At 59.9% G+C, this 56,753-nt stretch carries 59 protein-coding genes (2 of these 59 running past the window's edge); 13 read left to right on the plus strand and 46 right to left on the minus strand.

Going from position 1 to position 56,753, the window contains the following annotated elements:
- From RHP75_RS13040 to RHP75_RS13050, 3 genes are all read left to right on the plus strand, one after another.
- Window positions 1–341 carry the 3' end of an NAD(P)-dependent oxidoreductase gene (locus tag RHP75_RS13040; RefSeq protein ID WP_311088548.1) on the plus strand. Its footprint begins 478 nt before the window's first position, so 341 of the gene's 819 nt are visible here — the last part of the coding sequence; its start codon lies beyond the left edge, outside the window; it ends in the stop codon at window positions 339–341.
- A gap of 207 nt (window positions 342–548) precedes the next feature.
- Window positions 549–2,996: an autotransporter domain-containing protein gene (locus tag RHP75_RS13045; RefSeq protein WP_311088549.1), complete on the plus strand. Its 2,448-nt coding sequence runs from the start codon at window positions 549–551 to the stop codon at window positions 2,994–2,996.
- A 194-nt stretch (window positions 2,997–3,190) separates the two neighbouring features.
- Entirely contained in the window at window positions 3,191–4,069 is an 879-nt protein-coding gene (locus tag RHP75_RS13050; protein WP_311088550.1) for a dienelactone hydrolase family protein, read from the plus strand.
- Here RHP75_RS13050 and RHP75_RS13055 read toward each other — a convergent pair.
- Together RHP75_RS13055 and RHP75_RS13060 are read right to left on the minus strand one after the other, a co-directional pair.
- Entirely contained in the window at window positions 4,058–4,828 is a 771-nt protein-coding gene (locus tag RHP75_RS13055; RefSeq protein WP_311088551.1) for a transporter substrate-binding domain-containing protein, read from the minus strand. The two genes, RHP75_RS13050 and RHP75_RS13055, sit on opposite strands and share 12 nt — an antisense overlap.
- 108 nt (window positions 4,829–4,936) lie before the next feature.
- A complete protein-coding gene (locus RHP75_RS13060) occupies window positions 4,937–5,311 on the minus strand; it encodes a VOC family protein (protein WP_311088552.1) in 375 nt (124 codons plus the stop codon).
- A gap of 180 nt (window positions 5,312–5,491) precedes the next feature.
- Between RHP75_RS13060 and RHP75_RS13065 the strand changes: the two genes are divergently transcribed.
- Complete coding sequence (locus RHP75_RS13065) at window positions 5,492–7,318, plus strand: long-chain-acyl-CoA synthetase (protein ID WP_311088553.1); 1,827 nt, start codon at window positions 5,492–5,494, stop codon at window positions 7,316–7,318.
- A 34-nt stretch (window positions 7,319–7,352) separates the two neighbouring features.
- On the opposite strand, the gene RHP75_RS13070 is transcribed toward RHP75_RS13065, so the two are convergent.
- From RHP75_RS13070 to RHP75_RS13110, 9 genes are all read right to left on the minus strand, one after another.
- Window positions 7,353–7,847 (minus strand): hypothetical protein, encoded by a 495-nt coding sequence (locus tag RHP75_RS13070; RefSeq protein ID WP_311088554.1) that lies wholly within the window; start codon window positions 7,845–7,847, stop codon window positions 7,353–7,355.
- Between the two features lie 149 nt (window positions 7,848–7,996).
- A complete protein-coding gene (locus tag RHP75_RS13075) occupies window positions 7,997–8,755 on the minus strand; it encodes a hypothetical protein (protein ID WP_311088555.1) in 759 nt (252 codons plus the stop codon).
- Entirely contained in the window at window positions 8,752–9,333 is a 582-nt protein-coding gene (locus RHP75_RS13080) for an RNA polymerase sigma factor (protein ID WP_311088556.1), read from the minus strand. Before RHP75_RS13080 ends, RHP75_RS13075 begins: the two co-directional genes overlap by 4 nt.
- A complete protein-coding gene (locus RHP75_RS13085; protein ID WP_311088557.1) occupies window positions 9,330–11,075 on the minus strand; it encodes a VWA domain-containing protein in 1,746 nt (581 codons plus the stop codon). Before RHP75_RS13085 ends, RHP75_RS13080 begins: the two co-directional genes overlap by 4 nt.
- A 140-nt stretch (window positions 11,076–11,215) precedes the next feature.
- Window positions 11,216–11,965 (minus strand): transporter substrate-binding domain-containing protein, encoded by a 750-nt coding sequence (locus RHP75_RS13090; RefSeq protein WP_311088558.1) that lies wholly within the window; start codon window positions 11,963–11,965, stop codon window positions 11,216–11,218.
- 64 nt (window positions 11,966–12,029) lie between these two features.
- Complete coding sequence (locus RHP75_RS13095; protein ID WP_257778208.1) at window positions 12,030–13,469, minus strand: PLP-dependent aminotransferase family protein; 1,440 nt, start codon at window positions 13,467–13,469, stop codon at window positions 12,030–12,032.
- 231 nt (window positions 13,470–13,700) lie between these two features.
- Complete coding sequence (locus RHP75_RS13100; RefSeq protein WP_311088559.1) at window positions 13,701–14,513, minus strand: OmpA family protein; 813 nt, start codon at window positions 14,511–14,513, stop codon at window positions 13,701–13,703.
- Window positions 14,510–14,866, minus strand: coding sequence for a DUF4398 domain-containing protein (locus tag RHP75_RS13105; protein ID WP_311088560.1), 357 nt, complete (start codon window positions 14,864–14,866; stop codon window positions 14,510–14,512). Before RHP75_RS13105 ends, RHP75_RS13100 begins: the two co-directional genes overlap by 4 nt.
- 9 nt (window positions 14,867–14,875) lie before the next feature.
- Window positions 14,876–15,703: a transporter substrate-binding domain-containing protein gene (locus RHP75_RS13110; RefSeq protein WP_311088561.1), complete on the minus strand. Its 828-nt coding sequence runs from the start codon at window positions 15,701–15,703 to the stop codon at window positions 14,876–14,878.
- 112 nt (window positions 15,704–15,815) lie between these two features.
- Here RHP75_RS13110 and RHP75_RS13115 point away from each other — a divergent pair, with 112 nt between their 5' ends.
- On the plus strand, window positions 15,816–16,745 hold the full coding sequence (locus RHP75_RS13115) for an alpha/beta hydrolase (RefSeq protein ID WP_311088562.1): 930 nt from the start codon (window positions 15,816–15,818) through the stop codon (window positions 16,743–16,745).
- Between the two features lie 65 nt (window positions 16,746–16,810).
- Here the strand turns inward: RHP75_RS13115 and RHP75_RS13120 are convergent, their stop codons facing one another.
- On the minus strand, window positions 16,811–17,740 hold the full coding sequence (locus RHP75_RS13120; protein WP_311088563.1) for an FAD-binding protein: 930 nt from the start codon (window positions 17,738–17,740) through the stop codon (window positions 16,811–16,813).
- Window positions 17,741–18,490 carry an electron transfer flavoprotein subunit beta/FixA family protein gene (locus RHP75_RS13125; protein WP_233684359.1) on the minus strand — a complete coding sequence of 250 codons (750 nt, stop codon included), beginning with the start codon at window positions 18,488–18,490 and terminating at the stop codon, window positions 17,741–17,743.
- A gap of 321 nt (window positions 18,491–18,811) precedes the next feature.
- Between RHP75_RS13125 and RHP75_RS13130 the strand changes: the two genes are divergently transcribed.
- The gene (locus RHP75_RS13130) at window positions 18,812–20,476 is read left to right on the plus strand and encodes an electron transfer flavoprotein-ubiquinone oxidoreductase (protein WP_311088564.1); all 1,665 of its coding nucleotides are present in this window, start codon (window positions 18,812–18,814) and stop codon (window positions 20,474–20,476) included.
- 68 nt (window positions 20,477–20,544) lie between these two features.
- Here RHP75_RS13130 and RHP75_RS13135 read toward each other — a convergent pair whose 3' ends face one another.
- The 5 genes from RHP75_RS13135 to RHP75_RS13155 all read right to left on the minus strand — a co-directional run bounded on the left by RHP75_RS13135 (window position 20,545) and on the right by RHP75_RS13155 (window position 24,402).
- Complete coding sequence (locus RHP75_RS13135; protein ID WP_311091936.1) at window positions 20,545–21,114, minus strand: DUF1285 domain-containing protein; 570 nt, start codon at window positions 21,112–21,114, stop codon at window positions 20,545–20,547.
- Between the two features lie 3 nt (window positions 21,115–21,117).
- The gene (locus tag RHP75_RS13140) at window positions 21,118–21,720 is read right to left on the minus strand and encodes a DUF4823 domain-containing protein (RefSeq protein WP_311088565.1); all 603 of its coding nucleotides are present in this window, start codon (window positions 21,718–21,720) and stop codon (window positions 21,118–21,120) included.
- Between the two features lie 76 nt (window positions 21,721–21,796).
- Window positions 21,797–22,687, minus strand: a complete 891-nt coding sequence (locus RHP75_RS13145) for a radical SAM protein (protein ID WP_311088566.1) — start codon at window positions 22,685–22,687, stop codon at window positions 21,797–21,799.
- A 28-nt stretch (window positions 22,688–22,715) separates the two neighbouring features.
- On the minus strand, window positions 22,716–23,684 hold the full coding sequence (locus tag RHP75_RS13150) for a radical SAM protein (protein WP_311088567.1): 969 nt from the start codon (window positions 23,682–23,684) through the stop codon (window positions 22,716–22,718).
- Between the two features lie 79 nt (window positions 23,685–23,763).
- Entirely contained in the window at window positions 23,764–24,402 is a 639-nt protein-coding gene (locus RHP75_RS13155; RefSeq protein WP_090247979.1) for a TetR/AcrR family transcriptional regulator, read from the minus strand.
- Between the two features lie 76 nt (window positions 24,403–24,478).
- On the opposite strand from RHP75_RS13155, the gene RHP75_RS13160 reads away from it, so the two are divergent.
- The gene (locus tag RHP75_RS13160; protein ID WP_311088568.1) at window positions 24,479–25,612 is read left to right on the plus strand and encodes an aminotransferase class V-fold PLP-dependent enzyme; all 1,134 of its coding nucleotides are present in this window, start codon (window positions 24,479–24,481) and stop codon (window positions 25,610–25,612) included.
- Between the two features lie 234 nt (window positions 25,613–25,846).
- Here RHP75_RS13160 and RHP75_RS13165 read toward each other — a convergent pair whose 3' ends face one another.
- The 13 genes from RHP75_RS13165 to RHP75_RS13225 all read right to left on the minus strand — a co-directional run bounded on the left by RHP75_RS13165 (window position 25,847) and on the right by RHP75_RS13225 (window position 35,898).
- Window positions 25,847–26,629: a TatD family hydrolase gene (locus tag RHP75_RS13165; protein WP_311088569.1), complete on the minus strand. Its 783-nt coding sequence runs from the start codon at window positions 26,627–26,629 to the stop codon at window positions 25,847–25,849.
- Window positions 26,630–26,692: 63 nt separating this feature from the next.
- Window positions 26,693–27,049, minus strand: a complete 357-nt coding sequence (locus RHP75_RS13170; RefSeq protein WP_090238100.1) for a PilZ domain-containing protein — start codon at window positions 27,047–27,049, stop codon at window positions 26,693–26,695.
- Window positions 27,050–27,085: 36 nt separating this feature from the next.
- Entirely contained in the window at window positions 27,086–28,072 is a 987-nt protein-coding gene (locus tag RHP75_RS13175) for a DNA polymerase III subunit delta' (RefSeq protein ID WP_311088570.1), read from the minus strand.
- Window positions 28,065–28,697 carry a dTMP kinase gene (gene tmk / locus RHP75_RS13180; RefSeq protein ID WP_311088571.1) on the minus strand — a complete coding sequence of 211 codons (633 nt, stop codon included), beginning with the start codon at window positions 28,695–28,697 and terminating at the stop codon, window positions 28,065–28,067. Before tmk ends, RHP75_RS13175 begins: the two co-directional genes overlap by 8 nt.
- 9 nt (window positions 28,698–28,706) lie before the next feature.
- A complete protein-coding gene (gene mltG, locus RHP75_RS13185) occupies window positions 28,707–29,759 on the minus strand; it encodes an endolytic transglycosylase MltG (RefSeq protein ID WP_311088572.1) in 1,053 nt (350 codons plus the stop codon).
- 3 nt (window positions 29,760–29,762) lie between these two features.
- Window positions 29,763–30,578, minus strand: coding sequence for an aminodeoxychorismate lyase (gene pabC, locus RHP75_RS13190; RefSeq protein WP_311088573.1), 816 nt, complete (start codon window positions 30,576–30,578; stop codon window positions 29,763–29,765).
- Entirely contained in the window at window positions 30,578–31,822 is a 1,245-nt protein-coding gene (gene fabF, locus RHP75_RS13195) for a beta-ketoacyl-ACP synthase II (RefSeq protein ID WP_311088574.1), read from the minus strand. Before fabF ends, pabC begins: the two co-directional genes overlap by 1 nt.
- Before the next feature lie 107 nt (window positions 31,823–31,929).
- Entirely contained in the window at window positions 31,930–32,163 is a 234-nt protein-coding gene (gene acpP / locus RHP75_RS13200; protein WP_058066290.1) for an acyl carrier protein, read from the minus strand.
- 195 nt (window positions 32,164–32,358) lie between these two features.
- Window positions 32,359–33,102: a 3-oxoacyl-ACP reductase FabG gene (gene fabG / locus RHP75_RS13205; protein ID WP_311088576.1), complete on the minus strand. Its 744-nt coding sequence runs from the start codon at window positions 33,100–33,102 to the stop codon at window positions 32,359–32,361.
- 15 nt (window positions 33,103–33,117) lie between these two features.
- Window positions 33,118–34,056, minus strand: a complete 939-nt coding sequence (gene fabD / locus RHP75_RS13210; RefSeq protein WP_311088577.1) for an ACP S-malonyltransferase — start codon at window positions 34,054–34,056, stop codon at window positions 33,118–33,120.
- 104 nt (window positions 34,057–34,160) lie between these two features.
- Window positions 34,161–35,171, minus strand: a complete 1,011-nt coding sequence (plsX, locus tag RHP75_RS13215) for a phosphate acyltransferase PlsX (protein ID WP_409079651.1) — start codon at window positions 35,169–35,171, stop codon at window positions 34,161–34,163.
- Between the two features lie 3 nt (window positions 35,172–35,174).
- On the minus strand, window positions 35,175–35,357 hold the full coding sequence (rpmF, locus tag RHP75_RS13220; protein WP_003245185.1) for a 50S ribosomal protein L32: 183 nt from the start codon (window positions 35,355–35,357) through the stop codon (window positions 35,175–35,177).
- Between the two features lie 13 nt (window positions 35,358–35,370).
- Complete coding sequence (locus RHP75_RS13225; RefSeq protein WP_160015464.1) at window positions 35,371–35,898, minus strand: YceD family protein; 528 nt, start codon at window positions 35,896–35,898, stop codon at window positions 35,371–35,373.
- 120 nt (window positions 35,899–36,018) lie between these two features.
- Between RHP75_RS13225 and RHP75_RS13230 the strand changes: the two genes are divergently transcribed.
- The gene (locus tag RHP75_RS13230) at window positions 36,019–36,597 is read left to right on the plus strand and encodes a nucleoside triphosphate pyrophosphatase (RefSeq protein ID WP_311088580.1); all 579 of its coding nucleotides are present in this window, start codon (window positions 36,019–36,021) and stop codon (window positions 36,595–36,597) included.
- A 50-nt stretch (window positions 36,598–36,647) separates the two neighbouring features.
- Here the strand turns inward: RHP75_RS13230 and sppA are convergent, their stop codons facing one another.
- The 3 genes from sppA to rluC are packed head-to-tail and all read right to left on the minus strand — an operon-like array spanning window position 36,648 to window position 39,271.
- Complete coding sequence (gene sppA, locus RHP75_RS13235; protein WP_311088581.1) at window positions 36,648–37,625, minus strand: signal peptide peptidase SppA; 978 nt, start codon at window positions 37,623–37,625, stop codon at window positions 36,648–36,650.
- A complete protein-coding gene (locus RHP75_RS13240) occupies window positions 37,615–38,325 on the minus strand; it encodes an HAD-IA family hydrolase (protein WP_311088582.1) in 711 nt (236 codons plus the stop codon). The genes sppA and RHP75_RS13240 overlap by 11 nt, the downstream gene beginning before the upstream one ends.
- Window positions 38,318–39,271, minus strand: coding sequence for a 23S rRNA pseudouridine(955/2504/2580) synthase RluC (gene rluC / locus RHP75_RS13245; protein ID WP_311091938.1), 954 nt, complete (start codon window positions 39,269–39,271; stop codon window positions 38,318–38,320). The genes RHP75_RS13240 and rluC overlap by 8 nt, the downstream gene beginning before the upstream one ends.
- Window positions 39,272–39,851: 580 nt before the next feature.
- On the opposite strand from rluC, the gene rne reads away from it, so the two are divergent.
- Window positions 39,852–42,947, plus strand: coding sequence for a ribonuclease E (gene rne / locus RHP75_RS13250; RefSeq protein ID WP_311088583.1), 3,096 nt, complete (start codon window positions 39,852–39,854; stop codon window positions 42,945–42,947).
- A 102-nt stretch (window positions 42,948–43,049) separates the two neighbouring features.
- Here the strand turns inward: rne and murB are convergent, their stop codons facing one another.
- From murB to RHP75_RS13290, 8 genes are all read right to left on the minus strand, one after another.
- Window positions 43,050–44,084 carry a UDP-N-acetylmuramate dehydrogenase gene (gene murB / locus RHP75_RS13255; RefSeq protein WP_311088584.1) on the minus strand — a complete coding sequence of 345 codons (1,035 nt, stop codon included), beginning with the start codon at window positions 44,082–44,084 and terminating at the stop codon, window positions 43,050–43,052.
- Entirely contained in the window at window positions 44,081–44,545 is a 465-nt protein-coding gene (locus RHP75_RS13260; RefSeq protein ID WP_311088585.1) for a low molecular weight protein-tyrosine-phosphatase, read from the minus strand. Before RHP75_RS13260 ends, murB begins: the two co-directional genes overlap by 4 nt.
- On the minus strand, window positions 44,545–45,309 hold the full coding sequence (kdsB, locus tag RHP75_RS13265) for a 3-deoxy-manno-octulosonate cytidylyltransferase (RefSeq protein ID WP_311088586.1): 765 nt from the start codon (window positions 45,307–45,309) through the stop codon (window positions 44,545–44,547). Before kdsB ends, RHP75_RS13260 begins: the two co-directional genes overlap by 1 nt.
- On the minus strand, window positions 45,310–45,495 hold the full coding sequence (locus RHP75_RS13270; RefSeq protein ID WP_090387286.1) for a Trm112 family protein: 186 nt from the start codon (window positions 45,493–45,495) through the stop codon (window positions 45,310–45,312).
- 61 nt (window positions 45,496–45,556) lie between these two features.
- A complete protein-coding gene (lpxK, locus tag RHP75_RS13275) occupies window positions 45,557–46,558 on the minus strand; it encodes a tetraacyldisaccharide 4'-kinase (RefSeq protein ID WP_311088587.1) in 1,002 nt (333 codons plus the stop codon).
- Between the two features lie 13 nt (window positions 46,559–46,571).
- Window positions 46,572–47,000 (minus strand): biopolymer transporter ExbD, encoded by a 429-nt coding sequence (locus RHP75_RS13280; RefSeq protein WP_311088588.1) that lies wholly within the window; start codon window positions 46,998–47,000, stop codon window positions 46,572–46,574.
- Window positions 46,997–47,629, minus strand: coding sequence for a MotA/TolQ/ExbB proton channel family protein (locus RHP75_RS13285; protein WP_311088589.1), 633 nt, complete (start codon window positions 47,627–47,629; stop codon window positions 46,997–46,999). Before RHP75_RS13285 ends, RHP75_RS13280 begins: the two co-directional genes overlap by 4 nt.
- Before the next feature lie 72 nt (window positions 47,630–47,701).
- Window positions 47,702–49,927, minus strand: coding sequence for a DNA internalization-related competence protein ComEC/Rec2 (locus tag RHP75_RS13290; protein ID WP_311088590.1), 2,226 nt, complete (start codon window positions 49,925–49,927; stop codon window positions 47,702–47,704).
- 134 nt (window positions 49,928–50,061) lie between these two features.
- On the opposite strand from RHP75_RS13290, the gene RHP75_RS13295 reads away from it, so the two are divergent.
- Window positions 50,062–50,595, plus strand: coding sequence for a DUF2062 domain-containing protein (locus RHP75_RS13295; protein WP_311088591.1), 534 nt, complete (start codon window positions 50,062–50,064; stop codon window positions 50,593–50,595).
- A gap of 51 nt (window positions 50,596–50,646) precedes the next feature.
- Here RHP75_RS13295 and RHP75_RS13300 read toward each other — a convergent pair whose 3' ends face one another.
- Genes RHP75_RS13300 through RHP75_RS13310 form a run of 3 tightly spaced genes read right to left on the minus strand, consistent with a single transcriptional unit; the run spans window position 50,647 to window position 53,862 of the window.
- Window positions 50,647–51,891, minus strand: coding sequence for a lipoprotein-releasing ABC transporter permease subunit (locus tag RHP75_RS13300; RefSeq protein WP_311088592.1), 1,245 nt, complete (start codon window positions 51,889–51,891; stop codon window positions 50,647–50,649).
- Window positions 51,891–52,574, minus strand: a complete 684-nt coding sequence (lolD, locus tag RHP75_RS13305; RefSeq protein WP_170049072.1) for a lipoprotein-releasing ABC transporter ATP-binding protein LolD — start codon at window positions 52,572–52,574, stop codon at window positions 51,891–51,893. The genes RHP75_RS13300 and lolD overlap by 1 nt, the downstream gene beginning before the upstream one ends.
- Before the next feature lie 22 nt (window positions 52,575–52,596).
- A complete protein-coding gene (locus RHP75_RS13310; RefSeq protein ID WP_311088593.1) occupies window positions 52,597–53,862 on the minus strand; it encodes a lipoprotein-releasing ABC transporter permease subunit in 1,266 nt (421 codons plus the stop codon).
- Window positions 53,863–53,956: 94 nt separating this feature from the next.
- Between RHP75_RS13310 and RHP75_RS13315 the strand changes: the two genes are divergently transcribed.
- Genes RHP75_RS13315 through RHP75_RS13325 form a run of 3 tightly spaced genes read left to right on the plus strand, consistent with a single transcriptional unit; the run spans window position 53,957 to window position 55,566 of the window.
- Window positions 53,957–54,538, plus strand: coding sequence for a PilZ domain-containing protein (locus RHP75_RS13315; protein ID WP_311088594.1), 582 nt, complete (start codon window positions 53,957–53,959; stop codon window positions 54,536–54,538).
- 12 nt (window positions 54,539–54,550) lie between these two features.
- Window positions 54,551–54,853, plus strand: a complete 303-nt coding sequence (locus tag RHP75_RS13320) for a phosphodiesterase (protein ID WP_311088595.1) — start codon at window positions 54,551–54,553, stop codon at window positions 54,851–54,853.
- Window positions 54,850–55,566 (plus strand): glycerophosphodiester phosphodiesterase family protein, encoded by a 717-nt coding sequence (locus tag RHP75_RS13325; protein ID WP_311088596.1) that lies wholly within the window; start codon window positions 54,850–54,852, stop codon window positions 55,564–55,566. The genes RHP75_RS13320 and RHP75_RS13325 overlap by 4 nt, the downstream gene beginning before the upstream one ends.
- A gap of 160 nt (window positions 55,567–55,726) precedes the next feature.
- Here RHP75_RS13325 and sthA read toward each other — a convergent pair whose 3' ends face one another.
- Window positions 55,727–56,753, minus strand: the 3' portion of a protein-coding gene (gene sthA / locus RHP75_RS13330; protein WP_311088597.1) for a Si-specific NAD(P)(+) transhydrogenase. It continues 368 nt past the right edge of the window; 1,027 of the gene's 1,395 nt are visible here — the last part of the coding sequence; the start codon falls outside the window, past its right edge; the stop codon is at window positions 55,727–55,729.

Raw genomic sequence — 56,753 nt, forward strand, 5'->3', positions numbered from 1 at the left:
GCCCTTACACCACCACCAAATACGGCATGAGCATGCTGACTTTAGGCATGCATGAGGAGTTCAAAAAGTACGGCATCAGCGTCAACTCGCTGTGGCCGAAGACGGTGATTGCCACCGCCGCCATCGAGTTCGAGGCCGGCGGCCCGGCGGTAATGAAGGCCGCACGCCTGCCGGCGATCATGGCCGATGCCGCCCACGCCATCCTGTCCAGCAGCGAACGCAGCATCAGCGGGCGCCTGCTGATCGACGAGGAAATCCTCCGTGAGCAGGGCCAGAGCGACTTCGAGCAGTACCGTTTTGATCCGGCCGGCAAACTGATGACCGACCTATTTATCGACTAGCCGCCCTTCCCCTGCCATGTACCGCAATCCAAACGACATGGGGTGGAGAGCCAGCCAGAGCTAGTACCCACGTACGAATTAAATCAGGCACAATGCCATCACACGCCGTATGCAGGGAGCAACGACATGGCCGTCCCCTGCTATATCGCACACATAAAACGTGTCGTATTGCTCGCCTGGCTCTTGCCTGGCACCTCAGGGGAAACCATGAATCAAGCCTTCCGTATCGTATGGAGCCACGTCCGCAATGCCTTTGTGGTGGTCGATGAACACGCCAGCGCTCGTGGCAAACTCAGTGGCGGCGGGAAAATTCTCGCAGGGGTTAGCCTCAGCTTGCTGGCCACTGGCGCGCAAGCTGTTGTGTTTTCCTGCCCTGGGGCCAGTACAACCATCAGCACTGCCGAAACTGCGCGGTGCAGCTTACCCACCAACGGCAGCCTGAGTGTTACCAATAGCGGCAGCATTAACGTAAATGGCGAACCAGCCGTGTTCAGCTTTGACAGCTTTGGCACGATCAACAACGCAGGCAGCATCATCAATACAGGCGGCAGCGATTATCTGGATGGCTCCGCCATTCTGCTACGCGCCGGTGAAGGCACTGAAAGCGGCGAAAGCGTAAACAACCTGGCTGGAGCTCTCATTCAGGGCAGCGTCGCGGGCATCACCCTGGATGCTTTCCAATACACGTTAGCCGTCGATAGCATCAGCAACGCGGGCACCATCACAGGCGGAATAGGTATCTTTGCGACAGGTGATACAACTCTTGGTGAACTCGAAAACAGTGGTTCCATTAACGGCACAGGTATCAATGGTGTCGGTATTGGCCTTGATCCAGATGCAGTCATCAGTTCGATCAGCAATAGCGGCACCATTAATGGCAGTCTGGTCGGCATTGAACTTGTTGGCGGGGCGATCGGCGCACTCAATAACAGCGGCACCATATCCGGCACGGAATATGCCATTAGAGATCAAAGCCCTAGTGGTATCTCAGCTCTCAACATAACAGGTGATAGCGCACGTCTTGTGGGCGATGTCATGGCTGAAAGCAGCATCCTCACGCTCAAATCAGGTGCAGTTTTCAGCACTGAAAATGCCGTTAGCGTGGATCGTTTCGTCATCGAGAGTGGTGCCACACTCAAGATGGGCGCAGGCACCAGCAGCAGTCTTTCTTTGAGTGAAGGTCTTTCGACATTCAATGGTTTTAGTAACGCAGGCACCCTTAGTCTGGCTGCTGGAGTGACCGGTACCATCTACGGCGACTACACCCAAGCTGCTAGCGGGACGTTACAGATCGGCGTAGCCAGCGACAGCTCCTACGGCAAGCTGGTGGTCGATGGCAGTGCCACTCTGACGAGCAACGCCAAGATCGCCGTTGATGTCAGCAACCCCGGCTACAGTTTCAGCGCAACGAGCCTGCAGAACGTGCTTAGTGCCACGACCCTCAACAGTGACGGCACCTTCAGCGTCAGCGACAATTCGCAGCTGTTCAACTTCGGCGCTGTAAAGGACGGCAACACCGTCGACCTGACCCTAACCAAAGCTGCCAGCGTGCTGGACAGCGTCATCAGCACTGGTAACAACCCAGCACAAGGCGCCGCCCAAGTCCTCGACAATGTGCTGAGCGCAGATCCAAATGGTGAGCTGGCATCCAATTTCGTCGGCCTGACCAGCGAACAGGAGGTCTCCGACGCTGTCACCTCCACTTTGCCTACCGCCGCCGGCAATGCCAGCAGTGCCACCAGCAGTACCCTTGCAGGCATCAACCGCGTGGTTCAGGCGCGTCAGGGCGAAAACAGCGGCCTATCCTCCGGCGATGCGCCGTTGAGCGAAGGCAACTTGTGGATCAAGACCTTCGGCTCCTGGGCCGAACAGGATGAGCGCAGCGGTATCTCCGGCTACGACGCCGACACCCAAGGCCTGGCCATTGGTGCCGATACCGCCGTCAGCGACAGCACCCGCCTCGGCCTGGCCTTCGCCTACGCGCAGACGGATCTCAACAACAACTCGCGCATTGCTCCTCAGGATGCGCAGATCGATACCTTCCAGCTGATTGGCTACGGCAGCTATGCCCTAAGCGCTGACACCGAACTGAACTTCCAGCTCGATGCTGGCCAAAATCGCACTGACGGCAAGCGTCATATGCCCTTCGCCGACGCCACCGCCAAGACCGATTACGACGGCTACAACATACATGCTGGACTCGGCCTTGGTTACAACATGCGCCTTTCCGAACAGCTGACCTTCGTACCTTCCGCGCGCGCCGACTACACCTGGATCAGCACCGACTCCTATCATGAGAAAGGCGCTGGAGCTCTCAATCTGGATGTCGACAGCAACGACAGTGAGGAGCTGCTGTTTAGCATCGACGGTAAACTCAACTACAGCCTGAGTGAAACCACCGTAATGAGCGCCAATCTTGGTGCCGGCTACGACGTGATCGACGAAGACAGTGCTATCACCTCCACCTACGCCGGTGCGCCGGGCGCGGCTTTCAGAACCCCGGGTATGGATATGGAACCCTGGCTGGCCCGCGCCGGCCTGGGTCTGACCCACACCCTGGCTGGCGGCACTGAAGTCAGCCTGCGCTACGATGCCGAAGCGCGCAGCGACTTCACCAACCAGGGCGCCTCGCTCAAGGCGCGCTGGGCGTTCTAAAGGGCTCCGTGTGAATGCAAAAGGCCACGACCCATGTCGTGGCCTTTGCGCTTATAAGCCAGGCATACTCAATTACCTCGAAATATCGATAAGAGAAATGGCCCGACAATCCATACCACCGCTTGAAAGTCGGCTATTGCGCGGCCTATCTGACTTTGCGCGCGATGCACGTTAGATGAGGATTTCATCCCTATATGCGCCGAATTCACCTCCTGCTGTTGCTCGGCACAGCACTGCTCGCAGCATGTGCCTCTGTGCCCAGCCCTGAAGTGCGTCGCCAGCAAGCCTCAGCACTGGCACAAGAGCAGCATTGGCAGTCGCTGCAACTGCAAGCGGGGATCTTTCGGCTACAGGCCTATGTAACACCAACCCAACACGAAGAGTTAACGATCTATCTGGAAGGTGACGGTTTTGCCTGGCTCAACTCTCGCCGCCCCTCAAGCGACCCAACGCCACTCGACCCCATCGCATTACGCCTGGCTCTGACACAACCTAGCGGCAATGCCGCCTACCTGGGGAGACCCTGTCAGTATCTGGAGGCAGAACGATCGCCCTGCCAGAAACGTTATTGGACTGACGCTCGCTTCGGCGAAGAGGTGGTAAACAGCCTTGACCTGGCTGCAGACCAATTGAAAGCACGGGCCGCCGCACAGCGTCTGGTGCTAGTCGGTTATTCCGGCGGCGGAGCCCTGGCACTGCTGCTTGCCGCGCGGCGTGAGGATGTGGCGCGGGTGATAACGGTCGCAGGAAATCTTGACCATGCGGCCTGGACTGACCACCACCGAGTTACGCCACTGCATAACTCGCTTAACCCGGCCACGCTTCGCGCGAGTTTGGCGAGCGTTGAGCAGATCCATCTAGTGGGTGAACAGGATCGGGTGATACCGCCTACGTTGGTCAACGCCTTCGTTGCCGATTACCCATCCAACCATCGTGCCGAGGTCAAAGTGCTGCCGGGTTACGGCCATAATTGCTGTTGGGTACAGAATTGGCCACAGCTGTGGCAAATGATCACCCAGTCAGCACCTGATCAGCCCAAGGAAAGACCAGTTAAACCCACGCTAAGGCAATAGCTGCTGACTAAAAAACGCCGCATACCCCTGCTGCGCAGCCACCTCGGCCTGCGCTCGCTCATAGCGTTGCAGGTAGCGCCCAGCTGCGGCGCGGGAGAATGCCGAATACAACTGCATGTGCTCCCTGGGCAGCGGCAGCAGGCGAATGCTGTCTTGCATGCTCAGGTGTTGCACCTGATAGCGCACGGCTAAGTCATCGGGGTAGTAGAACGCTTCCAGGCGCCCGGCCTGGAGCATTTCCAGGCTCTGGTTCAATACGTTGCTGCTGCTCAGGGTTTGCAGTTGCAAGCGTGGGTCACGCAGCATGGGCGAGCGGTAGCCATCCTGCCAGGCACCTAAGCGCAAGGGCAGCAGTTGCTCGACCGATTCCACCCGCTGCAGAGGATGCTCACGAGCCACCAGCAAGAGCGGCTGCACCACCACAAAGGGCTGTGCCGGGTAGACCAGCATGGTTTCACGCTCCGGGGTCTTGGCCAGGATCAGCGCCATATCCAGCTGATCACGTTGCAGCATCTGCAACAGCCGGGACAACGGATAGCGTTGGTAACTCACCGCATCCAGTTGCATGCGCTCGGCAATTTTTGCGAAGTAGGCAATCGCCGCCCCTTCAGTATCGGCCTGCCCTGGCAGCGGCGTATGCGGCGGCAGGTCGAAGTAGCCAACGCGCAGGCTGTCGGCACTCGCCAATGGGGCCAGCAGGATCAGCAAAAAGAAGATAAAGGCAGGCGACACAGCTGAAACACGGCAGGGTGTTCTCATGCACAAACCTTAGGGCCGAACCCGTTGAGTAGAACGCTGTGGGGAGTCTAGCTGCCGGCCATACTCGGTGGCGGACCGGCGGTAGAGAAAATCACTGAATAACGCGTTTCAGCTCAGCCGCCAAGGCGGATTCAGGCGGTTTTCGCCGGCGTGATACAGGCACAGCGGATTGCCATCCGGGTCTTGCAGATAGGCTTCGCGCCACAGCCAGGGTTGGTCGGTCGGCAGCATGCTGAACTCGACGCCCTGAGCCTGTAGGCGGGCAACGGTCTGGTCCAGTTCAGCGCACTCGAAGTAGATCAGGGTCTGGCTGGCCGGCACCTGTTCGACCCGACTCAGGGAAAAACTCGCCTGGCCATCCGGGCAGCAGAAGCGCGCATAGTCCGGCAGGCTCTCGACAATCAGTTGCAGCCCCAGCAGCTGGTAAAAGCGGATCGCGCGCGGCACATCGCTGACCGCGACAGTGACTTGGTTCAGGTTCATCGCCGGCTCCTTCAGCATTCAGCGCTCCCTGTAATGCCACAGCCCGAGTGGCTCGGCAACGGCCCGTGCGGTTATTTGCCGAACTGCCCTGCCCGGCTTGCGCCACAGCCATGGCAGGCGCACGGGCAGGCGACTAGAGTTGGTCTTCGCCCCCGCATAACAACCATAAGCGCGAGAGCCATGAGCCAGACCGATCTGATTTCCCCGCTGCGTTTTCTCACCCGCTTGCCGCAGCATCTGCCGCGTGTACCGCGCATGCTGCGCGGCCTGTATTACGCGGGCATCCGCAACCGTGAAAAGAACCTGTCGCTGGCCTGGGCGCTGGAACGGGCGGCGCAGCAACACCCGCAGCGTCCGGCGCTGCTGGATGAGTCGCGCAGTCTCAGTTATGCCCAGTTCAACGCCTGGGCCAACCGCCTGGCCTGGGCGTTCAAGGCCGAAGGCGTGCGCCATGGCAGTGTGGTGGCGGTGATGCTGGAAAATCGCCTGGAGTTGCTGGCGATTCTCGCGGCGCTGAGCAAGCTCGGTGCGGTCGGAGCCCTGGTCAACACCACCCAACGCGGCAAGGTGCTGGCGCACAGCCTGAATCTGGTCAAACCGGGCTTTATGCTGATCGGCGAAGAACTGCTCACTGCCTTCAATGAGGTCGCCGAGCAACTCGACAACCCGCAGACACCGCATTACTGGGTAGCCGACCAGGATTGCCTCAGCGATGCCGGCCAGGCACCGGCTGGCTGGACCAACCTGATGCAACTGGCGCGCAGCCAGGCCAGCGATAACCCGCCTGACAGCGCCAAGGTGCAGATGAAAGACCCCTGCTTTCTGATCTACACCTCCGGCACCACCGGGCTGCCCAAGGCCTCGATCATGAGCCACGGCAAGTGGATCAAGGCCTATGGCGGCTTCGGCCACTCCGGCCTGACCCTGAACAATCAGGATGTGCTCTACCTGACCCTACCCTGTTACCACAACAACGCCGTCACCGTGTGCTGGAGCGCTGCCTTGGCTGGCGGCGCGGCCATCGCCCTACGGCGCAAGTTTTCCGCCAGCGCCTTCTGGGCGGATGTGCAGCGCTATCAGGCCACCTGCTTCGGCTATATCGGCGAGCTGTGCCGCTACCTGCTTAACCAGCCCGAGACGGCCGCCGAAAAGAACAACAGCCTGCGCTGCATGATCGGCAACGGCCTGCGCCCCTCGATCTGGGCCGAGTTCAAGGCTCGCTTTGGGGTCGAGCAGATCACCGAGTTCTATGCCTCCAGCGAAGGCAATATCGGTTTTACCAACGTGTTCAACTTCGACAATACCGTGGGCTTCTCCCCCGCCACCTATGCCATCGTGCGTTACGACCTGGAGAACGACCAGGCGGTACGTGGCAAGAAAGGCTTTCTGGAAAAAGCCAAGAAAGGCGAAGCGGGTCTGCTGATCAGCGAGATCAGCGCCAAGTGGCCGTTCGACGGTTACACCGACCCGGCCAAGAGCGAAGCGGCAATCCTGCGCAACGTGTTCAAGAAGGGCGATGCCTGGTTCAACACCGGCGACCTGATGCGCGACATCGGCTGCAAGCATGCGCAATTCGTCGACCGCCTCGGCGATACCTTCCGCTGGAAAGGCGAAAACGTCTCCACCACCGAGGTGGAGAACGTCCTTGGTGCCTTCCCAGGCGTCGAGGATGCGGTGGTCTATGGCGTGGAAATCCCCGGCACCAATGGCCGCTGTGGCATGGCCGCGCTGCGCCTGAGCGAAGGTCAGCACTTGGACGGTACCGCCCTCGCCGCACACCTGGATGCCGAATTGCCGGTGTACGCCGCACCGCTGTTTATCCGCCTGCTCGGCGAGGTGGAAACCACCGGCACCTTCAAATACAAGAAGGCCGACCTCAAGCAGGCCGCCTACGACCCGACGCGGGTGCAGGAGCCGCTGTGGGTGCGCCTCCCCGGCGAATCGTGCTTTACGCCGCTGGATCACGCCCTGTTCAGTGCCATCAGCCAGCAGGCCTACCGCTTCTGATCAGCCATACCCGGCGACGGTTGGCCGTCGCCGGCTACTGCTTGAACTCGAACTGCAGCTGCGCACCTTCAACCGATTGCCAATAGTCGTCACCACGTTCGTTGGTGATCAGCTTGCCATTGAGCTGAAAGGGGCTTTCCGGCTCAGTTTTTTCGACAAACAGCGGTGGTAACAACGGCGTCGACAGGTCGTTGAGCGGCTCCAGCGGTTGCAGTGGATCGAACACATCAGGGTGCAGGCTCAACTCCAACGGAGCTCTTTTCTCCGGCGCTGGCGCAACGGGCTTGGCTTTGACGGGTGCGGCAACCGGCTTGGCTGGCGGCGGGCTTTTCGCCGGTTTGGGCGCTGCAGGCGGCTCTGCCTGGGGTGCTGGGCTGACAGGTGCAGGTGGCGTTTTGGCGCCCGTGGACGTATCGGCCTGCGTTTGCACAACCGGTGCTTTGGTTGGCGCAGGTGGATTGGCGGGTTGCTCGCAGGCTGCCAGTGACAACAGGGTCAGCAGCAGTGCGCAACGTTGAATAATGGTCATGGCAGATACAAAGGCAGCGTCACAAGCGGCTATGCTCGCCCCTGCCCAGGCCGCTGGCAACCCTGCAATCTGTACAGCAGGTAACCGCACACGGCCAAAGTCCCCGGCAGCAGCGCATGCACTGGCCACCGGGCGATCTGTGGCGTGGTTCAGTCGGGCGCCTGCAAAAGTTGCAGTTGCGCGTCGATATCCACCTCGGGGTGCTCGCGCATCAGTTGCAGCAACAAGGCATCAGCCTCGTCCGTCCAGCCGTCACGGCGCAGCTTGAGCAAGCGTTGCAACTCGCTGTGCAGCAGCTGTTCGGCCTGGCTGGCTGCGGCTTCTGCCGCTTGTTCAGGGGCTGACACGGCAGGCACGGCGTCGTGCAATGCATCGGCCGCCACTTCTTCACGCAACAGCTGATTAGACGCACCGGCCGAAAGCTTCTTCTCGGCCTTGGCGGCATCGGCGCTGTAACCCTGGATCACCGGAGCAGGCTGCGCCGCACGTGAGCGCTCTGCCTCATCAGCCATCACTGCGGACTCTGCCAGCGGCGCGGGCATCGGCGCAGATTGTGGCGCCATCCGCGCTGCAGCCGGCGCCATGGGGGCACCGCTCGGCACGGCATCAAAGGCATCCGGCGCCTGCTCGAACGTGCGCCAGGTCAGGCTTACGCCAATTCCCAGGCAGGCGACTCCGGCCAATGCCACCGACCAGCGTTGCCGACCGCCAGCGCCAAACAGCCAGCTATGCAGGCGCGCACTCAGGCCAGGTTTAGCCTCATCTACGGCGGCGCTGCGCACGGCGGCAGTGGCCGCCGCGAGAATCTGTGCATCCAGCTGCGCACTGGGCTCGCCGCCGCTGTGCTGGCGAAAATGCGCAAGCATCTGCTGTTCCTGTTCATCGAGCCTCTGTTGGTCATGGTTCATGCGGACAACTCCTCGGCGGCCGGGTCAGCCAGCAGCCGACGTAACTTTTGCAGGGCATAGCGCAAACGGCTTTTCACTGTTTCAGCAGGGATCTGGGTCAGTTCGGCGATCTCGGCCAGATCCAGATCACCATGGGCGCGCAACAGGAATACTTCGCGCTGCTCCGCCGGTAGATCTGCCAGGGCGGCCTCTAAACGCTGCTGATCACGGCTCAGGCTGAGCTGCTGCTCAGGCCCCGGCTGTGGGTCGTGCGGGGCATGCTGCTGTTCATCATATTCAGCATGCCCCGCCTGGTGCCGACCATGCTTGCGCCAGGTGTCGATCAAGCGGTTGCGCGCGATCTGGTACAGCCAGGTCTTGAACAGCACCGCCTCGCGCTGTTCGCTCTGGCTGCGGATCAGGCTCATCCAGGTGTCCTGAAACACCTCTTCGGCCAAGGCATGGTCGCCGCACAAGCCCAATAGAAAGCGAAACAGGCCGAGCCGGTGACGCTCATACAACTCGGCAAAAGCCGCCGCATCACCGCGGCGGTAACGCCGCAACAAGGCGGCGTCGTCATCCGTGAGGGGTCGATTCACTGCTGTACTCGTGCGGTCGTTGAAGGATTCGACGCAGTTTGCAGGCTCTGCGCCAGTTCCACCAGCTGTACAAACTCGCCGCGCAGACCGAAGCGGTCATCGCCCTTGGCATTGCGCGCCAGCTCGGCGCTGTCGGCCAGACTGAAACGCCCGGTGTAGGTATCGCCTTTAAGCTGCTGGGCGAAGGCAGCCACGGCAGCAGCAAAGCGCAGGTCTTCGCTAGCCTGGCTGATGACAGGCACATCGGCAGCCTGAATCGGTTGCTCCAGCAGCTTGCTGACGTTCTGCCCTGGCGCCTTGTAGCGAATGCGCAGCCAGGCCAGTTCGCCCGCCTTGCCTTTGGTTTTCGGCACGGCCTGATAGCGCAGCGGCTCCAGCCAGCCCTTGCCGCCCACCGGCACCACTTCATACAGCGCGGTGACCGTGTGGCCTGCGCCGATTTCGCCGGCATCGACCTTGTCGTTGCTGAAATCCTCACGCTTCAGGGCGCGATTTTCATAACCCAACAGCCGATATTCGCTGACCTCGGCCGGGTTGAACTCAACCTGGATTTTCACATCGCTGGCCACCGTCGCCAGGGTCGAGCTGAGCTGATCGACCAGCACCTTGCGTGCCTCGCGCAGGTTGTCGATATAGGCGTAGTTGCCGTCGCCGGCATCGGCCAGCTGCTCCATCAACTGCTCGTTGTAGTTGTCGGTGCCAAAGCCCAGGGTGGTCAGGGATACGCCAGTCTTGCGTTTATCCACCGCCAGTTGCTTGAGGGTTTCGAAGTCGCTGATGCCGACGTTGAAGTCGCCATCGGTGGCCAGCAGGATGCGGTTGATGCCACCGTCGATAAAGCCCTGCTGCGCCTGCTGATAGGCCAGTTGAATGCCCGACTCGCCCGCCGTTGAACCGCCCGCCGTCAGCTGATCAATGGCCGCACGGATCTTGGCTTTCTCACTCCCGGCAGTTGGTTCCAGCACCACGCTGGAGGAGCCGGCGTACACCACCAGCGATACCTTATCCTGAGCACGCAGCTGCTCGACCAGCAGCTTCAAGGTGCTTTGCACCATGGGTAGGCCATCGCGGCGGTCCATCGAGCCGGAGACATCCACCAGAAACACCAGGTTGGCCGGCGGCAGTTGTTCTACCTGCATGTCGGAAGCCTTGATGGCGATACGCAGCAGGCGGCTTTGCGAGTTCCACGGTGTGGCCGCCAGTTCGGTGTGCACGCCGAACGGCACATCGCCACTCGGCAGTGGATAGGTATAGGGGAAGTAGTTGACCAGTTCCTCCAGGCGCACCGCATCCTGCGGCGGCAACTGCCCGCCATTAAGGAAACGCCGCACATTGGCATAGCTGCCGGTATCCACATCGATGCTGAAGGTCGATACCGGCGTCTCGGCGACTGCATGCACGGGGTTGCCTGCCAGTTTCTGATACTGCTCGCGGTTCTGGTCACGGTAGCCCTGCGGCAAGGCATCGGCCTGCACAGACATCGGCATCGGCGCATAGGCCACGCTGGGCAACATCGCCCTGCCCGCCACCTGGCTTTTGCGTTGTAGCTCAGCCGGAGCGGCCAGCTGCTCATGCAACTCGGCACGTTCACGCTGATTAGACTGATCGCTGAGCTGCGGACTACCCGCCTCGGTGGCCGGCGCATCAGGGTTGGCGGCGCTGCACGCGCCGAGGCTAATCAATACACCAGCGGCAAAACCGGCAAGCAGAGGACGGGTAAGCAATACGGGGTAAGCAGACATGGGGACATCTCCTGAGCAAACGAATAAACCATTCGCTCAGGTAGACGTAGAGGAGTCGGCAGCCGGGTTAATCGCTCCTAAAAATGCCCCATCAGTTGTAGAGCGCAGCGCAAGCATATTGGGAAAGGTGGCTCTCGGTATTAGGGCGCCTCTACATCCGGCAGCCCGTACTTGACCTTTAGCCGTTGCAACAGATCCGCTTCATCCTGCAAAAACTGGTTGAACTGGGCAATGATCTGCGGCTGCGTACGCGTGGACAGAAAAAACTGCGGCCGGTAATGCGGTAAACGCTCGTTCAACACAAGCCTGTCATCCGCCGGGGTATCGTGCGTGTACTGATGCCAGTTGAGCGCACTGGCTTCGTAGAAGATGCCACCCACCCGACCCTGCCGAGCCAGTGCCAGCAGGCTGTCCTGAGTGTTGGCGAATTGCAGTTCGATAACACCGTTGGCGATATCGGCTTTGTAAGGCCAGGCATCGACCCCCCTTACGGTGGCAATCGTCGCCAGCTGCGCAAGCGATTTGTCACGGTTCGCCGGTAGTACGAACAATCCCTCAACAGCCTGGTAGACGGTCTCGCTGTAGGTAAGCGATTTGTCCTTACGCATTTCACGCTGCCACAACGGATTATCCGGGAACTTGAAATCCAGTTCGTTGGTAGTGAGAAAGTTGCGGTACAGGCGCTTCACCGGCAAGTGAACATAGTGGAAGCGGTAACCATATTTACTGGCGAAATGATCCAATACATCCCGCCCGTAGCCACGGTAATGAGCCGATGTGCCGTCGTAGATCGGGTAGAAGTCGATCGCCTCAACCCCCACAGAAAAGTCACTTCCACGTGCGCCCGGACTACCCAGCAGCAGGCAAAGCAACGCTGCAATTATCCGCACCAATTTTTCCGCCTTAATTCCTTGTTGGCGCTAACAAGCGTAGCGCAGGCGCGTGGCGCAACACTCAGGAAGTAGCCATACCCTCCTGACACAGCTGACCGGCCAGCATGCCCAAAGTCATCAAGGCACGCTCGGCTTCGCGGTTCCACGGGATGCCGCAGTTCAGGCGGATGCAGTGGTTGAACTGCTCGGTATTACTGAAGATCAACCCCGGCGCGATGCTGATGCCCTGCTGCAGCGCGCGCACGTGCAGGTCCTTGGTATTGACCCGCGCCGGCAGGCTGACCCAGAGAATAAAACCACCCTTGGGCCGGCTCATCTGCGTGCCTTCGGGGAAGTACTGCTGCACCGCCAGCTGAAAGGCGCTGAGGTTCTTGCGGTACTCCTGGCGGATAAAACGCAGGTGGCGGTCATAACCGCCGTTCTCCAGATAGGCCGCTACCGCCATCTGCGTGACGCTGCACGCCGAATGAGTGCTGAAGGTTTGCAGGCGCTGAATCTCATCCTGGTACTTGCCGGCAACAATCCAGCCGATGCGCACCCCCGGCGACAGAGTCTTGGAAAAGCTCGAACAGTAGATCACCCGCCCTTCGCGATCATGGGATTTGAGCGCCTTGGTCGGGCCTTGCTCAAACATCAGTTCACCGTAGATATCGTCTTCGATGATCTGGATATCGTAATCACCGGCCAGGCGCAGCAACTGACGCTGGCGCTCTTCCGGAATAGTGCCGCCCAGCGGATTGCTCAGCCGCGCGGTCAGCACCAGCGCCTTGATCGGCCACTGGTTGGCCGCCAGTTGCAACGCTTCCAAGCTGATACCGGTGGTCGGGTCGCTGGGAATTTCGATGACTTTCAGGCCGAGCAGGTCAGCCAGTTGCAGCAGGCCGTAATAAGTCGGCGACTCGGCGGCGATCAGATCACCGGGTTTGGTCAGCACGCGCAGGCTCATCTGCAGGGCATCCACACAACCGTGGGTAATCACCACCTCAGTTGGGTCGACCACCACGCCAGCATCGCGCATGCGGATCGCCACCTGACGGCGTAACGGCTCAAAACCGGGGCTGAACATATAGCTGAAGGCCCGCGCGCTGTGAAAACGGGTGACCTTGGCCAATTGCTGGTGCAATGCACGCACCGGCAGGTAATCGACATGCGGTACTGCCGCGCCAAGCGGAAACACCCCCTCGCGGCGCGATTCGGTGAGCACCTGATTGATGATGCTGCTGCGCGTGACCAGACCAGGGCGTTCTACGCGGGCGATATCGGGAGTGGGTGCAGTCAGGGCCGGCGTCTGGTGCACGTAAAAGCCAGACTGCGGGCGGGCGCGAATCAAGCCCTGATCTTCCAGATTGGCATAGGCCTGTAGCACAGTGGCGTGGCTGACGCTGAGCTGCGCACTCATCTTGCGCACCGAAGGCACCCGCTCACCGGGCTGGTAAACGCCGCGACGGATATCTTCCGCCAGTTGCTGGGCAATGCGCTGATAAAGCAACAGATTGGTCATGACCGCGTTCCTGCTTGACTGAACCGTAACAGTAAACCGGACTTTTATAATTGCACCGGTACAGCTCACTGAATTGTGGGCGATACAGTGCCAACCTGCCAGGACTGTAACGGTTCAATCGATAGCTATTCGGATTGTGCGGCAATACCAGGCAACTACCCGCAGGCTGCGCAAGCCTGAATGCAGGCAATAAAAAGCCCCGGCTAACCGAGGCTTTTAACGGCAGAAGGCTCAGCGTGACGAGCCTAAATTGCCTTGCTCATCAGAGAACACGATCTCTACCCGACGATTCTGCGCTCGGCCTTTAGCCGAGGCATTTTCGGTGACCGGGAAGCTTTCGCCATGGCCCTGTACTTCAATGCGTTTGCCATCAATGCCCAGATCGACCAGTACGTCGGCCACTGCCTGAGCGCGAGCACGGGACAGTTCGAGGTTTTCCTGAGCATCGCCGCGACTGTCGGTATAGCCCTCGATGCGCACGACGCGCCGGGGGTTGAGCTGAAGGAACTGCACCAACTTCAGTACCGTACGGTTGGCTGATGCTTTGAGGTCAGTGTGGCCGGCATCAAACAGCACATCGCCCAGGGTCATCACCAGGCCGCGCTCACTTTGGCTGGTGGCCAGGCTGACCATCTGCTCTTCAAGCCAACTGCTCTGATCCTGCACACTGAGCAGCTTGGCCTCACGCAGGGCCAGCTGCAGGCGCTGACGCTCCAGCTCCAGTTTGACCGCGCGCTCCTGATTCAGATTGAGCGTGCTCTTCTGCCCGGCAATCGCACTGTATTGCTGACTGAGATAGGCATAGTGGCTGACATCAGCGGCGCTGCCCCAGTAGCTCGACAGGCGATCAGCCTTGGCCAGCGACTCGCCCGCGCGAATCAGGTCTTTGGGCGCGCTACGCAGCACATCGGCATCTTCCTTGACCTGCTGGAAGGCCGTGTGTGCGCCCTGCAGTGCCTGCTCACTGGTGCTGTGCGATGAGGCGCAGCCCGTCAACACCACAGCCGCGAAAATTGCCAGCAGGCTTAGCTGAGTCGGCTTCATTGCAAGCCTCCCAGCTGTTTGCGCAAGCGATTGATGGAGTTACTCAGCTCGGCCAGTTGCTGCTGGCTTTTCTCGGTCAGGTGCTCAGCTTCGGCTAGCCGCGCATCTAACTCGGCCTGTTCGGCATACACCCGTGCCTGCTTGTAGTCTTCGTCCTGTATGGCCGCTTGCGCCAGGGCAAGTTTTTCCTCGGCCAGGCGCAGCGCAGCAGACTGCTCGGCGGAAATACCCAGCGCCTTAGCCTGACTGAGCGCCTGTTCGGTCAAGCGCAGTTGCTCATTAGGCGCAGGATCAGATGCGCAGGCACTGAGCATGAGCGGCAGCAAGGCCGCACAGATACGTCGATAAATCACAGAATTTCCCTACTGTTCAGCGTCACCGCTGGGTGTGAGCTGTTGATCTTTCCAACGCTGCAGATTGCGTTGCAGCAAAACATCCGGCAAACCACTGGCAATTGCCTCATTCATTTTCTTCGCCAACATGCCGCGTAGCCACGCATCGTTGCAGGCCGAGTTATGCGACAACGTCAGGTACAAACCTTCGCTGGAGATCGGTGGATCGAGCACCAGCAGATCGTCCTGCATGCCCAGGCTATCGGCTAAAGCCTGCCCCGGATAACGCTCGTACAGCACATAGTCGGTACGCCCCAGCAAGAGCTTCTGGAACGCCTGAGTCAGGCTGGCAACCCCCTCCAGAGTCAGGTTGCTCTTGGCATAGGCATCAAAGGTCTGGCCAAAACTGTTGTTGACCAAGGTATCGCCAGTGCGATTACGCAAATCATCCCAGCCGGCATAGGGGAACTCGTTACCGCGATGCACCCACACCACACTTGGGGTGAAGAAAAACGCTGGATGCACGTAATCCATGATTTCCAGGCGCGGCAAGGTCAGAAACGCCCCGGCAATCAGGTCGACACGGCCGGTGCGCACTTCATCCTGCGCCCGTGACCAAGGCCCGGTATAGATGATGTCCACCACTACGCCCAGCTCTTTGGCCAGGTGCTGCAACAGATCGGCGTTAGCACCGATCAGCTGTTGAGGATTCTGCGGGTCGCGCCAGAGATATGGCGGGTACTCCGGGTTACCTGTCGCCACCAGGCGCTCGCACTTGCCTGCGGCAACGGCAAACGCCGGTATCAGCAGTACAGCGAACAGCAAGAGAAACGACCTATAAAAACCACGCTCAAGCATTGGCGACTTCTCGACTTAACCTTGGATGGGCGTCTGCGGCCACACATCGGGAGACATCTGGAATCATGCTAGCTTAATACGCATCCATACGAATTCGCGATAAAGACTAGCCATGAAAAAACTGATTGCAGCCTTGATGCTACTGCTCGCCGCTGCTGCAGCCCTGCTCTACCTGTCACCCGCCGCTTTGTTGACGAGCATACAGTTGGTGGAGCGACAGCGTGCCGGGCTGAGTCTCAAACAGATCAGCGTGGGCGATCTTAGCATTCATTACTACGAGGGCGGCCCAAGCAGCGCACAAACCATCCTGATGGTGCACGGTTTTGCTGCCAACAAGGACAACTGGCTGCGTTTCGCCCGCCACCTCAGCCAGAATTACCGGGTTATAGCCCTCGATCTGCCGGGTTTCGGCGCCAGCGACAAACCTGCTGGCAGCTATGATGTAGGCACCCAGACCGAGCGCCTGGCCAGCGTGATTGATGCACTGGGAATCGAGCAGCTGCACCTGATCGGCAACTCCATGGGCGGGCATATCAGTGCGCTGTATGCCGCGCGCTATCCGCACAGAACCCGCTCTCTGGCGCTACTCGACAATGCCGGCATCACATCGCCGCAACCTAGCGAGCTGATGCAACGGCTACAACGCGGCGAACCCAATCCGCTGGTAGTGAAAAGCCCCGAGGACTTTCAGCGCCTGCTGGATTTTATCTTCGTGCAACCGCCCTACCTACCGGCATCGCTCAAGCGCTATTTCGCCGAGCAGGCCATCGCCAACAGCGCACATTACGACCAGGTATTTGCCCATTTGATCGAACGCTATATCCCGCTGGAGCCTGAGCTGCCGAAGATCCAAGCGCCAACGCTGATCATCTGGGGCGCAGAAGATCGAGCCCTGCATGTATCCAGCGTAGAAGTCATGCAACCGCTACTGCGCAAACCGACTGTGGTTATCATGGCGGATACCGGCCATGCGCCGATGATTGAACGGCCTCAGCAAACCGCCGATCATTACCGCACCTTTCTCCAGGCCCAGCAGAACTAACGCGAAAGAGCGGGCATAAAAAAACCCGCTCAACGAGCGGGTTTTTTCTGCACTGGGGAACCGGCTTAAACCAGTTTCTCCAGCTCAGGTACAGCTTCGAACAGATCAGCGACTAGACCGTAATCGGCTACCTGGAAGATCGGCGCTTCTTCGTCCTTGTTGATCGCAACGATCACTTTGGAGTCTTTCATACCGGCCAGGTGCTGGATCGCGCCGGAGATACCGACGGCGATGTACAGCTGCGGCGCAACGATCTTACCGGTCTGACCGACCTGCATGTCGTTCGGTACGAAGCCTGCGTCGACTGCGGCGCGCGAGGCACCAACAGCGGCGCCCAGCTTGTCAGCCAGCGCGTACAGGTGCTTGAAGTTGTCACCGTTCTGCATACCGCGGCCGCCGGAAACGACGATCTTGGCAGCAGTCAGTTCAGGACGATCAGACTTAGCCAGTTCTTCACCGACGAAAGCAGATTTACCAGCGTCAGCTGCGCCGCCAACGGCTTCAACGGCAGCAGAGCCGCCTTCAGCAGCAACCGGGTCGAAACCAGTGGCACGCACGGTGATCACTTTCACGGCAGCGGAAGACTGCACAGTGGCGATGGCGTTACCGGCGTAGATCGGACGCTTGAAAGTGTCAGCGCTTTCAACAGCGATGATTTCCGAGATCTGATCAACGTCCAGCGCAGCGGCAACGCGCGGCAGGATGTTCTTACCATTGCTGGTAGCAGCAGCCAGGATGTGGCTGTAGCCCTTGCCCAGTTCGGCAACCAGCGGCGCAACGTTTTCTGGCAGCTGATGCGCGAAAGCAGCGTTGTCAGCAACCAGTACCTTGGCCACGCCAGCAATCTTGCCAGCAGCTTCGGCAGCAGCGCCGCAAGCAGCACCGGCAACCAGAACGTGGATGTCACCACCGATCTTCGCTGCAGCTGCAACAGTGTTCAGCGTGGCAGGAGCCAGGGCGGCGTTGGTGTGTTCAGCGATAACCAGGATAGTCATTTAGATTACCTTCGCCTCGTTCTTCAGTTTCTCGACCAGTTCAGCCACGGACTTGACCTTGATGCCGGCGCTGCGGGTAGCTGGCGCTTCGACTTTCAAGGTTTTCACGGTGGAAGCGGTGGAAACGCCCAGATCAGCCGGAGTAACAGTTTCCAGCGGCTTCTTCTTGGCTTTCATGATGTTCGGCAGCGACGCGTAGCGCGGCTCGTTCAGACGCAAATCGGTGGTCACGATAGCTGGCAGGTTCAGTGCAACAGTCTGCAGGCCGCCGTCGATTTCACGGGTTACGTTGACCTTGTCGCCAGCTACTTCCACTTTGGAAGCGAAGGTGCCCTGGCCGAAACCAGTCAGCGCGCCCAGCATCTGGCCAGTCTGATTGTTGTCGCTGTCGATGGCTTGTTTGCCCATGATCACCAGCTGGGGCTGCTCTTTGTCGACCACTGCCTTGAGCAGTTTGGCCACAGCCAGCGAGTTCAGCTCGTCGGCCGACTCAACCAGAATGGCACGGTCAGCCCCCAGGGCCAGCGCGGTGCGCAGCTGCTCTTGAGCAGTGGCCGGGCCGATGGTTACGACAACGATCTCGCTCGCCACGCCTTTCTCTTTCAGGCGTACAGCTTCTTCCACGGCGATTTCGCAGAAAGGGTTCATCGACATCTTGACGTTGGCAAGATCAACGCCGCTGTTGTCCGCTTTGACGCGAACTTTGACGTTGTAGTCGACCACTCGTTTGACAGCTACAAGAACCTTCATGGATTCCTCGTTACTCTCCGGTGAATAAGAATGTCGCCAGAAGCGAACATGGCGGGAACTACAGACCGGCCGGAACCGGGAGTCGACCAATTAACGGCAGACACAAAACCGCCCGTATCTTGACCGCACGACCTAGACTGGTCAATACAACGAACCGGCCAATCGTCAGCGATGTAGTAAGATTCTAACAGTCCTACAGAAAATTCAAACAAACGTTTGTATTGGCCCATCCGAAGGGTCTGGATATAATGCGCCAGCATCGCTCATGGAACGAGCTCGATCGCCAAATAAAATTAGAGAGCCCTGAGTAGGAGATTGCCTGTGGAACGCGAATTTATGGAATTCGACGTCGTCATCGTCGGCGCCGGCCCTGCTGGTTTGTCCGCCGCCTGCCGACTGAAGCAGAAAGCCGCCGAAGCCGGCAAAGAAATCAGCGTCTGCGTGGTCGAAAAAGGCTCCGAAGTCGGCGCACACATTCTTTCCGGTGCGGTGTTCGAGCCGCGCGCATTGAATGAACTGTTCCCTGATTGGAAAGAGCTCGGCGCCCCGCTGAACACTCCGGTCAAGCGCGATGACATCTACGTGCTCAGCAATGCCGAGAAGGCCACCAAGGTTCCGGACTTCTTCGTGCCCAAGACCATGCACAACCATGGCAACTACATCATTTCCCTGGGCAATCTGTGCCGCTGGCTGGCACAACAGGCCGAGAACCTTGGCGTAGAAATCTACCCAGGCTTCGCCGCTCAGGAAGCGCTGATCAACGAAGAAGGCGCGGTCTACGGCATTCTCACTGGTGATCTGGGTGTTGACCGCGAAGGCCACCCAAAAGAGGGTTACTACACCCCAGGCATGGAACTGCGTGCCAAGTACACGCTGTTCGCCGAAGGCTGCCGCGGCCATATCGGCAAGCAGCTGATCAAGAAATTCAACCTCGACTCCGAAGCCGATGCTCAGCATTACGGCATCGGTATCAAGGAAATCTGGGACATCGACCCGGCCAAGCACGAGCAAGGCCTGGTTGTGCACACCGCTGGCTGGCCGCTGGACATCGTCGCTAAAGAAAACACCGGCGGCTCCTTCCTCTATCACCTGGAAAACAATCAGGTGGTCGTCGGCCTGATCGTCGACCTGTCTTACAGCAACCCGCATCTGTCACCGTTCGATGAGTTCCAGCGCTACAAGCACCACCCGGTGATCGCCCAGTACCTGGAAGGCGGCAAACGCGTAGCCTATGGCGCTCGCGCCCTGGCTAAAGGCGGCATCAACTCGCTACCGAAGATGGTCTTCAACGGCGGCGCCCTGATCGGTTGCGACCTCGGCACAATGAACGTGGCCAAGATCAAAGGCAGCCACACCGCCATGAAGTCCGGCATGCTCGCTGCTGAGGCTGTGGCTGACGCACTGTTTGCAGGCAAGGAAGGTGGCGACCAGCTGACCGGCTACGTCGATGCATTCAAGGCCAGCTGGCTGTACGACGAACTGTTCCGCACCCGTAACTTCGCTCCAGCAATGCACAAGTTCGGCCCACTAATGGGTGCTGGCTTCAACTGGCTGGATCAGAACATCTTCGGCGGCAAACTGCCCTTCACCCTGCATGACACCAAGCCGGATTACGCCTGCCTGAAGCCGGCTGCTGAAACGCAGAAGATCAGCTACCCGAAACCCGATGGTAAGCTCAGCTTCGACAAGCTCAGCTCGGTATTCCTCTCCAACACCAACCATGAAGAGGAACAACCCTGCCACCTGAAGCTCACCGACCCAAGCATTCCGCTGAGCAAGAACCTGCCCATGTACGACGAACCGGCGCAACGCTACTGCCCGGCCGGCGTATACGAGGTGGTGACCAAGGAAGACGGCGAGCAGAAGTTCCAGATCAACGCACAGAACTGCGTGCACTGCAAAACCTGTGACATTAAGGACCCTGCCCAGAACATTACCTGGGTGGCCCCTGAAGGCACCGGCGGGCCTAACTACCCCAACATGTAAGACGCAAAAAAGGCTCCCTCGGGAGCCTTTTTTATTGCGCTGAATACAACCGCCAGCGGGAGAGCCGATCAGTCCGGCTGCGGCCCGATCGGGAAAAATTCCCCCCCGCTCCAAACACCCAGCCAGCTCTTGCCATCGATCTCGCGTGGCACCGCCAGCTCAACCAACTGGTAGAACACATTGCGATGGATCAACGCCTCAAGATTGCTGCGCACATGCACATAGGGCGCTGGCTCTTCAGTCAGAACGTCGAGTTCGACCCGCAGCGGATGTTCGCTGCCGGCGACCACCTCATCCTCGACATTGGTGACAAAACGCAGCACCTGCGCCTCACCCTCGCCATCCACTTGCAGACTGACCGCGACAAAAGGCGCGTCATCCACCTGAATGCCGACCATCTCTACCGGCGTTACCAGCACGTACTTGTCGTCGTCACGCCGAATGATGGTGGAAAACAGCTTGACCATCGGCTTGCGGCCAATCGGCGTCCCCATGTAATACCAGGTGCCATCGCGGGCGATGCGCATGTCGATATCGCCACAGAACTCCGGGTGCCAGAGGTGCACCGGTGGCAACCCCTTGCCCTCGCCTTTGGGTATCTGCGCCAGCAGGTCGCCGGCCTTACCTGTATCAGTCATCATTCAATGCCCCAAGCCCAACAAACGCCGCGCGTAATCCTGCAGCGCCGGACCGATCAGATCCTCCGGCTTGGCATCATAAAGCGTCAGGAAGCCTCCGCGACTACGAATGCGCGCCGTATCGACCAAATAACGGGTATTGGTTTCGATCAGCATCAATTGAATGACCCCACGATCAGTCCCCAGCCGATCCAGTGCCTCCTGATCTTCCCACTCCTCCACCGTGCCGATACGGTCATCGGCATAGGCGAAGCGGCTGTACAGCAGGTAATGCGCACCCGCCTCACGCGCCTGCGCCAACGACTCTTCCAGGCCTAGCGGCGCCTTGGCGCGGCGCACCATGGGGAAATACTCGATAAAGCCCTTGTAGGCTTCCTCAGCCACCACATTGGGCCGCGGATAGGCACCACCCGGCGGCACGAAATGCCCCTGAGCGATATAGATGAAAGAGTCGGCTTGCAAACGCCACGGACTGGAGCGACGCGTCTGGCTATGGTCAAGCACGCCGACATCGCGCAATTGATAAATCGCCTCATCCGCCAGATCACTGGCCTTCATGCAGCCGCCCAGCAGCAATAAACTCATTATCAACAACAGACTACGCATCATGCCTCTCCCGCTGCCGGTGACAGAAAACCGGCGGATAGCGCCTAGATGCAGATTTCACGCCACCTGCTGCGCATCAAAGCCCACGCTGCCACTCCTGACGCAACCGCGCCTGTTGCGGCTGCTCGATGGCCTGCCGCACCTGTGCCAGCAGGCGCTGTTTGTCAGCGCCAAGAGTGCCCTTGAGCACCAGATAGTTGGAGGCATGGTCACTGCGAAATACCGTATCGCGCAGCTCCAACCCCTGTAGCAGACGCTCCACTTCCACAAACAGCTGCTGCTGACCGAGCGGCTGGAAATCGGCAAAACCTTCGCGAAACCGCGCCTCACCTGTAGGAAAACTCACTACCAGGGTCGAGAGAAACTCCGGCTGCGCCTCATTCATCAGACGCGCCGAGTTATCCGCGTGCTGCTCACTCAAGACCGTCCCACCCAGACCATTGAGGATCATCACCGAGCGGGTGATGCCGGCCTGCCCGAGCTTGTCCAGCGCACTAAGGCTGGACTCATAACTCTCGCCCTTATTGACCCACGCCAGCACCTCGTCATCACCCGACTCGCAACCGACATACGCCATGCGCAAGCCGGCGTCAGCCAGCTCCTTGAGCTCATCCACCGACTTCTTACGCAGATTGCGCGGCAGGCAATAACTCGATACCCGCTCAACCTCAGGCATGTGCTCGCGAATCGCCTGCAGAATGGTCAACAAGCGCCGTGTCGGCAGCACCAAGGCGTCACCATCGGCTAGAAAAACCCGCTGCACGATCATCTTTTCGCCGGTCAGGCGAATCTCGTCGAGCACCTGCGCCTCATCGCGGGCGCGGAATTTCTTCTGTTCCTGAGTGTACATTTCACAGAACGTGCACTTATTCCAGGAGCAACCATTGGTCACCGGCAGAATCAGCGAATGGGCTTCGCTGGGCGGCCGGAACACCGGCTCGATATAGCTGATGGGGAAATCTTGCATGCTCTTTCACTCGACACAGAGGGCGATCTCAGCCGCCAATAATCTTCATCACGGTTGCACCGCCGGAGAACGCCACATCCTGCTTATCACCCAGCGCCTTGACCAATAGCCCCTGCAACGCTGGTAAGGCCTGGTGGCGAGGCTTGGCGAGCAGATCGCCGACATAATGACGATTGCTCGATGACAGGCAACCATGCAGCCAACCGGTCGAAGACAAGCGCAGGCGCGAGCAGGTGCGGCAGAACGGCACGCTTTCATTGGCAATCACGCCGAAATGGCCGACGCCGGGAATGGCGTAACGCAGCGCTGTGGCGTCTAGCGCAGCGTGGGCCTGGACATAGTCGTAGCGGCTACCGATCAGCTCCAGCAGCTCGGGCATGCCGACAAACTGGCGCTGAAACCCGTTGCTGTCACGGGCCAAATGGCCCATGCGCATCAGTTCGATAAAGCGCAGCTCGAAGCCATTGGCCAGGCAGTAGTCGAGCAGTGGCAGCACCTGATCAAGGTTCTGCCCACGCAACGGCACCATGTTGACCTTGATCTGCATCCCTGCCGCGCGCGCTTGCTGTAGGCCATCGAGCACTGCCGCCAGATCGCCGCCACGGGCAATGGTGCGGAATGCCGCAGGGTCGAGGGTGTCCAGGGAAATATTCAAGCGGCGGATGCCGCATTCGAGCAACAACGGCAGCTTGCGCGCCAGCAGCTGGCCATTGCTGGTTAAGCTGATATCGGCCAAGCCGAGCTGGCTGACGCCGCGCAAAAAAGCGTCGAGCTTGGGACTGACCAGTGGCTCACCACCGGTGATGCGCAAGCGCTCAATACCGGCGGCTTCGATCAGATAAGCCACACCACGCAGCATGGCCTCGGCCGAGAGCTCGTCCTGCGCAGCTACCAGCCGCTTACCATCGGGTACGCAGTAGGTGCAGGCATAGTTGCAGGCGGCGGTCAGGCTGACGCGCAGATTGCGGAAGCGCCGGCCTTGGCGGTCAACGATCATACGCGTCTCCAGCAAAAGTAAGCGCCGAGTATAGGGGCGCCGCCAGCGCAGCAGACTGCTTATCCACGCGCTGAATACCTCAGCTAGCCGGGGTGTCGCCCTCACGCTTGCGCTTGTTGCCCATGCGCACGCCGATGTCCATGAGGAACTGGAAGAAACCTTCCTGATCTTCCAGCACATTGCTCCAGAACGGCGAGTGGTACAGCGCCACGGCACCGTGCACCAGCGCCCAGGCAGCGCAGTAATGGAAATACGGCGGAACGTCTTCCAGCTTACCTTCGGCGATACGGCCCTTGATCAGCTGGGTCAGGCGCTCGAAGTTGGAGGCACGAATCTTATGCAGCTGTTCGACCATCTCCGGCACCTGGTTGCCTTTGACCACTTTCTCTTCGAGGCGGTCGAACAGGCGATAGCGCTGTGGGTCGCGCATGCGGAATTCGAAATAAGCACGCGAAAGGGCTTCCTTATCGCGATCGACATCCGCCGAGTGCAGCAACTCGTTGAGGTCGCGCTCGTAGTCGAGCATCAGGCGCAGGTAGATCTCCGCCTTGGATTTGAAATGCTTGTAGATGGTGCCTTTACCAATACCAACCGTGTCGGCAATCATCTCCACAGTCACGCTGTCTTCACCCTGGTCGAGGAAGAGTTTCAGTGCTGTGTCGAGAATTTCCTGTTCGCGGCGGCGAAACTCACGGACCTTGCGGGGTTCTTTATGCATAAAAGGACTACGGGGTCAAAAAAACGAAGGCGCGTATTATGCCTAACTAACGGCAAATTGCACGGATCATCCGACCATGTACGCAGTTCATGACGCGTTTCCGCAACTTCCTGGCCTGCGCTATCTGAACCACGCAGCCGTTTCTCCCTGGCCGCAACGGGCCGTCGATGCGGTCAGTCGTTTTGCCATCGAGAACGCACAAACCGGTGCCCGCGACTACGCAAACTGGCTTCAGGTCGAGCGGCGCCTACGCGAGCGCTTGCAGCGCATGCTTAACGCGCCCTCCCATAGCGACATAGCGCTGGTGAAAAACACCTCCGAAGCGCTGTCTTTCGTCGCCTTCGGCCTGGATTGGCGGCCAGGCGATCAGGTGGTAATCAGCGATGAAGAGTTCCCCTCCAACCGGATTGTCTGGGAAGCGCTCGCCCCGCAGGGCGTCGAGGTGGTACAGGTCAATCTGCATCAGGGCGATGCCGAAGCCGCCCTGCTCGCCGCCTGCGGTCCGCGCTCCCGGCTGATGGCGATCAGTGCGGTGCAGTACGCCAGCGGCCTGCGCTTGGATCTGCCGCGCTTGGGCCAGGGCTGCCAGGCGCGCAGCGTGCTGCTGTGCATCGACGCGATCCAGCAGCTCGGCGCCCTGCCCTTCGATGTACAGGCCAGCCAATGCGCCTTTGCCATGGCCGACGGCCATAAATGGTTGCTCGGCCCGGAAGGCCTTGGGGTGTTCTATTGCCGCAGCGACCTGCGTGCGCAGCTCAAATTGCATGAGTACGGTTGGCATATGCTCGAACATGCCGGCGACTACCAGCGCACCAGTTGGGAACCCGCCCGCAGCGCTCGGCGTTTTGAATGCGGTAGCCCGAACATGCTCGGTGCGATGGCTCTGGAGGCCAGCCTGTCGCTGCTGGAAGAAGTGGGCATGACGGCGGTCGAAAACGCCTTGCAGGAGCGCATGCAGTGGCTGCTGGATGGGCTGGGCAATATCCCCGGCGCGCACCTGCACAGCGCCGTAAAGCGCCAGCAACGCGCCGGCATCCTGACCTTTAGCCTGGATGGCTGGGACAATTCGGCATTGTTCAGTCAACTGAAACAGCAGCAGGTGATCTGTGCGCAACGCGGCGCGGGTATCCGCCTATCGCCTCATTTCTACACAGAACCTCGGGTTATTGAAGAGACACTGTCTCTGCTGCAGCAGCTGGCGACTGCTTGAGGACTCAGCAGCGCGATCTGTATTCCAAATCCGTTTAAGAATGCCGGCAAACGGCCTGGACGTTCGGCAATCTTCACCAATACTGAGCAGTACTGGTGTGCGGCGTATCCCCCAAGCGCCCCGCCAGGCAAGGTACCGTGGACCGCGTACCTTGATTTACTCCTAATGGTCTTAACCCGGTCTCATCCCCCAGAGCCCGGGTTTTTTTTGCCCGCAGTTTTTTGGTAGCTGTTATCAAACCACACGGGCCAGCGGAAACAGGCGCTTGAAATTGGCCGTGGTCTGCTCCGCCAACTGCTCAAAGCTCACGCCACGCAGCACCGCCAGGTACTCGGCCACATCGCGCACGTACTCCGGCAGGTTCGGTTTGCCGCGATGCGGGATCGGCGCCAGATACGGCGAATCGGTTTCCACCAGCAAGCGGTCAGCAGGCACTTGGCGCGCCACTTCACGCAGCGCTTCGGCATTACGGAACGTAACGATGCCGGACAGGGAAATATAGAAGCCGATATCCAGTGCGGCCTTGGCCATTTCCCAATCTTCGGTAAAGCAGTGCAGCACACCGGCTTGCGGCAGCGCCGCTTCACGCAGCAGCGCCAGGGTGTCGGCACGCGCCTCGCGGGTATGTACGATCACCGGCTTGCCGGTCATCCGCGCGACATCCAGGTGCAAGCGGAAGGATGCCTGCTGCAGCGCTGCAGACTCAGGCTCGTAGTGATAGTCCAGGCCGGTTTCGCCGATGGCCACCACCTGCGGGTGGTTCAATTCGCCGAGCAGCCAATCCAGCGCAGGCGCCGCACCGGGCTCAAGGTCCAGCGGGTGCACACCGACCGAGCAATCGACATCGGCATAGCGCTCAGCCAGGCCTTTGACCGCCGCGGCATTATCGGCGCTGACGCCGATGCACAGAAAATGACCAACGCCGCGCGCGCGCGCAGCATCCAGCGCCGCATCGAGTGAACCGCCATGGGCGGCCAGATCAAGGCGATCAAGGTGACAGTGGGAATCAACCAGCATGGGGAACAATCACTTGAGAAGCGGTGCCAAAGAGCGGGCACCGTGATACGGAGGAAAAACCAGTTACATGGTGTGAGTCGGGCGATCCGACGTCAGTGCACCGGCCAGGTAGGTTTCGATCTTGTTGCGCGCGGTGTTGTCGCCATCATTGAACTGCACACCCACACCGGCAGCGCGGTTGCCCTGGGCACCCTTGGGGGTGATCCAGACCACCTTGCCGGCGACCGGAATCTTTTCCGGCTCATCCATCAGGTTGAGCAGCATGAACACTTCATCACCAAGCTTGTAGCTCTTGTTGGTTGGAATAAACAGGCCGCCGTTCTTGATAAAGGGCATGTAAGCGGCATAGAGCACGGATTTGTCTTTGATGGTCAGCGACAAAATTCCGTTACGCGGGCCCAAGTTAGGAGGCAGACTCATGCGGCATTCCTGATTTTATTCACTTAATGGCCGATTCTAGCCCGGTCCGGGCAGGCTTGCCCACTGCACCAGCAAGGCTTCGAGAAGCAAGACACGGTTAAGGTTAGCCTTGCCGAGGACTTTTTGACGCTGCGCCAGCAACCAATCCTGCATGCTCAGCACTTTCGCCTGCGGGGCTTTCTCCGCCAGATACTGCACCACCTTGCGCATATCGGTTTGCCCGAGGCCGTCTTCATCACGGGTCAGTTGGTAGCGAAGCATCAGCTGCGACCACTGGCAGAACCAGTCGAACAGCAACTGCAGGGACACCGCATTCCAGCTTTCGGCCAGCTGGCTGGGGGCAATCTGCTGTTTAAGCAGCTTCTTCACCCCCTCAACCACCTGTGCACGCTGCGCGATAACGCCCTGCTCATGCATTTTCAGCGCGGCCAACGGCGAGCCAGCGGCAAGGAACAGCAACTCGCGGTGTTCTTCGCCACTACAGCCTGGTAAAGCCTGCGCTAACCACGCCAGGCTCATGGCTTCACTCGGCAACGGGCAGGCCTGTTGCACACAGCGACTCTTCACCGTAGGCAGCAAACGGCTGGGCTGATGGCTGATCAACAGCAATACGGTATTGCCAGAGGGCTCCTCAAGGCTTTTCAGCAAGGCGTTGGCGGCGTTGACGTTCATCGACTCAGTCGGCTCGACCAGCACCACTTTGCGCCCCGCCAGTTGCGAGGTCTGCACCACAAAGCTGACGAGATCGCGCACCTGATCCACCTTGATCGCCTTGTCAGCCTCTTCCGGCTCCAGGATGTAGTTATCCGGGTGGGTACCGGCTGCCAGCAGATAGCAGGACTTGCACTGGCCACAGGCATCCAGGCCATTGGGCTGCTGACACAACAAGCGCGCCATCAGCCGCTCAGCCAGCGCGCGCTTGCCGATACCCGCAGGGCCGTGCAGCAGATAAGCATGGGCATGGTGGCTACGGCCAGCCAGCTGCTGCCAAAGTGCATCCTGCCAGGGGTAAGCGTCAGCCACGCTGCAGCTCCAGCAGCTGTGGCAGCAATGCGTCCAGTGCCTGCTGCACCTCGCTCAAGGATTGCGCGGCATCCAGAATACGGTAGCGCTGCGGCTGCTCAGCTGCGCGACGCAGATAAGCCTGGCGCACGGCATCGAAAAACTGCCGGCCCTCCTGCTCGAAACGGTCCAGCCGACCGCGTGCCGCTGCGCGGGCCAGACCCACTTCAACCGGTAGATCGAACACCAGGGTCAGGTCCGGGCGAAGTGAGCCCTGAACAAACTCTTCCAGCAAGGCGATACGTACCTCGGATAGCCCCCGACCACCGCCCTGATAGGCGTAAGTTGCATCGGTAAACCGGTCACAGAGCACCACCGCGCCACGGGCCAAGGCCGGACGGATCACCTGCGCCAGGTGCTGGGCGCGCGCGGCAAACACCAGCAGCAGCTCGGTGTCGGCCGCCATCGGTTCATCGCTGGGCGCCAGCAGCAACTCGCGCACCCGCTCAGCCAGTGGCGTGCCACCCGGCTCACGGGTCAGCAGCACATCAATACCCTGCTCACGCAGGCGCTCAGCCAGGTAATCACGATTGGTGCTCTTGCCTGCGCCTTCCGGGCCTTCCAGGGTGATAAACAAACCGCTCACAGGCTGTCCTTACTGATTATTGGGCACGACTGGGGCCGGGCTCGAACGATAATCCGCCCGGCGCTTGAGCTGATACTCACGCACGGCCCGGTTGTGCTGCTCAAGGGTATTGGAAAATACATGGCTGCCATCGCCACGGGCAACGAAATACAGGCTGCTGCCGGCCACCGGGTTCAGCGCCGCATGGATCGCCTCGCGACCCACCAGGGCGATGGGCGTCGGCGGCATGCCGTCGATGGTATAGGTGTTGTAGGCCGTGGGCTGACGCAGATCATCACGGGTGATGCGGCCGTTGTAGCGCTCGCCCATGCCGTAGATCACAGTCGGGTCGGTTTGCAGGCGCATGCCGATGCGCAGACGCCGCACAAAGACCCCGGCAATTTCGCCGCGCTCTTGCGGCACGCCGGTTTCCTTCTCGATCATCGAGGCCATGATCAGCGCGTCATAAGGTTCTTTGTACGGCAGATCCTTGGCCCGCTGCGCCCATTCCTCGGCCAACACCTGCTCTAACCGCGCATGCGCCTGTTTAAGCAGCTCAAGATCGCTCATGCCACGCACAAAACTGTAGGTATCGGGGAAGAAACGCCCTTCCGGATTCAAACCCGGCAGGCCAAGCTTGCTCATCAGCTCAGCATCGCTCAGCTCGTTCAAGGTCAGCTCAAGGCGTGTTTCACGCGCCAGCGCCGCACGCACCTGACGGAAATTCCAGCCCTCAACCAGCGTCAGGTTGTATTGCAGCACTTCACCGCGTCGCCATTGGCCGAGCATGTCCAGCGCTGTAGCGCCGGGGGTCAGGCGATACTCGCCACTGTGCAGCGGTTGATTGCGTAGATTGAAGCGCCAGTAAAGGCGTAGCCAGAAGGCCTGATCAAGGATGCCGTCGGCCTCAAGACGATTAAGCACGCCACCCGGCGTCGCACCTGCTGGCACATCCACTAGGTACTCTTCAGTGAGGTTCAGAGGCTGATGCAGCGCTGCATGCTGTTGCCAGGCGGCAAATGCGACCAGTAGGCCAGCCAGCAGCACACCGCCTTCCAGCAGCAGCAAAATTTTGCGTATCACGAATCAGCAGTCCAGTAGATCGCGGGCAATGGCCTGCAGTTTACGGGTGAGCGGGCCGACCGGCCAGTCGTGTGCGAGTAAAGCGCGAACTGGCCACACGCCATAGACGCTGTTGCACAGCATGACCTCATCAGCCGCCAGCAATTCGGCGTAGCTGATATCCCGTACCTGGCACTCGATCCCCAGCGCAGCCGCTTGGACCAGCAGCTCGGCGCGCATTACACCAGCCACCCCACAACGTGACAGGTCAGCGGTAATCAGCACGCCGCCACTGACCAGCAACAGGTTGCTGTAAACGCCCTCGATCACCCGGCCGCCGGTATCCAACATCAGGCCTTCGGCATGTTCGGCGTCCTGCCACTCGCTGCGCGCCAACACCTGTTCCAGTCGATTGAGGTGTTTTAGCCCCGCCAGCAACGGCTGCTCAGCCAAACGCGTAACGCAGGCAAACAGACGCACGCCCTGTTCGGCATAGGCTTCGGGATAAACCGGCTTCGCGGCCGCCTGCAGCAGCACGCGAGGCTGGGCGGGCTGTGGCGGTGCATAGCCACGCTGCCCATCGCCCCGAGTAAGAATCAGCTTGGCCACACCGTCACCCAGCTGCTGACCGAAGGCCAGCAGTTGGGCACGCACAACGGGGAGATCGAGAGGAATTTTCAGCCGCACACAGCCTTCGGCCAACCGGGTCAGATGGCGCTCCAGCAGAACCGGCTGCCCGGCATTTACAGCGATGGTCTCAAATAACCCATCGCCGTAGGCCAGGCCGCGATCCTTGATGGACAGCAGCTCGGCCGGCTGGCCATCGACCCAGCTCAGCATCAACCGGCGAACCGGCGGAACACCAGCGAGCCGTTGGTGCCACCAAAGCCAAAGGAGTTGGACAGTACTACGTCCAGCGCCATGGCCTTGGCCTGGTGCGCGACGAAGTCCAGATCACAGCCTTCGTCCGGGTTATCCAGATTGATGGTGGGCGGCGCCACCTGGTCACGCAGCGCGAGGATGCTGAAGATTGCCTCCACCGCGCCGGCAGCACCGAGCAAGTGACCGGTCATGGATTTGGTCGAGCTAACGGCCAGCTTGTAAGCATGCTCGCCGAATACCGACTTCACCGCCGCCACTTCAGCCTTGTCACCAGCAGAGGTTGAGGTGCCATGGGCGTTGATGTACTGCACCTGCTCAGGATTCAGCCCGGCATCGCGCAATGCATTGGTCATGCAGCGTGCCGCGCCTGCGCCATCTTCCGGTGGCGAAGTCATATGGTAAGCGTCGCCGCTCATGCCAAAGCCGATCAACTCGGCATGGATGGTCGCACCACGCGCCTTGGCGTGCTCCAGCTCTTCCAGCACCAGGGCACCGGCACCGTCGGACAGCACAAAGCCATCGCGATCTTTATCCCATGGACGACTGGCCCTGGCCGGCTCGTCATTGCGGGTCGACAGCGCACGAGCAGCACCGAAACCGCCCATACCCAGGCCGCAGGCCGCCATTTCGGCGCCGCCTGCAACCATTACATCGGCCTCGCCAAACATGATGTTGCGTGCCGCCATGCCGATGCAGTGCGTGCCTGTGGTGCAGGCCGTGGCGATGGCGTAGTTAGGCCCCTGCAACCCCAGATGGATCGACAGGAAGCCGGAAATCATATTGATGATCGAGCCAGGCACGAAGAACGGCGAGATGCGCCGCGGTCCTTGCTCGTGCAGCGACTTGCAGTTGTTCTCGATATTAGTCAGGCCGCCGATACCGGAGCCCATGGCCACGCCAATGCGCTCACGGTTGGCATCGGTGACTTCCAGACCGGAGTTGCGCATCGCCTGAAAACTGGCAGCGAGGCCGTACTGGATAAACAGATCGAGCTTGCGCGCCTCTTTGGCGGACAAGTATTCCTCGACGTTGAAGCCCTTTACCGCACCACCAAAACGCGTGGAAAAAGCGGAAAGATCCATATGTTCAAGCAGGCCAATGCCACTGCGGCCAGCCAAAATGCCCTGCCAGCTACTCGGCACATCGTTACCCAATGGCGACAGCATGCCCATACCGGTAACCACGACGCGTCTACGCGACACAGCAATCTCCTTTTCTAGTTATCAACGCCTGGAAAGCGCTTAAAGAAAAGCCGCACGCCTGATGAAGGGAGTGCGGCTTTTCCGAGTCGGGATCCGACGATTACGTTTTACGCGTGAGCGGTAACGTAGTCGATCGCTTCCTGAACGGTGGTGATCTTCTCGGCTTGTTCGTCCGGGATCTCGGTCTCGAATTCTTCCTCGAGAGCCATCACCAGCTCAACGGTGTCAAGAGAGTCGGCACCCAGGTCTTCAACGAAGGAAGCGCTGTTGGTTACTTCCTCTTCTTTGACGCCCAGTTGCTCGGCAACGATTTTCTTGACGCGTTCTTCGATGGTGCTCATACGTTGTTCTCACTCCTAATGGGACAAATCTTGGCCACTGTTCTGCGGCCAAGTGTATAGAAAGGGTTTTTAGCATTTCAAGCTGAATGCCGGGTGCCCCACAAACACTTCAACGACCTGCCTACAAACCTGTTGCAGCTTTATAACGGATTTTAGACAGCATCTATGACAGTTTTCTGAAGCCATCCGTCACATTCAGCTCATGTACATCCCGCCGTTCACAGGGATAGTAGCGCCTGTAACGTAAGCCGCGCCATCAGAAGCGAGGAAAGCGACCACTTTTGCGATCTCTTCAGCCTGCCCCAAACGACCCAACGGAATCTGTGTCAGCAGCGCATCACGCTGCGCATCCGGCAGTTCACGGGTCATATCGGTGTCGATAAAGCCCGGCGCCACGGCGTTCACGGTAATCGCCCGCGAACCCACCTCACGCGCCAATGCACGCCCAAAACCTTCGAGACCAGCCTTGGCAGCTGCATAGTTGACCTGCCCAGCGTTGCCCATGGCACCCACCACCGAACCGATGTTGATGATGCGCCCGTAGCGTGCCTTGGTCATACCCCGCAGCACGGCTTTGGTCAGCCGGTAGAGGCTGCTCAGGTTGGTGTTGATGACATCAAACCACTCGTCATCTTTCATGCGCAGCATCAGGTTATCGCGTGTGATACCGGCGTTATTGACCAGAATCAACGGCTGACCAAGATGTTGCTGAATATGCTCCAAGGTGCTGGCAACCGATTCGTCATTGCTGACATCCAACACCAGACCGGCACCTTCGATGCCATTAGCCTTCAGGGTTTCCGCGATACGCTCGGCACCCAAAGCAGATGTGGCAGTGCCGATAACCACCGCCCCCTGACGCCCTAGCTCCAGGGCAATGGCCTGGCCAATACCGCGGCTCGCGCCAGTAACCAATGCAACCTTACCTTGCAGGCTCATATCGTTTCTCCTTAATCAGACCAGGGCCACGTTCGCAGCAGCGAAGGCGTCCGGGGTGTCCAGGTTATGGGTATTGATGCCTTTGACGCAGCGCTTGTTCAAACCAGACAACACCTTGCCCGGACCGCACTCAACCAGATCCGTCACGCCTTGCGTAGACAGGCAGACGATCGACTCCACCCAACGCACCGGGCTGTACAACTGAGCCAGCAGGTCGCGCTTGAGCCCTTCCAGATCAGTCACTGCCGCAGCGCTGACGTTCTGCACCAGAGCAATTTTCGGAGCCTGCCAGTCAATTGCCGCTACTGCTTCGGCAAAGCGCTCAGCCGCAGGGCGCATCAGCGCGCAGTGCGACGGCACGCTAACCGGCAATGGCATCGCACGCTTGGCGCCACGCGCCTTGCACGCCTCAATGGCACGTTCAACGGCAGCCGCGCCACCGGCGATAACCACCTGACCTGGCGCATTGAAATTCACTGCGCTGACCACTTCACCCTGCGCAGCTTCGGCGCAAGCAGCCAGTACATCAGCATCTTCCAGACCGAGAATCGCTGCCATGCCGCCCTGCCCGGCTGGAACAGCCTGCTGCATCAGCTGGCCGCGATGCTCGACCAACTTGACCGCGGCAGCCAGCGACAAGCTGCCCGCAGCGACCAGCGCCGAGTATTCACCCAGGCTGTGCCCGGCAACAAAAGCCGGACGCGCAGCGCTCTCGGCAAGCCAGGCACGCCACAGCGCGACAGAGGCAGTGAGAATTGCTGGTTGAGTCTTATCAGTTTGATTGAGTTGCTCTTCAGGCCCCTGCTGGGTCAACGCCCAGAGGTCATAACCGAGCGCTTCGGAAGCCTCGGCGAAGGTTTCGAGAATCAGCGGCCGTTGTGCACCATGCTCGGCGAGCATGCTCAGCGACTGGGAACCCTGCCCCGGAAAGACGAATGCGAGAGATGCAGACATGGAAACCTGTTCCTAATGATCGTGATCGTCGGTGATACGCGCTCAGCCTAGCCAAGCGCAAGAAACTGACAGTTGGATGACAGGCTGCACGCTGCGGTCACATTCTAAAGCAGGTGTTCGCCCAGCCGACCATGCAAACGCTGTGGAAGATTTTCTTCAATCTCCCGTAAAGCTCGGCGAATAGCGCTTTTAAAGCCATCAGGCCCAGCCGCACCATGGCTTTTCACCACAATGCCCTGCAGCCCGACAAAACTCGCACCATTGTGCTGCGCCGGGGCCAGTTCGCCCTGCAAACGCCGCAATAGCGGTAACGCCAAAGCCCCAACCATGCGCGCCGCCAGGCTGGACTTGAACTGCGCCTCAATCCGCCCAGCAATCATCGCTGCAAGGCCTTCACTGGACTTGAGCAGGATATTGCCGACAAAACCGTCGCACACCACCACATCAGCCTCACCGCGATACAGCCCATCGCCCTCGACAAAGCCGATGTAGTTCAGGCCTTCCGCTTTCTGCAGCAGATTGGCTGCCAGCTTGACCTGCTGGTTACCCTTGATGTCCTCAGTGCCGACGTTCAGCAGCGCCACACGCGGACGCACTGCACCCAGCGCCTCGGCAGTAACGGAGCCCATCACGGCAAACTGGTAGAGGTGCTCGGCGCTGCAATCGACATTGGCGCCCAGGTCGAGCAGATGACAGAAGCCCGCCTGCGTCGGAATGGCGGTGACCATGGCCGGACGATCAATCCCCGGCAGAGTTTTCAGCACATAACGCGAAAGGGCCATCAACGCCCCGGTATTACCGGCACTGACACAGGCCTGGGCCGCACCACTGCGCAGCAACTCAAGACTGATACGCATCGACGAGTCCGGCTTGCCACGCAGCGCTTGGGCTGGACGCTCGCCCATGGCGATAATCTCACCAGCATGCTCAACGCGCAGACGTGCACGATCGACGCCGGGATAGCGGGCAATCAGAGACTCAAGAAGGGAGGATTGGCCGACGAGGACCAGGTGTAACGAAGGGGATTCAGCCAGACAGGAGACGCAGGCTGGAACAATGCAGTGGGGACCGAAGTCCCCACCCATTGCATCAATCGCGATAAGCGGAGCGGACAAGGATTACTCGTCAGCGCCCTTGTCGATCACTTTGCGACCACGGTAAACGCCTTCTGGCGATACGTGGTGACGCAGGTGGACTTCACCGGTGCTTTTCTCGACCGACAGAGTGCTGGCCTCGAGCGCATCGTGCGAGCGGCGCATGTCACGGGCGGAACGGGATTTTTTGTTCTGCTGAACAGCCATAACTAATTAACTCCTAAACGTTTGGGTCACGCTTTAACTGCGCCAATACACTGAACGGGTTGGACCGCGTTACCTCGTCCTCGCTCGACTCGGGCTCTTCGAGGCCGGTCGGCTGCTGGCAATCTTTAGGGTCATGAGCCGGGACAATGGGCAAGGCGAGCAGAAGCTCCTCCTCAACCAGCGCCAGCAGATCCAATGGGTCTTCACCCAACTCAATCACGTCATAGCCTTGCGGCACTGACTGGGTATTCCCACCCTCTTTCACCACAGCGTAATCACACGCACTGTGGATCGGCAAAGTGACCAGCTCCAGACAACGCTGGCAAACCATCTTGACCTCAACCTCAAGCTCGCTGTGAAAAACCACAGCATTACGCTCGTCGCGCTCGAAGAAAAACTTCGTACGCACCATGCCTTGGTTATCGGCAAGCGGGCCGCAGAGACGCTGCAAATCTGACAGTTGCAGCTCACCTTCGAGGGTGGCGCTGCGATCGGCTAGTTTGCGCGGATCAACGTGAGGTGGAATCGGGCCATTTGACATAGGCGGCGCATTTTAGGGATGCAACCCGCCGCTGTCAAAGGAAATTCGGCCTGTCCAGCATATAGACCGACAGCTAGAATCGCCCAGCATCTGCAAACGACTATATAGAAGGAAATCGCCGTGCCGCCTCTGGTGCTCGCCTCCAGCTCACCCTATCGCCGCGAACTACTCACCCGCCTGCGCTTGCCCTTCACCTGGAGCGCCCCACACATCGACGAATCACGGCGACCTAGTGAAGACGCTGAAGCCCTGGTGCGCCGACTATCACTGGAAAAGGCCCAAGCACTGAGCACTACCCACCCGCAACACCTGATCATCGGCTCAGATCAAGTCGCGGTACTCGGCTCACAGATCATAGGCAAACCACACACCCTGGAGCGCGCGCGCGAGCAGCTAATGGCCGCCAGCGGCAACAGCGTGACCTTTATGACTGGCCTCACCCTGCTTAACAGCGCCACCGGCCAGCAGCAAACCGACTGCATACCCTTCACGGTGCATTTCCGCCCACTCAGCGAAGCGCAGATCATGCGCTACCTGACCGCCGAACAACCCTTCGACTGCGCGGGCAGCTTCAAGGCCGAAGGCCTGGGCATCAGCCTGTTTCGCAGCACAGAAGGCAGCGACAGCAACAGCCTGATCGGCCTGCCACTGATCCGCCTGGTGGACATGCTGCAAGCCAGCGGTATCGATATCCCCTAAAAACAACAAGCCCGATCAATGACCGGGCTTGTTTGCAATAGCTCCAGACCTCAGCGCAATGCCGGCCCCTGGAACCCCATCCACAGGGCAATACGCTCAGCCATACTGGCACCTAAAGTTTTGGCAAACTTATCGAAAGGCGATTCCTGCACCGTGAAGTCGACGATTTCCTTCTCGCCAATCACTTCTCGCGCCACATAGCTTGTATTACCCAAGGCATCGACCAGCCCAAGCTGCAAAGCCTGCTCACCCGACCAAACCAGACCCGAGAACAGCTCAGGATGCTCGGCATCTTTCAAGCGCTCGCCACGCCCCTGCTTAACGCTGGCAATAAACTGACGATGAGTGGTTTCCAGAACACCCTGCCAGAACTTGGTTTCTTCGGCCTTTTGTGGCTGGAACGGGTCGAGAAACGCCTTGTGCTCACCAGAGGTATACACGCGGCGATCCACGCCCAGCTTCTCCATCACCCCCACAAAACCAAAGGTTGCCGCAGTGACACCAATGGAGCCAACCAGGCTGGCTTTGTCGGCATAGATCTCATCAGCCGCACTGGCGATGTAATAGGCACCCGACGCACCCAAATCGGTGATCACTGCATACAGTTTGATCGCCGGGTACTCGGCGCGCAGGCGGCGAATCTCGTCATAGATATAGCCCGACTGCACCGGACTGCCGCCTGGGCTATTGATGCGCAGGATCACGCCCTTGGTGTTGGTATCCTCAAACGCCGCACGCAGACTGCTGACGATATTGTCGGCACTGGCCGATTCCTGATCGGCAATCATCCCGCGCACTTCGATCACCGCAGCATGACCGCCGGTAGTCGCGCCTTTTTTCATCGCCAGCATGGGCGAGAACAACGCCAGCGCACCGAAGATATAAATGAAGGTCAGCAGCTTGAAGAAAATCCCCCAGCGCCGCGCACGACGCTGCTCCTGCACGCCGGCCAGCAGAGTCTTCTCCAGCAGCTGCCAGCTTTTACCGTCGACATCAGCCTCCGCCGACGCCTTCCATTCATCTGCCATGCCAAACCACCTCAACTGACTGATTAGACGCACGCCGACCCAGCCAAGCGCGCAACTCGGTAAAACATTCTATTGCCAGCGTTGGCTGACACTCACGCAACGCCTGCAAAGGCTGCGCACCATAACCCACCGCTACACAATCCATGCCCGCGCGCTGCGCCATCAACAGATCGAAGGATGAGTCACCCACCATCAGCGCCTGACTAGCAGCAACACCGCTTTGCGCCAGAATCTCGTGCAACATCAGCGGATCCGGCTTGCTCGCCGTTTCATCAGCGCAGCGGCTGTAATCGAAATAATCCAGCCAGCCACGATCCGCAAGCACGCGCTGCAAACCATGCCGCCCTTTGCCAGTCGCTACCGCCAGGCGATAACCCTCGGCACGAAACGCCTGCAAACCCTCAGCCACGCCATGAAATAGCGGCGAGGGCTCGGACTCAAGAGCCAGGTAGTTTTCGCTGTAGCTTTGCCGCAAGCGCTGCGCACGAAGCGCATCATGCATATCTGGGTAAAGACAACGAATAGCCTCAGGCAAACCCAAGCCAATAATGCCGCGCACCTGATCATCCGTGCAGCGCGGCAACTCACAGGCATCGGCAGCCATATGCATCGCCGCAACAATCCGACCGATGGAGTCGACCAGCGTGCCGTCCCAATCGAAGATCAGCAGCTGATAGCCACGCTCCTGACAATCACTCACCGAGACGCACCATAGTCCGCGCCCACATTTCATCGACTGGAGCCTCAAGCTTGAGTTGACCACCCTCAGGCAGCGGCACAACCAACTCATAGGCATGCAGAAACAGGCGCTTGCCGCCTAGATCGCGAATTTCCTTGGTGAAATCGTCATCGCCGTATTTGCTGTCACCGGCAATGCAGTGCCCTGCATGCTGTGTATGCACACGAATCTGATGGGTACGCCCGGTGACCGGCTTGGCCTCGACCAAGGTGGCAAACTCGCCGAAGCGGCGCAGCACACGAAAGACGGTCAATGCCTCTTTACCTTCAGGATTGACCTCGACCATGCGCTCGCCGGAACGCAGATTGCTCTTAAGCAGCGGCGCATTAACCTGTTTCTTGGCCGTTGCCCAGTGGCCGCGCACCAACGCCATATAGCGCTTATCCACACCATCGCCCCGCAGGGCTTCGTGCAGGTGGCGCAACATGCTGCGCTTCTTGGCGATCATCAGTAGACCCGACGTATCACGATCCAAGCGATGCACCAACTCCAGGTCCTTGGCATCTGGGCGCAACTGACGGAAGGCCTCAATAACTCCATAATTCAGGCCACTGCCGCCATGCACAGCGATACCTGCCGGCTTATTCAGCACAATCAGCGCCTTGTCTTCATAGACAATCGCCGCCTCTAGGCGCTGCAAAAGCCCTTGCGCAAGCGGCTCGGGCTCATCTCGCTCAGCCAAGCGCAGCGGCGGTACACGAATAATGTCGCCAGCCTGCAGCTTGTACTCAGGCTTGATCCGCCCCTTGTTCACACGCACTTCGCCTTTACGCAAAATCCGGTAAATCAAAGTCTTGGGCACGCCCTTAAGCTGGGTGCGAAGAAAGTTATCAATGCGTTGGCCGGCAAGTTCCGGCGCAACCTCGAGCAGCTGGACGCCGGAGGTTGGAGGGGAAGGATTTGTCATCGCGCAATCATAACAATTTTTTATGGAATTGAAGCACTTAATCATTGCTGCTATAGTCGGGAACGCCGCCAAAAGCGGCCTGGTTTGCGGATGATCGCCAAAACTGCCATCCCCAACCAACGCAACCCATTTGGGACGTGAGGCCGTCCGACGGGTTATTCAACGAAAGAAAAGCCTCCAAGGCTGTGAATAACTCGGAAATAAAGCCTTTAAGCCATGATGCGCAACCTGCCCCTCTGGACGGTTGCGGTAATAGTTAACCCGCTGCGGATTTTCGCGAGCGGCACCCGAGTTTCAGCGATACGTGTAGGGTGGAGATGTACAACTGTTGGTCCGCGTAGCTGCTCGCTTTACCAAGACGCCTCATCTCGTCCGCTACCAACAGCTGATTCCTCCTCCTGACTTAGTGCTTTCTGTTATCACAGCGAGCAGGAGACGTCCGTCGCGGCCCAGCACAATTGGCTGACCGCCGCTAGACACTGGAACGCTTTACGACCGTTCCTGACGCACCTGACACCGACCCCTGAAGTCGTGTGTGCCGAACGCCGCTTCCGCCAGCACCGGAAACCGACGGTACTACATGAAAAGAATGCTGATTAACGCAACTCAGCCCGAAGAGTTGCGTGTTGCCCTGGTAGATGGGCAAAAACTCTACGACCTGGACATCGAGTCCGGCGCCCGTGAGCAGAAAAAATCCAACATCTACAAGGGTAAAATCACCCGCGTAGAGCCTAGCCTCGAAGCCGCTTTCGTCGATTTCGGCTCTGAGCGCCACGGTTTCCTCCCGCTCAAAGAAATCTCCCGCGAATACTTCAGCAAGGCTCCAGAAGGCCGCGTCAATATCAAAGACGTGCTCAAGGAAGGCCAGGAAGTCATCGTTCAGGTCGAGAAAGAAGAGCGTGGCAACAAGGGCGCAGCCCTCACCACCTTTATCAGCCTCGCCGGTCGTTACCTGGTGCTGATGCCGAACAACCCGCGCGCCGGTGGCATCTCTCGTCGGATCGAAGGCGAAGAGCGTAATGAGCTGCGTGAAGCACTGAACGGTCTGGTCGCTCCAAGCGACATGGGCTTGATCGTGCGCACTGCAGGTCTGGGCCGCTCCAGCGAAGAAATGCAGTGGGACCTCGATTACCTGCTGCAACTCTGGACCGCCATCAAAGAAGCTTCGCAAGATCGCGCCGCGCCCTTCCTGATCTACCAGGAAAGCAACGTGATCATCCGCGCCATCCGCGACTACCTGCGCCAGGACATCGGCGAAGTACTGGTCGACAGCATTGAAGCGCAGCAGGAAGCCCTGAGTTTTATCAATCAGGTGATGCCGCAGTACGCCAGCAAGATCAAGCTGTATGAAGACAGCGTGCCGCTGTTCAACCGCTTCCAGATCGAAAGCCAGATCGAAACTGCCTTCCAGCGCGAAGTGAAACTGCCGTCCGGTGGCTCCATCGTCATCGACCCGACCGAAGCCCTGGTGTCGATCGACATCAACTCGGCCCGTGCGACCAAAGGCAGCGACATCGAAGAAACGGCCCTGCAGACCAACCTGGAAGCGGCTGAAGAAATCGCCCGCCAACTGCGTCTACGTGACATCGGCGGCCTGATCGTTATCGACTTCATCGACATGACCCCGGCGAAGAACCAACGCGCCGTCGAAGAAAAAGTCCGTGAAAGCCTGGAAGCCGACCGCGCCCGTGTACAAGTGGGTCGTATCTCGCGCTTCGGCCTGCTGGAAATGTCCCGTCAGCGCCTGCGCCCATCCTTGGGTGAAACCAGCGGCATCGTCTGCCCGCGCTGCAACGGTCAAGGCATCATCCGTGACGTCGAGTCGCTGTCGCTGGCCATTCTGCGCCTGATCGAAGAAGAAGCCCTGAAAGACCGCACCGCCGAAGTTCGCGCACAAGTGCCAATCCCGGTTGCTGCCTTCCTGCTCAACGAAAAGCGCAACTCGATCACCAAGACCGAACTGCGTACCCGCGCCCGCATCGTGATCATTCCGAACGATCATCTGGAAACGCCGCACTTCGAAGTGCAGCGCATCCGTGACGACAGCCCGGAAGCTCAATCCACCCAATCCAGCTATGAAATGGCTGTAGTTGAAGTGGAAGAAGAAAAGCAGGCAGCCGCAACTCGCACCCTGGTTCGCCAGGAAGCCGCGATCAAGACTGCTCCGCAGCGCACCGCACCGACGCCCGCTGAAGCCGTCGCTGCACAGCCGGCTGTCGCTGCCGAGCCAAGCCTGTTCAAAGGCCTGGTCAAGTCGCTGGTAAGCCTGTTCGCCGGCAAGGAAGAAGAAAAACCTGCCGTCATCGAGAAGAAGACCAGCGAACGCCCACAGCGTAGCGATGAGCGTCGCAACGGTCGCCAGCAGAACCGCAACCGTGGCGGTCGCAACAACGAAGACCGCAAACCACGCGAGGATCGTGGCCCACGTGAAGAGCGCGCACCACGCGAAGAGCGTCAGCCACGTGCAGCCCGTGAGGAACGCGCACCGCGCGAAGAGCGTGCACCACGTGAAGAACGCAGCCCACGCGATGTCGTAGAAGTTCGCGAGCCCCAGGAAGTGCGTCAATCGCGCCCACCGCGCGAAGAGCGTCAGCAGCGCGACCGCAAGCCGCGTGAAGAACGCCAGCCACGTGAACTGCGTGAGCCGCTGGATGCAGCACCCGGCGATAGCGCTACCGTCAGCGAAGAAGCCCGCGCCGAACGCCCGCAACGCGAACCGCGCCAGCCGCGCCCACCGCGTGAAGAGCGCCAGCCGCGCGCCGAACAGGCAGCAGCTGCCAGTGACGAAGCAGCACTGAACGCTGAAGAAGCACTGCAAGACGATGAACAGGAAGGCAGCGAAGGTGGTGATCGCCCACGTCGCCGCTCCCGTGGCCAGCGCCGCCGCAGCAATCGTCGCGAGCGCCAGAACGATGCCAATGGCAACCCGATTGAAGGCAGCGAAGAAGGCGCAGAAGCCCCAGCCGATGCTGACAACGCAGTAGCTGCAGCAGCAGTAACCGCCGCCGTTATCGCTAACACGGACGCAACCGCCCAAGCGAACGCTGAAGCAGCACCTGTAGTTGTCGAGCAGGAACAGCCACGCGAAGCCGCTGCAACTGAAGCGCCACAAGCCGTTGTTGAGACCGTAGTTGTAGAAGCAGTAAGCAGCCCGGCTGTCGAAGTCAGCGAAGCGCCTGTATATGCCGCCGAAGCCAGCGAAACTGCACCAGCACCTGTTGTTGTAGAGGCTCCAGCCCCGGTTGCAGAGGTTGTTGACGCGCCAGCTGTAGTTACCGCACCCAAGCCGGTTGCCGAAGCCGCTGTAGCTGAAGTTGTGGCAGTTGAAGCCGCACCTGCACCTGCAGTCGCTGTCAGCAGCACCGGTCGCGCACCTAACGATCCGCGCGAAGTGCGCCGTCGTCAGCGTGAAGCCGAGCGTCTCGCCCGCGAAGCCGCCGAAGCACCAGCAGCTGCCGTACAGGTTGAAGCTGCTGCACCAGTGGCTGAAGAGCCGGTTGCTGAAGCCGTAGTTGAAACTGCAGCCGAAGCACCTGCGAGCATCGATGCCGTCGAGCCCAAGGCCGAAACCGCATCGCAAGTAGAAGCAGAAGTAAGCCAGGAGCCGCAAAGCTCACTGTTTACTGAAGTAGAAGCTGACGAGCAGGATAAAGAAGCGGTCAAACCGCAGGTCTGATCCGCTAGGCAATAAAAAGGGGATGCTTCGGCATCCCCTTTTGCGTTGTAGCTTTTATTACAGTGCGATCAATACGCTGGTCGCAGCCTACCGCTAAACGCCTTACAGCACGTTTGGCTCGATCTCCAACTCCACCGCGAAACGCTGGGCGATATCCGCCTGGATACGCTGCGCCAGTGCCAACAACTGCGCCCCCGTGGCGGCGCCGTAATTCACCAGCACCAGCGCCTGCAGACGGTGCACACCTGCATCACCCTCACGAAAGCCCTTCCAGCCCGCCCGCTCGATCAACCAGCCGGCGGCCAGTTTGACCTGCCCGTCCGCCTGGCCATTCACCACCTGAGGATAGGCCACCAGATCGGCATGCTCGGCGCGCAAGCGCTGTGCGAGTTCGGCGGATACCAACGGGTTTTTAAAGAAGCTGCCGGCATTGCCCAGCTCAGCCGGGTCAGGCAATTTTTCGCTGCGAATGGCGCAAATGGCCTGACTGACATCCAGCGCCGTCGGAGCACTGATGCCCTGCTCCGCAAGACGCTGACGCACTGGACCGTAATCCAGGTGCAGCGCAGCCGCACGGCTCAAGGCAAAGCGCACCCGCAGGATGACCCAGCGTCCGCTTTCGCGTTTGAACAGGCTATCGCGGTAGGCAAAAGCACAATCCTGCAGAGAAAACTCACGCAACTCGCCACTGTGTCGATCCAGGGCAGTCAACCCAGAAAACAGATCCTTCAGTTCAACACCGTACGCGCCGATATTCTGCACCGGCGCCGCGCCGACTGTGCCGGGAATCAGGCTGAGGTTTTCCAGGCCGGCAAAGCCCTGCGCCAACGTCCACTGTACAAACGGATGCCAGGGCTCGCCCGCCTCTGCCTCAATCAGCACACGCTCGCCGTCATCGTTGAGTACGCGAATACCGCGACTGGTCATACGCAAAACCAGCGCCTCGATGTCGGCGGTGAGCAGCAGATTGCTGCCACCACCGAGCAATAACAGCGGTAATTGCTGCGTTTGCGCATAGCTCAGCGCTTCGCGCACCTGCTGATCATTCTCAGCCTCGGCAAAATGGCTGGCCTGGGCTTCGACGGCAAAGCTGTTATAGGGTTTCAGCGAGACCTGGGTACGCACTTGCAAGCTCATAAGCGCCCCTTGAGTTCGATAACCAGGGCATCACAGGCCTGTTCGATCAAATCCAGCACCTGGGCAAAACCGGCCTCGCCACCGTAATAGGGGTCCGGCACTTCATCCCGCTCCAACTGATAACGACGCAGAAACAGGTCCAACTCGGCCGCATCATTGCCGGGACGCAGCTGCTGCAGGTCGTGCAGGTTGCTGTTATCCATCGCCAGAATCAGATCAAAGGAATGAAAATCCGCCGCCTTGACCTGCCGCCCGCGCAGCGCAGACAAGTCATAGCCACGCTGCTGCGCCGCCTGACGCGTGCGCAGATCCGCCGCCTTGCCCACGTGCCAGTCACCAGTGCCGGCCGAATCGACTTCGACGCGCCTTTCAAGCCCTGCTTCCCGCAGCTTGTGGCGCAATACGCCTTCGGCCGTTGGCGAGCGGCAGATATTGCCCAGACAGACGAACAGAACGCGCATCAGGCCCCCAGCAGGCGACGAACCCGCTCAAGGTCTTCCGGTGTATCGACACCCGCAGGCGGCGCTTCAAGGGCATCGGCGACATGGATACGCACGCCATGCCAGAGGGCGCGCAGCTGCTCCAGGCATTCGGTGTCTTCCAGCCAGCACGGGCCCCAGGCGACGAAGTCATGCAGAAACTGCGCACGGTAGGCGTAGATGCCGATGTGACGACGGTACGGCACGCCGGCCGGCAACTCGTCACGGCTCTTGGCAAAGGCATCCCGCGCCCAGGCCAGCGGCGCGCGGCTGAAGGTCAGGGCCAGGCCGGTCTTGTCGCTGACCACCTTGACCACGTTGGGGTTGAACAGCGCCTGCACATCCTCAATCGGCTCGGCCAGGGTAGCGATTGCCGCCTGCGGGTTGGCCGCCAGATTGGCAGCAACTTGATCAATGATCGCCGGCGGAATCAGCGGCTCATCACCCTGTACGTTGACCACGATGGCGTCAGCCGCTAGGCCCAAAGCCGTGGCCACTTCAGCCAGACGGTCGGTGCCTGAATTGTGATCGACGCGGGTCAACACCACCTGCGCACCAAAGCCCTGACACGCCTCAACGATGCGCGCATCGTCAGTGGCGACCACCACCTGCTGGGCGCTGCTCTTGCACGCCTGCTCCCAGACATGCTGAATCATCGGTTTGCCGGCAATATCCTGCAGCGGCTTGCCCGGCAGGCGGCTGGAAGCGAAGCGCGCCGGAATCACAACGGTAAAGGCAGTGCTCATTTACTTGTCCAGGCGCTCGTCGACGTTGAGGGTGCGGGCTTCGGTTTCCAGCATCACCGGAATGCCATCGCGAACCGGGAAGGCCAGTGCGTCGGCCTTGCAGATCAGCTCACTCTTGTCAGCGGCGAGCTTCAGCGGGCCCTTGCACAGTGGGCAGGCGAGAATGTCGAGTAGTTTCGGGTCCATGGGAGATCCTTGATAGGAAGCAGCTGCAGGGACGGACGAGGCCGCCGAATGATCAGAACAGTCAGGCGCGCGGCACAAGACGCTGCAATTGCTGATCAAACCAAGCGACAAACGCGGCCGAAGGCTCGGCATCCACCGCCAGGTACCACCAATCGTCAGCCGCAAAGGCACGGCACTTGACCGCATCCTTTTCCGTCATCAACACCGGCAGCTCCGGGCTGAAATTCAGCAGCTCGGCGCTATACGGCGCATGGTCGGCAAAGGCATGCGCGACAGGCCGCCAGTGTAGCCCTTCGAGGGTATTGAAGAAACGCTGCGGGTTGCCAATACCGGCGACCGCATGCAGGGCCTGACCAGCTGGGAAATGACTGAGCGGGTGCTGCTCGCCACTGCGCAGATTGACCAAGGTGCGTGGCTGCAAGGTAAAGCCGTAGCCATCCTGCGGATCGCTGGACGCGCCGTTATACAGCAGCGCATCCACGCTCTGCAGACGCTCGACCGGCTCACGCAGCGGGCCGGCAGGTAGGCAATGACGATTGCCAAGACCGCGCGCGGCATCGATCAGCACCAGTTCGAGGTCTCGGGCCAGACGGTAGTGCTGCAAGCCGTCATCACTGAGGATCAGGTCCAGCGGCTCGGCCGCCAGCAAGGCCGCCACCGCGCGACTGCGATCAGGATCAATCATCAGCGGTATGCCGCTGCGTTGCACAATCAGCAGCGGCTCATCACCGGCCACGCTGGCGGCCTGATCAGCCTGCACGCGCCAGGGCAGCTGCGGCGGCTGAGCGCCATAACCACGACTGACCACACCGACGCGCAGCCCTTGGCGGCGGCAATGCTCGATCAGCCAGAGAATCATCGGGGTCTTGCCGGTGCCGCCGACGGTTATATTGCCGACCACTACTACCGGCACGGGAGCACGGTAGATCTCGCCCTCACCGGCCAGAAAACGCGCACGCTTGCGCTGTACCACCGCGCGATACAGCCACTCCAGCGGACGCAGCAGACCCAGCGCCGGATGACCGGCGTACCAGGCAGCAGTGAGGCGTGCGGAGAGGCTCATCAGCGGGCAACCCTCAAGGCTCGGCTTGCGCCTCGATGGTGGTCATGCGCAGGTGGGCAAAACCCAGCTTGCCGGCCGCATCCATAGCGGTAATCACCGCCTGATGCTGGGCCTTGGCATCGGCGCTGATGATAAGCGGCAGGCTGTTATCACCTTCCGACTCTTTCTGCAGCGCAGCCATCAGGCTTTCCAGATCGCTTTTCAGCAACTGCTTGGCATTCAGCGAGTAGCTGCCATCGGCAGCAATCAGGATTTCCAGCTGCTTCAGTTCGGTCTGCTCCGGCGGCGTGCCAGTGGCGGCCTCCGGCAGATCGACCTTGAGCTGGGTCTCACGGGTAAAGGTGGTGGTGACCACGAAGAACAGCAGCAGGATAAACACCACGTCGATCAACGAGGCCAGGTTGATCTCGACGTTCTCCCGCGGTTTGCGCCGGAATTTCACGCCTTGTCCTCGCCCATGTCGACATCACGGTCGCCCTGCACCACTTCCACAAGGCGAATCGCCTCCTGCTCCATGCCGACCACCAATTCGTCGACGCGGCGTTGCAGGTAACGGTGGAAGAACAGTGCCGGAATAGCCACCATCAAACCCGCCGCCGTAGTGATCAGCGCCTTGGAAATACCGCCGGCGAGCAAGGACGCATTGGCCATGCCCGACCCCATAAAGGAGCTGAAGATTTCGATCATGCCCAGCACTGTACCGAGCAAACCCAGCAGCGGCGCGATACCGGCGATAGTGCCCAGGGCATTCAGGTAGCGTTCCAGGTCGTGGATCACACGGGCGGCAGCTTCCTGGATGCACTCCTTCATGATCTCGCGGCCATGCTTGGAGTTGGCCAAGCCAGCGGCGAGGATCTGCCCCAACGGCGAGTTGGCGCGCAGCTCCTTGAGCTTCTGGTTATTGAGTTTTTTCTCTTTGATCCACTTCCACACCTGACCGAGCAGGTTGGGTGGGGTGATGCGGCTCGGCCGCAGCGTCCACAGGCGTTCGGCAATGATGCCGGCCGCAGCGATAGAACACAGAATGATCGGCAGCATCATCCAGCCGCCAGCTTTAACCAGTTCCCACACGGTGGCAGATCCCCTTCACAAAAGTGGCGCCACTCTAGCATAGGGTCGCGGCCTCGCCGACCGCCGCCGTTCTCATTTTTCCCGCCAAAAACGTGCTCGATAGCGCAAACCCTGCGCAGGCTCGAATGCGCCTAAACGAATCCGTACCGCCCCGTGTTCGGCTGTGTCGTACAGTCGCGCATCCGATACCCGGTAACGCTCGACAACTTCGTAATGCGGATGGCCAAAGGCATTGTGCGCGCCACGGGAAACCAGCGCGGCTGTAGGTCTAACCTTTTCAAGAAAAGCCGCCGAAGATGAACTGCGACTGCCATGGTGTGGCGCCAGCAACCACTCTGCCGGCATGACCAGGCCGCTGTTGAGCAGTGCTCGCTCGGCTTGGCTATCGATGTCACCGGTCAGCCACAGCCGCTCACCATTGGCCTCGATACGCAGCACGCAGGACGCCTGGTTGCCATCGCTCGCACCATCCCAGCGCCAGGTACTGAATTGCACGCCATCCCACAGCCAGTGCTGACCACTGACGCAAGCTTGGGCCTGCAGTGAAGGCGCGAGCTTATCCGCTTCGCCACTGAGCACCTGCCTGACCGGCAGACCGCGCTGGATCGCTGCGGCGCCACCGGCATGATCGCTATCAGCATGGCTGATCAGCAGCAGATCAAGCCCACGCACATCCAATGCGCGCAACGATGGCAGCACCACCCGCTCGCCCGTATCGAACTCACCAAAGCGCGGCCCGGCGTCATACAGCAGGTCATGCCCCTGGGTTCTGACCAGCACCGCCAGGCCCTGACCGACATCCAGCATCCACACCTCGGCCCGCCCGTATTCCGGGCGCTGCTGCGGGCTGAATAACAAGGGCAGCAGTAATAACGCACCCAGGCTACGCATCGGCAAAGCGGCTGGCAGGAGCAAAACCAACGCACCCAGCGCCACCAGCAGCCAGGCCCAGAATGGCAAGGCGCTGGGCAACCAGGCCGGCAGCCACAGGGCCAATTGCGTCAATAACTCGAACAGCAGGTCCAGCATCAAGCCTGCCATCCAGAGCAGCGCAATACCCACCCCAGGCAAGGGCAGCAATAACGTGCCGAGCAATGCAAGCGGCACGACCAATAACCCAACTACGGGAACCGCCACCAGGTTGGCCAAAGGGCCGCTGGCACTCACCGGTAAACCGAGGGCCAGCAGCAGCGGCAACAAGCCGATGGCCATGGCCCATTGCGCGCGCAGCAAGGTGCTCCACCAAGGCCAGGCGCCCAGCCGACCACTGAAGATCAGGATCAACAGCATTACCGCGCCAAAGGACAACCAGAACCCTGGCTGCAAACTGGCCAGCGGCTCACTCAGTAACACCGCAAGCAATGCCACGAGCAGGGGCAACCACACACCCAGATGACGAAAGCGCCAGCGCCAGAGCAACACCAGACCGACCATCACGCAGGCGCGCTGCACTGGCACCTCAAAACCTGCCAGCAGGCCGTAGGCCAACGCACCAGCAAAGGCTAATGCACAGGCGCAGGGCAGCCAGGGCCAGTCGCGCGGCCAAAGCCCCAGACGCGCCAAGCCAGCAACCAGGCCATATAAAAGCGCCGCCAACAGACCGATATGCTGACCGGAGATCACCATCAGGTGCACCGTGCCGGTGCTCTGCAGCACCTGCCAATCCGCCGTCGACAGCCCCGAGTCATCTCCCAGCACCAGAGCCGCCAACGCGCCTTCGCGGCCATGTGCGGGCGTTGCCAAAAGCTGCTGACGCAAGCGGTCGCGCCAGGCCCCGGAACCACTGGCAGTAGCAATCAGTTCACCACTTTTCACCGTACCCGTGGCGCCGATACGCTGCGCCAACAGCCAGGCTTCGTAATCGAATGCTTGAGGATTAACTAGACCATGGGGGCGCTTGAGCCGTACCGCCAGACGCCAGGTCTCACCCGCGCGCACTACCGGTCCGTCGTACCAGGCCAGACGCAAACGCGCGGGCAATTTGTCACGACGGGAGGCCACCTGCTCCAGCTGAAAGCGCACCACGCCTTCACCCACCTCGGGCAAACCGACCACCTGCCCTTGCAGCCACAAGGTACGCGCATCCAGCTGCCGCGCCAGACGATCATCCAGCGCCCACTGCGCCGATCCGCAGGCCCAGCTGAACCCAAACAGAAACAAGGCGATGGGATAACTGCGAAACGGCAGCAGCATCAAACCGGCTAACGGCAGAACAGCCAGCAGCCATTGCGGCGGCAACGCCGGAAGGAAGCGCAGCACCAATAACCCAGCCACCAGCGCCAAAATCCCTGTGCGCATAGACTCGCTCCGTGAGTCGAATACAGCATTTAACCTGTCGATCAGCTTTTGCTTATTTGCTGTCACAAAGTGTGAAAGCAGGCTGTCATCAAAGGGTGCATAATGTCGGCGCTTTTACCCGCCAGAGAGCCTTCATGCCGCGTCGTTTATTTAAGCGCTACATGCCCCACCCAGACCGCATCAAGGGCAATAAGTCCCTGCGCTTTCTGGGCAGCCTGATCCACGATCCCAATCTCTGGCACCTCAACCGCCATTCTGTTTCACGCGCCATGGCGATTGGCCTGTTCTGGGCAATGATCCCCATGCCCATGCAAATGGCCGCCGCCGCCGCCGTGGCCATTCCAGCCCGGGGTAACCTGCCGATTTCGATTGGCCTGGTCTGGCTGACCAACCCGATCACCATGCCGCCAGTGTTCTATTGCAGCTACAAGTTCGGCGCCTGGCTAATGAACACGCCTACCCTGCAAATGCCTGATCACATCACCCTCGGCTGGGTCGGCCATGTGCTGCAAACCCACTGGCAGCCGCTCTATCTTGGCTCTCTGGTGCTCGGCCTGCTGCTCGCACTGATCGGCTACTTTGGCACCAACGCCTACTGGCGCTGGTGGGTACGACACAACTGGCGCAAACGCCAGGAAAAACGTCGCCAGCAAGGCGCACAACACTGAAACAAAAAAGCCGTTACTCAGTAACGGCTTTTTTGTTTCTGCCAGCGTAGCTTATTCGTAACGCAGCGCATCGGCCGGCTGAATTTGTGCAGCACGCCAAGACGGGTAAACGGTAGCCAGAAAGCTCAGGCTGAACGCTGCACCGCAGATCAACAGCACATCAGACAACAGCAGTTCAGACGGCAGGTTGCTGATGAAATACACATCCGAACTCATCACCTGCTGACCGCTCAAGCGCTCAATCCAGCCCACCAGCTGGCTGACATTCAGCGCGGCCAGAATACCCAGCACCGCACCGATCAACGTACCGATCACGCCGATCACCGTACCTTGCACCATAAAGATGCCCATGATCTGTCCAGGCGTAGCCCCCAGGGTACGCAGGATGGCGATATCTGCCCCCTTGTCCGCCACCACCATGATCAACGTCGCAATGATATTGAAGGCCGCCACCGCAACAATCAGCAGCAGCAACAGACCGATCATGGTCTTTTCCATTTTCATTGCACTGAACAGGCTGCCCTGGGTCAGGGTCCAGTCTGCTGAGCTGTAGCCCTCGCCCAGCTCGCCGACAATCTGCGCGGCGACTTGCGGCGCCTGGTAGAGGTCTTTCAACTTCAGGCGCACGCTCTGCACCTGCCCCGGCTGCATGCGCTGGATATGCGCGGCATCGGCGACATGGATCAGCGCCAGCGAGCTGTCCAGCTCCGCGCCAACCTTGAAGATACCGACCACGTTAAGGCGCTGCATACGCGGGCTGATCCCACCCGGCACACTGCTCAGCTCCGGCACGATCAGCGCCAGCTTGTCGCCAACGCGCAACTGAAAGCGCCGCGCGGTGATCTCACCCAGCACCACGCCAAACTCGCCCTCGCGCAAGTCGCTCAGGCGGCCTTGCTGCATATGCTTGTCGATGATCGACACCTGCGGCTCCAACGCCGGATCGACGCCGTGCAGCTGCACAGGCTGCATCGCCCCGCGTACCGAAAGCATGCCTTCGAGTTCGGCAAACGGCACTGCCGCTACTACTTGCGGATTGTTCTTCGCGGCAGCAGCGACTTGCTGCCAGTTATCCAGCGGCTGCGTCCCGGCGATGCTGGCGTGCGGCACCATACCGAGGATGCGCGTGCTCATTTCCTTCTGAAAACCGTTCATCACCGAAAGCACCACGATCATGGCCAACACACCCAAGGCCAGGCCGATCATCGAGGTCATCGAGATAAAGGAAATAAAGTGATTGCGCCGCTTGGCCCCGGTATAGCGGATACCGATAAAGATACTCAGCGGACGAAACATCAGGCGGCCACCAGCTTGCCGTCTTCCAGACGCAGGATGCGGTCCATCTGCTGGGCCAGCGCCATGTCGTGGGTCACCACCAGAAAGGCGGTCTGCGACGAGCTGCTCAGCTCCTTCATCAGATCCTGAATGCCTTGTGCGGTGTGATGATCGAGATTGCCGGTGGGTTCATCGAGCAGCACCAGACCCGGCTGATTGACCAGCGCGCGGGCGATGGCCACACGCTGACGCTCACCACCGGACAACTCCGACGGCTTGTGCGCCAGGCGATGGCCCAGGCCAACACGCTCCAGCAGTGCCGTGGCACGCTGGCGCGCTTCACTGATCGGCGTGCGGCCAATCAGCAGCGGCATGCACACATTCTCCAGCGCGGTAAATTCCGGCAGCAGGTGGTGGAACTGGTAAACGAAACCCAGGGCACGGTTACGCAGCAGGCCGCGCTGCTTTTCATTCAGCGCCGACAACTCCTCGCCCGCCAGCCAGACGCTGCCGGTGCTCGGCGTATCCAGGCCGCCGAGCATATTCAGCAAGGTGCTCTTGCCCGAGCCGGAGCTGCCGACAATCGCCACGCGCTCGCCGGGGTGCAATTCCAGCTGCAGGTCCTGCAGCACCACCACCGATTGCGGGCCCTCGTCGTAGCTTTTACCGAGGTTGCGACAACTCAACACTGCACGATCTTGCATAACCGAATCACTCATAACCTGATCATTCATAACGCAGAGCCTCCGCAGGCTGGGTGCGCGCTGCGCGCCAGGCCGGATACAGGGTGGCGAAGAAACTCAGAATCAACGCCGCGCCACAGACCAGCAGCACGTCCGCCAGCATCAGCTGCGAAGGCAGGTAGTCGATGAAATACACATCGGCATTGAGAAACTTGATCCCCAACAACCCTTCCAACGCAGCAATCGCACTGCTGATATTCAAAGCCGCTAGGCAACCCAGTACCGCGCCAATCGCTGTACCGAATACGCCGATCACCGTGCCCTGGACCATAAAGATCGCCATGATCTGCCGCGGCGTCGCGCCGAGGGTGCGCAGGATGGCGATATCGCCCTTCTTGTCGGTGACCACCATGACCAGAGTGGAGATGATGTTGAAGGCGGCCACCGCAACGATCAGCAGCAGCAGCAGGCCAATCATCGCCTTTTCCATGCGGATCGCCTGGTACAGGTTGCCGTGGGTACGGGTCCAGTCGCGGGCGTAGTAGTCGCCCTCGCCCAAGGTTTGCGCCAATGCCCAAGCGGTGCGCGGAGCTTCAAACAGATCAGCGAATTTCAGGCGAATGCCCTGTACCTGATCGGCCTGCCAGCGCTGCAAGCGCGCCAGATCCTGCACATGGGTCAGGGCCAGGTGACCGTCGATCTCGCCGGCGCCGACATGGAAGATGCCGACCACGGTAAAGCGCTTAAGGCGAGGAAACATGCCGGCCGGGGTGACCGTGACTTCCGGGGCAACAAAAGTGACTTTATCGCCCAGGCCGACGCCGAGTTTGGCTGCGGCCTTAGTGCCTAGCACCATGCCGAACTCGCCGGGTTTAAGGGCATCCAGCGAACCCTTGCCACCATCTTCAGGCTTGAAGAAATTGCCGATAATCGAGACCTTGGCCTCTTCCAGCGGATCGACCGCATTGATCAGCACTTTCTGCACCTTGCCGTCGTTGGTTAGCAGACCCTGCATCTGGCTGAAGGGGGCAACCGCCAGCACCTGCGGGTTGCTTTGCGCCCGTTCGGCCAGGCTGCGCCAGTCCTTGATCGGCGTGGCGCTCTCGACCGTGGCGTGCGGCACCATGCCGAGTACGCGGGTACGCATTTCATGGTCGAAGCCGTTCATCACCGACAGCACCAGAATCATCACCAGCACACCCAGTGCCAGCCCGATCATTGAGGTCAGGGAAATAAAGGATACGAAGTGGTTGCGACGCTTGGCCCGCGTGTAGCGCGTGCCGATAAATACGAACAGAGGTCTGAACATGTCGGGGCTGATTCGAGGGAAAAAGAAACGTCCTTGTGGCGGGGCTTGGCGAGCAGCCTTACACTCTGACCACTACTGCTGCCATGGGTTCGCCATGCCGACTCAAGATGAAGATGATCGCCGCGAATACTATCGTATCGACGATACGATCGCACTGGAATTCACCCTGCTCTCGGGCGCAGAAGCCCTGGCCAGTGACGAGCTTCACGACAGCTCCCCACTGTTCAACCTGCTCAGCGATCTGCACCTGATGGACTTCGAGTCGCAGCATCTGCTGCGGCACATCAGCGAGCGCGACCGCACCCTGGCCAATTACCTCAAAGTGATGAACAAGCGCATCGACCTGCTCGGTCAGGCCGTGGCGCAAAGCCTGCTGCGCGACATCGGCACGCCGCGCAAGGTCAGCCTGTCTGAGGGTGGTGTCAGCTTCAATAACCCTCAGCCCGTGACAACCGGCGCACACCTGGCGGTGAAGATGGTGCTGATGCCACAGGCCCTCGGTCTGCTGCTGCGGGCCAAGGTGGTGCACTGCAGCCCCCTGCCGTCGCAGCAATTTGAAATCGGTGCGGAATTCGAAGCTGTGAGCGATGCCCAACGTCAGCTACTTGCTCGGCATATCCTGCAACGCCAGGCCCTGGAACGTCGCCAGGCCCGCGAGCAACCCCTGCAACCCTGATAGCGAGCCACCATGCCCCGCCTGTTGCTGCTTCTTGCCCTGTTTATGCATCTCGGCGCTTACGCCGATACCCTGCAAATTCCTATCGGCCAGCAAGGTGGCAGCGCACTGCAGCTGCCGCAGTTCGGCGAATCTCAGCGCGCCGTGCTCGAGCGCTTCGGCTTGGCCGATGAAGAACATCCTAGCGTTGGTAACCCACCGATCACCCGCTGGGATTACCGCGAGTTCAGCGTCTACTTCGAGCACAAACATGTGATCAACAGCGTGCGTCATCATCAACCCGGCGCAGCCCTGCCAGACAAGGAGCAACAGTGACAGTCATCTATGGACATCGCGGCGCCAAAGGCGAGGTGCCGGAAAACACCCTGGCCAGCTTCCAACAATGCCTCAAGCATGGCGTACGCCGCTGCGAGCTGGATCTGCACCTGTCGCGCGATGGCGAGCTGATGGTGATTCACGACCCAACCCTCAAGCGCACCACCGGCCACCGCGGCAAGGTAGTCGAGCATGACGCCGCTGAACTGGTGACCTACGACGCGCGCAAAGGCGGCCCAGGCGCAGTCACCCCCTGTCCGATCCCACGGCTGGAAGAGCTGTTCCAGCACTGCGATTTCGAGCACTGGCAACTGGAAGTCAAAAGCGCCTCGAAGGTTCGCTCCGCGCGGATGGTCAAGGCGATTGCCGAACTGGCCGAGCGCTACAAGCTGACGGACAAGGTCACCGTGACCTCAAGCTCCCGCGAAGTACTAGGCGCCTTGCAGCGCCTGACGCCGCACCTGCAACGCGGGCTGGTCGCCGAATACGCCTGGCTCGACCCATTGAAAGTGGCCAAGCACTACGGCTGCCACCTGCTCGCGCTGAACTGGACGCTGTGCACCCCGGAGCGCCTGCTCAAAGCGCAGAAAGCCGGCTTGCACGTCTCCGTGTGGACGGTCAATGAACCGGCACTGATGCGCCGCCTGGCGGACTTCGGTGTAGACAGCATCATCACCGACTTTCCCGGCCTGGCCGTGGCGACCCTGGAATAACCATCCCGGATAGCCCCAACTACAGAAACGAAAAAACCGGCCGCAAGAGCCGGTTTTTTCGTTAAGCCTGATCAGAAACTTTCGCGATTAGGCCATCGCCAGTCGCAGGAGTCGCTGAACGGGTTCTCCCCGGCCGGCTCAGGCCACCGGCCGGAGCCGCTCAAAAAAGCCGGTTGAGGCCGTCGAACGCCGCCACCCGGTAGGCTTCCGCCATAGTCGGGTAGTTGAAGGTGGTGTTGACAAAATACTTGATGGTATTGGCCTCACCCTTCTGGTTCATGATTGCCTGGCCGATATGCACGATCTCCGAGGCTTGGTAGCCGAAGCAATGCACGCCGAGTACTTCCAGGGTTTCCCGGTGGAACAGTAGCTTCAGCATGCCCACCGGCTCGTGAGAAATCTGCGCACGGGCCATACCTTTGAAAAACGCCTTGCCGACTTCATAAGGAATCTTTGCCTGGGTCAGCTCGCGCTCGTTCTTACCGATCGAGCTGATTTCCGGAATGGTGTAGATACCGGTCGGTACGTCATCGACGAAACGCCAGCTGCCATTGTCGACGATGCTGCCGGCCGCCGAACGGCCCTGGTCGGCGGCGGCACTGGCCAGGCTTGGCCAGCCAATCACATCGCCCGCTGCGTAGATGTTCGACACCTGAGTGCGGTAACTCTGGTCAACCTCAATCTGCCCCCGGCTATTGACCTTGATACCGATGTTTTCCAGACCCAGCTGATCGGTATTGCCGGTACGGCCGTTGCACCAGAGGAAGGCGTCGGCCTTGATCTTCTTGCCGGACTTGAGGTGCAGGATCACCCCATTTTCCACCCCTTCAACACTTTCGTACTCTTCGTTGTGGCGAATCAGCACGTTGTTATTGCGCAGGTGATAGCTCAGGGCATCGGAGATTTCCGCATCAAGGAAGCTCAACAGCTGATCGCGGTTGTCGATCAGATCAACCAGCACGCCCAGACCACTAAAGATCGAAGCGTACTCGGAACCGATAACTCCGGCGCCGTAGATGATGATGCGGCGTGGGGTATGACCGAGGCTGAGGATGGTGTCGCTGTCGTAGATGCGCGGATGGTGGAAGTCCACATCCACCGGGCGGTAAGGCCGTGAACCGGTAGCAATGACAATCTGCTTGGCCACCAGTTTTTCCACCACGCCATTGGAGCAGACCACTTCGATG

Origin of the sequence: Pseudomonas sp. SG20056 (genome assembly GCF_031764535.1) — a bacterium.
Lineage (GTDB): Bacteria > Pseudomonadota > Gammaproteobacteria > Pseudomonadales > Pseudomonadaceae > Aquipseudomonas.

Bases quoted from the DNA above. Each gene is read 5' to 3' on its own strand.
- RHP75_RS13045 (WP_311088549.1), top strand. From the start codon at position 549: ATGAATCAAGCCTTCCGTATCGTATGGAGCCACGTCCGCAATGCCTTT.
- RHP75_RS13050 (WP_311088550.1), top strand. From the start codon at position 3,191: ATGCGCCGAATTCACCTCCTGCTGTTGCTCGGCACAGCACTGCTCGCA.
- RHP75_RS13055 (WP_311088551.1), bottom strand. From the start codon at position 4,828: ATGAGAACACCCTGCCGTGTTTCAGCTGTGTCGCCTGCCTTTATCTTC.
- RHP75_RS13060 (WP_311088552.1), bottom strand. From the start codon at position 5,311: ATGAACCTGAACCAAGTCACTGTCGCGGTCAGCGATGTGCCGCGCGCG.
- RHP75_RS13065 (WP_311088553.1), top strand. From the start codon at position 5,492: ATGAGCCAGACCGATCTGATTTCCCCGCTGCGTTTTCTCACCCGCTTG.
- RHP75_RS13070 (WP_311088554.1), bottom strand. From the start codon at position 7,847: ATGACCATTATTCAACGTTGCGCACTGCTGCTGACCCTGTTGTCACTG.
- RHP75_RS13075 (WP_311088555.1), bottom strand. From the start codon at position 8,755: ATGAACCATGACCAACAGAGGCTCGATGAACAGGAACAGCAGATGCTT.
- RHP75_RS13085 (WP_311088557.1), bottom strand. From the start codon at position 11,075: ATGTCTGCTTACCCCGTATTGCTTACCCGTCCTCTGCTTGCCGGTTTT.
- RHP75_RS13095 (WP_257778208.1), bottom strand. From the start codon at position 13,469: ATGACCAATCTGTTGCTTTATCAGCGCATTGCCCAGCAACTGGCGGAA.
- RHP75_RS13100 (WP_311088559.1), bottom strand. From the start codon at position 14,513: ATGAAGCCGACTCAGCTAAGCCTGCTGGCAATTTTCGCGGCTGTGGTG.
- RHP75_RS13110 (WP_311088561.1), bottom strand. From the start codon at position 15,703: ATGCTTGAGCGTGGTTTTTATAGGTCGTTTCTCTTGCTGTTCGCTGTA.
- RHP75_RS13115 (WP_311088562.1), top strand. From the start codon at position 15,816: ATGAAAAAACTGATTGCAGCCTTGATGCTACTGCTCGCCGCTGCTGCA.
- RHP75_RS13120 (WP_311088563.1), bottom strand. From the start codon at position 17,740: ATGACTATCCTGGTTATCGCTGAACACACCAACGCCGCCCTGGCTCCT.
- RHP75_RS13125 (WP_233684359.1), bottom strand. From the start codon at position 18,490: ATGAAGGTTCTTGTAGCTGTCAAACGAGTGGTCGACTACAACGTCAAA.
- RHP75_RS13135 (WP_311091936.1), bottom strand. From the start codon at position 21,114: ATGACTGATACAGGTAAGGCCGGCGACCTGCTGGCGCAGATACCCAAA.
- RHP75_RS13140 (WP_311088565.1), bottom strand. From the start codon at position 21,720: ATGCGTAGTCTGTTGTTGATAATGAGTTTATTGCTGCTGGGCGGCTGC.
- RHP75_RS13145 (WP_311088566.1), bottom strand. From the start codon at position 22,687: ATGCAAGATTTCCCCATCAGCTATATCGAGCCGGTGTTCCGGCCGCCC.
- RHP75_RS13150 (WP_311088567.1), bottom strand. From the start codon at position 23,684: ATGATCGTTGACCGCCAAGGCCGGCGCTTCCGCAATCTGCGCGTCAGC.
- RHP75_RS13155 (WP_090247979.1), bottom strand. From the start codon at position 24,402: ATGCATAAAGAACCCCGCAAGGTCCGTGAGTTTCGCCGCCGCGAACAG.
- RHP75_RS13160 (WP_311088568.1), top strand. From the start codon at position 24,479: ATGTACGCAGTTCATGACGCGTTTCCGCAACTTCCTGGCCTGCGCTAT.
- RHP75_RS13165 (WP_311088569.1), bottom strand. From the start codon at position 26,629: ATGCTGGTTGATTCCCACTGTCACCTTGATCGCCTTGATCTGGCCGCC.
- RHP75_RS13170 (WP_090238100.1), bottom strand. From the start codon at position 27,049: ATGAGTCTGCCTCCTAACTTGGGCCCGCGTAACGGAATTTTGTCGCTG.
- pabC (WP_311088573.1), bottom strand. From the start codon at position 30,578: ATGCTGAGCTGGGTCGATGGCCAGCCGGCCGAGCTGCTGTCCATCAAG.
- acpP (WP_058066290.1), bottom strand. From the start codon at position 32,163: ATGAGCACCATCGAAGAACGCGTCAAGAAAATCGTTGCCGAGCAACTG.
- fabG (WP_311088576.1), bottom strand. From the start codon at position 33,102: ATGAGCCTGCAAGGTAAGGTTGCATTGGTTACTGGCGCGAGCCGCGGT.
- fabD (WP_311088577.1), bottom strand. From the start codon at position 34,056: ATGTCTGCATCTCTCGCATTCGTCTTTCCGGGGCAGGGTTCCCAGTCG.
- rpmF (WP_003245185.1), bottom strand. From the start codon at position 35,357: ATGGCTGTTCAGCAGAACAAAAAATCCCGTTCCGCCCGTGACATGCGC.
- RHP75_RS13225 (WP_160015464.1), bottom strand. From the start codon at position 35,898: ATGTCAAATGGCCCGATTCCACCTCACGTTGATCCGCGCAAACTAGCC.
- sppA (WP_311088581.1), bottom strand. From the start codon at position 37,625: ATGGCAGATGAATGGAAGGCGTCGGCGGAGGCTGATGTCGACGGTAAA.
- rluC (WP_311091938.1), bottom strand. From the start codon at position 39,271: ATGACAAATCCTTCCCCTCCAACCTCCGGCGTCCAGCTGCTCGAGGTT.
- rne (WP_311088583.1), top strand. From the start codon at position 39,852: ATGAAAAGAATGCTGATTAACGCAACTCAGCCCGAAGAGTTGCGTGTT.
- murB (WP_311088584.1), bottom strand. From the start codon at position 44,084: ATGAGCTTGCAAGTGCGTACCCAGGTCTCGCTGAAACCCTATAACAGC.
- RHP75_RS13260 (WP_311088585.1), bottom strand. From the start codon at position 44,545: ATGCGCGTTCTGTTCGTCTGTCTGGGCAATATCTGCCGCTCGCCAACG.
- kdsB (WP_311088586.1), bottom strand. From the start codon at position 45,309: ATGAGCACTGCCTTTACCGTTGTGATTCCGGCGCGCTTCGCTTCCAGC.
- RHP75_RS13270 (WP_090387286.1), bottom strand. From the start codon at position 45,495: ATGGACCCGAAACTACTCGACATTCTCGCCTGCCCACTGTGCAAGGGC.
- lpxK (WP_311088587.1), bottom strand. From the start codon at position 46,558: ATGAGCCTCTCCGCACGCCTCACTGCTGCCTGGTACGCCGGTCATCCG.
- RHP75_RS13290 (WP_311088590.1), bottom strand. From the start codon at position 49,927: ATGCGCACAGGGATTTTGGCGCTGGTGGCTGGGTTATTGGTGCTGCGC.
- RHP75_RS13295 (WP_311088591.1), top strand. From the start codon at position 50,062: ATGCCGCGTCGTTTATTTAAGCGCTACATGCCCCACCCAGACCGCATC.
- RHP75_RS13300 (WP_311088592.1), bottom strand. From the start codon at position 51,891: ATGTTTCGTCCGCTGAGTATCTTTATCGGTATCCGCTATACCGGGGCC.
- lolD (WP_170049072.1), bottom strand. From the start codon at position 52,574: ATGCAAGATCGTGCAGTGTTGAGTTGTCGCAACCTCGGTAAAAGCTAC.
- RHP75_RS13310 (WP_311088593.1), bottom strand. From the start codon at position 53,862: ATGTTCAGACCTCTGTTCGTATTTATCGGCACGCGCTACACGCGGGCC.
- RHP75_RS13315 (WP_311088594.1), top strand. From the start codon at position 53,957: ATGCCGACTCAAGATGAAGATGATCGCCGCGAATACTATCGTATCGAC.
- RHP75_RS13320 (WP_311088595.1), top strand. From the start codon at position 54,551: ATGCCCCGCCTGTTGCTGCTTCTTGCCCTGTTTATGCATCTCGGCGCT.